The sequence below is a fragment of the Actinoplanes lutulentus genome, assembly GCF_003259845.1.
Classification (GTDB): Bacteria; Actinomycetota; Actinomycetes; order Mycobacteriales; family Micromonosporaceae; genus Actinoplanes; species Actinoplanes lutulentus.
Genome location: NZ_QLMJ01000002.1, coordinates 112,431 through 169,021 on the forward strand (window position 1 = coordinate 112,431; position 56,591 = coordinate 169,021).

54 protein-coding genes and 1 pseudogene (2 of these 55 cut by a window edge) are annotated in these 56,591 nt (G+C 68.9%); 31 read left to right on the forward strand and 24 right to left on the reverse strand.

Annotated features, from left to right (window positions below; translation table 11 throughout):
- Positions 1–418 (forward strand): annotated as a pseudogene (locus B0I29_RS46520) (response regulator transcription factor); its annotated part reaches 233 nt to the left of the window's first position; the annotation flags it as partial.
- A gap of 83 nt (positions 419–501) precedes the next feature.
- Here B0I29_RS46520 and B0I29_RS03960 read toward each other — a convergent pair.
- Complete coding sequence (locus B0I29_RS03960; RefSeq protein WP_111647462.1) at positions 502–1,116, reverse strand: DUF4360 domain-containing protein; 615 nt, start codon at positions 1,114–1,116, stop codon at positions 502–504.
- Positions 1,117–1,363: 247 nt separating this feature from the next.
- Between B0I29_RS03960 and B0I29_RS03965 the strand changes: the two genes are divergently transcribed.
- Both B0I29_RS03965 and B0I29_RS03970 read left to right on the forward strand, forming a co-directional pair.
- Positions 1,364–1,708, forward strand: coding sequence for a nuclear transport factor 2 family protein (locus B0I29_RS03965; RefSeq protein ID WP_111647463.1), 345 nt, complete (start codon positions 1,364–1,366; stop codon positions 1,706–1,708).
- Positions 1,709–1,767: 59 nt separating this feature from the next.
- On the forward strand, positions 1,768–2,331 hold the full coding sequence (locus B0I29_RS03970) for a redoxin domain-containing protein (protein WP_111647464.1): 564 nt from the start codon (positions 1,768–1,770) through the stop codon (positions 2,329–2,331).
- Here B0I29_RS03970 and B0I29_RS03975 read toward each other — a convergent pair.
- Positions 2,312–2,881, reverse strand: a complete 570-nt coding sequence (locus B0I29_RS03975) for a 3'-5' exonuclease family protein (protein WP_111647988.1) — start codon at positions 2,879–2,881, stop codon at positions 2,312–2,314. The genes B0I29_RS03970 and B0I29_RS03975 overlap by 20 nt on opposite strands.
- Before the next feature lie 302 nt (positions 2,882–3,183).
- Here B0I29_RS03975 and tuf point away from each other — a divergent pair, with 302 nt between their 5' ends.
- Positions 3,184–4,374 (forward strand): elongation factor Tu, encoded by a 1,191-nt coding sequence (gene tuf / locus B0I29_RS03980; RefSeq protein ID WP_111647465.1) that lies wholly within the window; start codon positions 3,184–3,186, stop codon positions 4,372–4,374.
- Positions 4,375–4,411: 37 nt separating this feature from the next.
- Here tuf and B0I29_RS03985 read toward each other — a convergent pair whose 3' ends face one another.
- From B0I29_RS03985 to B0I29_RS03995, 3 genes are read right to left on the reverse strand one after another with little or no spacing between them, the layout of a single operon-like run.
- Complete coding sequence (locus tag B0I29_RS03985) at positions 4,412–6,610, reverse strand: heavy metal translocating P-type ATPase (RefSeq protein ID WP_111647466.1); 2,199 nt, start codon at positions 6,608–6,610, stop codon at positions 4,412–4,414.
- Entirely contained in the window at positions 6,607–7,533 is a 927-nt protein-coding gene (locus B0I29_RS03990) for a hypothetical protein (protein ID WP_146616712.1), read from the reverse strand. Before B0I29_RS03990 ends, B0I29_RS03985 begins: the two co-directional genes overlap by 4 nt.
- Complete coding sequence (locus B0I29_RS03995) at positions 7,530–7,742, reverse strand: heavy-metal-associated domain-containing protein (RefSeq protein WP_111647468.1); 213 nt, start codon at positions 7,740–7,742, stop codon at positions 7,530–7,532. Before B0I29_RS03995 ends, B0I29_RS03990 begins: the two co-directional genes overlap by 4 nt.
- Before the next feature lie 77 nt (positions 7,743–7,819).
- Between B0I29_RS03995 and B0I29_RS04000 the strand changes: the two genes are divergently transcribed.
- Positions 7,820–8,116, forward strand: coding sequence for a metal-sensitive transcriptional regulator (locus B0I29_RS04000; protein WP_111647469.1), 297 nt, complete (start codon positions 7,820–7,822; stop codon positions 8,114–8,116).
- A gap of 80 nt (positions 8,117–8,196) precedes the next feature.
- Here B0I29_RS04000 and B0I29_RS04005 read toward each other — a convergent pair whose 3' ends face one another.
- Positions 8,197–9,246 carry an XdhC family protein gene (locus B0I29_RS04005; protein ID WP_111647470.1) on the reverse strand — a complete coding sequence of 350 codons (1,050 nt, stop codon included), beginning with the start codon at positions 9,244–9,246 and terminating at the stop codon, positions 8,197–8,199.
- A gap of 125 nt (positions 9,247–9,371) precedes the next feature.
- Between B0I29_RS04005 and B0I29_RS04010 the strand changes: the two genes are divergently transcribed.
- The 8 genes from B0I29_RS04010 to B0I29_RS04045 are packed head-to-tail and all read left to right on the forward strand — an operon-like array spanning position 9,372 to position 17,826.
- Positions 9,372–10,241 carry an FAD binding domain-containing protein gene (locus B0I29_RS04010; RefSeq protein WP_245972216.1) on the forward strand — a complete coding sequence of 290 codons (870 nt, stop codon included), beginning with the start codon at positions 9,372–9,374 and terminating at the stop codon, positions 10,239–10,241.
- A gap of 2 nt (positions 10,242–10,243) precedes the next feature.
- Positions 10,244–10,741 (forward strand): (2Fe-2S)-binding protein, encoded by a 498-nt coding sequence (locus B0I29_RS04015; RefSeq protein WP_111647472.1) that lies wholly within the window; start codon positions 10,244–10,246, stop codon positions 10,739–10,741.
- Entirely contained in the window at positions 10,738–13,140 is a 2,403-nt protein-coding gene (locus B0I29_RS04020; RefSeq protein WP_111647473.1) for an aerobic carbon-monoxide dehydrogenase large subunit, read from the forward strand. The genes B0I29_RS04015 and B0I29_RS04020 overlap by 4 nt, the downstream gene beginning before the upstream one ends.
- A 56-nt stretch (positions 13,141–13,196) precedes the next feature.
- Entirely contained in the window at positions 13,197–14,168 is a 972-nt protein-coding gene (locus tag B0I29_RS04025; protein WP_111647474.1) for an XdhC family protein, read from the forward strand.
- Positions 14,165–14,743 (forward strand): nucleotidyltransferase family protein, encoded by a 579-nt coding sequence (locus tag B0I29_RS04030; RefSeq protein WP_111647475.1) that lies wholly within the window; start codon positions 14,165–14,167, stop codon positions 14,741–14,743. The genes B0I29_RS04025 and B0I29_RS04030 overlap by 4 nt, the downstream gene beginning before the upstream one ends.
- Positions 14,730–15,593 carry an AAA family ATPase gene (locus tag B0I29_RS04035; protein WP_111647476.1) on the forward strand — a complete coding sequence of 288 codons (864 nt, stop codon included), beginning with the start codon at positions 14,730–14,732 and terminating at the stop codon, positions 15,591–15,593. The genes B0I29_RS04030 and B0I29_RS04035 overlap by 14 nt, the downstream gene beginning before the upstream one ends.
- The gene (locus B0I29_RS04040; RefSeq protein WP_111647477.1) at positions 15,590–16,621 is read left to right on the forward strand and encodes an SRPBCC family protein; all 1,032 of its coding nucleotides are present in this window, start codon (positions 15,590–15,592) and stop codon (positions 16,619–16,621) included. The genes B0I29_RS04035 and B0I29_RS04040 overlap by 4 nt, the downstream gene beginning before the upstream one ends.
- 5 nt (positions 16,622–16,626) lie before the next feature.
- Entirely contained in the window at positions 16,627–17,826 is a 1,200-nt protein-coding gene (locus tag B0I29_RS04045; protein ID WP_111647478.1) for a vWA domain-containing protein, read from the forward strand.
- Here B0I29_RS04045 and B0I29_RS04050 read toward each other — a convergent pair.
- Entirely contained in the window at positions 17,810–18,766 is a 957-nt protein-coding gene (locus B0I29_RS04050; protein ID WP_111647479.1) for a LysR family transcriptional regulator, read from the reverse strand. The genes B0I29_RS04045 and B0I29_RS04050 overlap by 17 nt on opposite strands.
- Before the next feature lie 165 nt (positions 18,767–18,931).
- Here B0I29_RS04050 and B0I29_RS04055 point away from each other — a divergent pair, with 165 nt between their 5' ends.
- Positions 18,932–19,693 (forward strand): alpha/beta fold hydrolase, encoded by a 762-nt coding sequence (locus B0I29_RS04055; protein ID WP_111647480.1) that lies wholly within the window; start codon positions 18,932–18,934, stop codon positions 19,691–19,693.
- A gap of 701 nt (positions 19,694–20,394) precedes the next feature.
- On the opposite strand, the gene B0I29_RS04060 is transcribed toward B0I29_RS04055, so the two are convergent.
- Both B0I29_RS04060 and B0I29_RS04065 read right to left on the reverse strand, forming a co-directional pair.
- Positions 20,395–21,906, reverse strand: coding sequence for a tannase/feruloyl esterase family alpha/beta hydrolase (locus B0I29_RS04060; protein WP_245972217.1), 1,512 nt, complete (start codon positions 21,904–21,906; stop codon positions 20,395–20,397).
- 203 nt (positions 21,907–22,109) lie between these two features.
- Positions 22,110–23,117: an MFS transporter gene (locus tag B0I29_RS04065; protein WP_111647482.1), complete on the reverse strand. Its 1,008-nt coding sequence runs from the start codon at positions 23,115–23,117 to the stop codon at positions 22,110–22,112.
- A 257-nt stretch (positions 23,118–23,374) separates the two neighbouring features.
- On the opposite strand from B0I29_RS04065, the gene B0I29_RS04070 reads away from it, so the two are divergent.
- Positions 23,375–24,073, forward strand: a complete 699-nt coding sequence (locus tag B0I29_RS04070) for a GntR family transcriptional regulator (RefSeq protein WP_111647989.1) — start codon at positions 23,375–23,377, stop codon at positions 24,071–24,073.
- A gap of 15 nt (positions 24,074–24,088) precedes the next feature.
- On the opposite strand, the gene B0I29_RS04075 is transcribed toward B0I29_RS04070, so the two are convergent.
- The 4 genes from B0I29_RS04075 to B0I29_RS04090 are packed head-to-tail and all read right to left on the reverse strand — an operon-like array spanning position 24,089 to position 27,519.
- Entirely contained in the window at positions 24,089–25,054 is a 966-nt protein-coding gene (locus B0I29_RS04075) for a VOC family protein (protein ID WP_111647483.1), read from the reverse strand.
- Positions 25,047–26,114 carry a 4-oxalomesaconate tautomerase gene (locus B0I29_RS04080; RefSeq protein ID WP_111647484.1) on the reverse strand — a complete coding sequence of 356 codons (1,068 nt, stop codon included), beginning with the start codon at positions 26,112–26,114 and terminating at the stop codon, positions 25,047–25,049. The genes B0I29_RS04075 and B0I29_RS04080 overlap by 8 nt, the downstream gene beginning before the upstream one ends.
- Positions 26,111–26,797 carry a 4-carboxy-4-hydroxy-2-oxoadipate aldolase/oxaloacetate decarboxylase gene (locus B0I29_RS04085; protein WP_111647485.1) on the reverse strand — a complete coding sequence of 229 codons (687 nt, stop codon included), beginning with the start codon at positions 26,795–26,797 and terminating at the stop codon, positions 26,111–26,113. Before B0I29_RS04085 ends, B0I29_RS04080 begins: the two co-directional genes overlap by 4 nt.
- A complete protein-coding gene (locus B0I29_RS04090) occupies positions 26,794–27,519 on the reverse strand; it encodes a PIG-L deacetylase family protein (protein ID WP_111647486.1) in 726 nt (241 codons plus the stop codon). Before B0I29_RS04090 ends, B0I29_RS04085 begins: the two co-directional genes overlap by 4 nt.
- A 180-nt stretch (positions 27,520–27,699) precedes the next feature.
- On the opposite strand from B0I29_RS04090, the gene B0I29_RS04095 reads away from it, so the two are divergent.
- Both B0I29_RS04095 and B0I29_RS04100 read left to right on the forward strand, forming a co-directional pair.
- Complete coding sequence (locus B0I29_RS04095; RefSeq protein ID WP_111647487.1) at positions 27,700–28,461, forward strand: NAD(P)-dependent oxidoreductase; 762 nt, start codon at positions 27,700–27,702, stop codon at positions 28,459–28,461.
- A 59-nt stretch (positions 28,462–28,520) separates the two neighbouring features.
- Entirely contained in the window at positions 28,521–29,498 is a 978-nt protein-coding gene (locus B0I29_RS04100) for an arabinan endo-1,5-alpha-L-arabinosidase (protein ID WP_111647488.1), read from the forward strand.
- Between the two features lie 5 nt (positions 29,499–29,503).
- Here B0I29_RS04100 and B0I29_RS04105 read toward each other — a convergent pair whose 3' ends face one another.
- From B0I29_RS04105 to B0I29_RS04125, 5 genes are all read right to left on the reverse strand, one after another.
- A complete protein-coding gene (locus tag B0I29_RS04105; protein ID WP_245972220.1) occupies positions 29,504–30,559 on the reverse strand; it encodes an amidoligase family protein in 1,056 nt (351 codons plus the stop codon).
- 30 nt (positions 30,560–30,589) lie between these two features.
- The gene (locus B0I29_RS04110; RefSeq protein ID WP_146616713.1) at positions 30,590–31,426 is read right to left on the reverse strand and encodes a hypothetical protein; all 837 of its coding nucleotides are present in this window, start codon (positions 31,424–31,426) and stop codon (positions 30,590–30,592) included.
- The gene (locus B0I29_RS04115; RefSeq protein WP_181557682.1) at positions 31,423–31,956 is read right to left on the reverse strand and encodes a SigE family RNA polymerase sigma factor; all 534 of its coding nucleotides are present in this window, start codon (positions 31,954–31,956) and stop codon (positions 31,423–31,425) included. The genes B0I29_RS04110 and B0I29_RS04115 overlap by 4 nt, the downstream gene beginning before the upstream one ends.
- 140 nt (positions 31,957–32,096) lie before the next feature.
- Positions 32,097–32,513, reverse strand: a complete 417-nt coding sequence (locus B0I29_RS04120; RefSeq protein ID WP_220091274.1) for a sporulation protein — start codon at positions 32,511–32,513, stop codon at positions 32,097–32,099.
- Between the two features lie 331 nt (positions 32,514–32,844).
- Entirely contained in the window at positions 32,845–33,828 is a 984-nt protein-coding gene (locus B0I29_RS04125; RefSeq protein WP_111647992.1) for a LacI family DNA-binding transcriptional regulator, read from the reverse strand.
- A gap of 179 nt (positions 33,829–34,007) precedes the next feature.
- On the opposite strand from B0I29_RS04125, the gene B0I29_RS04130 reads away from it, so the two are divergent.
- From B0I29_RS04130 to B0I29_RS04145, 4 genes are read left to right on the forward strand one after another with little or no spacing between them, the layout of a single operon-like run.
- Positions 34,008–34,877: a carbohydrate ABC transporter permease gene (locus B0I29_RS04130; RefSeq protein WP_181557683.1), complete on the forward strand. Its 870-nt coding sequence runs from the start codon at positions 34,008–34,010 to the stop codon at positions 34,875–34,877.
- Positions 34,877–35,785 carry a carbohydrate ABC transporter permease gene (locus B0I29_RS04135; protein WP_111647492.1) on the forward strand — a complete coding sequence of 303 codons (909 nt, stop codon included), beginning with the start codon at positions 34,877–34,879 and terminating at the stop codon, positions 35,783–35,785. Before B0I29_RS04130 ends, B0I29_RS04135 begins: the two co-directional genes overlap by 1 nt.
- A gap of 19 nt (positions 35,786–35,804) precedes the next feature.
- Entirely contained in the window at positions 35,805–37,148 is a 1,344-nt protein-coding gene (locus B0I29_RS04140) for an ABC transporter substrate-binding protein (protein WP_111647493.1), read from the forward strand.
- Positions 37,145–39,121, forward strand: a complete 1,977-nt coding sequence (locus tag B0I29_RS04145; RefSeq protein ID WP_111647494.1) for a beta-galactosidase — start codon at positions 37,145–37,147, stop codon at positions 39,119–39,121. Before B0I29_RS04140 ends, B0I29_RS04145 begins: the two co-directional genes overlap by 4 nt.
- Before the next feature lie 48 nt (positions 39,122–39,169).
- Here the strand turns inward: B0I29_RS04145 and B0I29_RS04150 are convergent, their stop codons facing one another.
- Positions 39,170–39,955, reverse strand: coding sequence for an AbfB domain-containing protein (locus tag B0I29_RS04150; protein ID WP_111647495.1), 786 nt, complete (start codon positions 39,953–39,955; stop codon positions 39,170–39,172).
- A 300-nt stretch (positions 39,956–40,255) separates the two neighbouring features.
- Between B0I29_RS04150 and B0I29_RS04155 the strand changes: the two genes are divergently transcribed.
- Both B0I29_RS04155 and B0I29_RS04160 read left to right on the forward strand, forming a co-directional pair.
- Positions 40,256–41,260, forward strand: a complete 1,005-nt coding sequence (locus tag B0I29_RS04155) for a hypothetical protein (protein WP_111647496.1) — start codon at positions 40,256–40,258, stop codon at positions 41,258–41,260.
- A gap of 60 nt (positions 41,261–41,320) precedes the next feature.
- Positions 41,321–41,926 (forward strand): SAM-dependent methyltransferase, encoded by a 606-nt coding sequence (locus B0I29_RS04160; RefSeq protein ID WP_111647497.1) that lies wholly within the window; start codon positions 41,321–41,323, stop codon positions 41,924–41,926.
- A gap of 474 nt (positions 41,927–42,400) precedes the next feature.
- On the opposite strand, the gene B0I29_RS04165 is transcribed toward B0I29_RS04160, so the two are convergent.
- Positions 42,401–43,618: a hypothetical protein gene (locus B0I29_RS04165; protein WP_111647498.1), complete on the reverse strand. Its 1,218-nt coding sequence runs from the start codon at positions 43,616–43,618 to the stop codon at positions 42,401–42,403.
- A 60-nt stretch (positions 43,619–43,678) separates the two neighbouring features.
- Here B0I29_RS04165 and B0I29_RS04170 point away from each other — a divergent pair, with 60 nt between their 5' ends.
- From B0I29_RS04170 to B0I29_RS04180, 3 genes are read left to right on the forward strand one after another with little or no spacing between them, the layout of a single operon-like run.
- Positions 43,679–44,239: an RNA polymerase sigma factor gene (locus B0I29_RS04170; RefSeq protein WP_375790611.1), complete on the forward strand. Its 561-nt coding sequence runs from the start codon at positions 43,679–43,681 to the stop codon at positions 44,237–44,239.
- On the forward strand, positions 44,232–44,969 hold the full coding sequence (locus B0I29_RS04175) for an RNA-binding protein (RefSeq protein WP_245972222.1): 738 nt from the start codon (positions 44,232–44,234) through the stop codon (positions 44,967–44,969). Before B0I29_RS04170 ends, B0I29_RS04175 begins: the two co-directional genes overlap by 8 nt.
- A 30-nt stretch (positions 44,970–44,999) precedes the next feature.
- A complete protein-coding gene (locus B0I29_RS04180) occupies positions 45,000–46,007 on the forward strand; it encodes a glycoside hydrolase family 6 protein (RefSeq protein ID WP_111647500.1) in 1,008 nt (335 codons plus the stop codon).
- 5 nt (positions 46,008–46,012) lie between these two features.
- Here the strand turns inward: B0I29_RS04180 and glxA are convergent, their stop codons facing one another.
- Both glxA and B0I29_RS04190 read right to left on the reverse strand, forming a co-directional pair.
- Positions 46,013–47,962 carry a radical copper oxidase GlxA gene (gene glxA, locus B0I29_RS04185; protein WP_111647501.1) on the reverse strand — a complete coding sequence of 650 codons (1,950 nt, stop codon included), beginning with the start codon at positions 47,960–47,962 and terminating at the stop codon, positions 46,013–46,015.
- Positions 47,959–49,662 (reverse strand): glycosyltransferase family 2 protein, encoded by a 1,704-nt coding sequence (locus B0I29_RS04190; RefSeq protein ID WP_111647502.1) that lies wholly within the window; start codon positions 49,660–49,662, stop codon positions 47,959–47,961. Before B0I29_RS04190 ends, glxA begins: the two co-directional genes overlap by 4 nt.
- Before the next feature lie 261 nt (positions 49,663–49,923).
- Between B0I29_RS04190 and B0I29_RS04195 the strand changes: the two genes are divergently transcribed.
- From B0I29_RS04195 to B0I29_RS04205, 3 genes are all read left to right on the forward strand, one after another.
- Positions 49,924–50,187, forward strand: coding sequence for a hypothetical protein (locus B0I29_RS04195; RefSeq protein ID WP_111647503.1), 264 nt, complete (start codon positions 49,924–49,926; stop codon positions 50,185–50,187).
- A gap of 126 nt (positions 50,188–50,313) precedes the next feature.
- Positions 50,314–51,270, forward strand: coding sequence for an alpha/beta hydrolase family protein (locus tag B0I29_RS04200; RefSeq protein WP_245972224.1), 957 nt, complete (start codon positions 50,314–50,316; stop codon positions 51,268–51,270).
- A 199-nt stretch (positions 51,271–51,469) separates the two neighbouring features.
- Positions 51,470–52,786: a M20/M25/M40 family metallo-hydrolase gene (locus tag B0I29_RS04205; RefSeq protein WP_111647504.1), complete on the forward strand. Its 1,317-nt coding sequence runs from the start codon at positions 51,470–51,472 to the stop codon at positions 52,784–52,786.
- Positions 52,787–52,975: 189 nt separating this feature from the next.
- On the opposite strand, the gene B0I29_RS04210 is transcribed toward B0I29_RS04205, so the two are convergent.
- Together B0I29_RS04210 and B0I29_RS04215 are read right to left on the reverse strand one after the other, a co-directional pair.
- Entirely contained in the window at positions 52,976–53,605 is a 630-nt protein-coding gene (locus B0I29_RS04210; protein ID WP_111647505.1) for an isochorismatase family protein, read from the reverse strand.
- Positions 53,605–54,798 carry a CaiB/BaiF CoA transferase family protein gene (locus B0I29_RS04215; RefSeq protein WP_111647506.1) on the reverse strand — a complete coding sequence of 398 codons (1,194 nt, stop codon included), beginning with the start codon at positions 54,796–54,798 and terminating at the stop codon, positions 53,605–53,607. Before B0I29_RS04215 ends, B0I29_RS04210 begins: the two co-directional genes overlap by 1 nt.
- A 59-nt stretch (positions 54,799–54,857) precedes the next feature.
- Here B0I29_RS04215 and B0I29_RS04220 point away from each other — a divergent pair, with 59 nt between their 5' ends.
- Positions 54,858–55,754 (forward strand): hydroxymethylglutaryl-CoA lyase, encoded by an 897-nt coding sequence (locus B0I29_RS04220; protein ID WP_220091275.1) that lies wholly within the window; start codon positions 54,858–54,860, stop codon positions 55,752–55,754.
- Positions 55,755–55,798: 44 nt separating this feature from the next.
- A protein-coding gene (locus tag B0I29_RS04225; protein ID WP_111647508.1) for a class I adenylate-forming enzyme family protein crosses the window boundary here: on the forward strand, positions 55,799–56,591 show its 5' portion. 713 nt of this gene lie beyond the right edge of the window; 793 of the gene's 1,506 nt are visible here — the first part of the coding sequence; its start codon is at positions 55,799–55,801; the stop codon falls past the right edge of the window.

A 56,591-nucleotide genomic window follows, 5' to 3' on the forward strand; every position in this document is an offset into this window, starting at 1 on the left:
CCGGGTGCTGGTGCTGAGCATGTTCGAGCTGGATGAGTACGTCTACGAGGCCCTGCGCGCGGGAGCGTCCGGTTTTCTGCTCAAGGACGCCCGCCCGGAGGAGCTGGCCGACGCGGTGCGCCGGACCCATCGCGGTGAGTCGCTCTTCGCTCCGTCGATTCTCACGCGGCTGGTGGCGCACTACGTCGCGGCGCCCCGCCCCGAGCGGGGTGCCGGCGCACTGCGCCACCTCACCCGCCGTGAGGTGGACGTGCTCGCGTTGATCGGGTCAGGTCTGTCGAACGACGAGGTGGCGGATGCCCTGAACATCTCGATCAAGACGGTGAAATCACACATCTCGCACCTGCTGGCCAAGCTGCGAGCCCGCGACCGGGCGCAGCTGGTGATCGCCGCCTTCAACGCCGGCCTGGTCCGCCCCCACACCGACCAGGCCGACAAACGCATTGAAGGCCGGCCCGAAAACCGGGCGAAAGGCCGGGCCGAGAACCAGGCCAGAGGAGGTCAGCACTTCATCCAGGCCACGTGATAGACCGTCTCCAGAGACCCGTCTGTCGAGTCCATCGTGATCCAGTTGGTGACTTTCTTGTCCGCGTTCGCGGTGTTGACCTTCAGTTCGGTGTTGACGTTCAGGTACCGCTTCTCGCCGCAGTCCAGGAACGACAGCGAGCTCATCTCGACCTCGTCGGTCCGCTGCCACTCGTCCTCGAAGTAACCCACGAAATCGTGCTTGATCTTCGTGGTGTGCTGCTCGCCCTGGAAGTAGTAGAACGCCGTCTCCGAAGCGGTGACCCCTTCCTGGAGACTGGCGTAACCGCGATAGTCGGCACCGGCCACCGCGTACGTGTAACCGGACGGCACCAGCACGTCCAGCGCCAGCTGACAGTTCTTTCGGAAATCGGTCGATTTGGCCTCGGGCCCGATCTGTGCGATGAATTTGCTGTAGGACACGGTGAACGCCTTGTTGTCCGGCGACACGGTCACTTCGGCGCTGCCCTTGGGGCAGCCGGAGCCGTTCGCCTGCACCACGTCGATCACCATTTCGGTGGTGGGCGGCGGCGCGACAGGCCCGGTCAGCGACGACATGGCGATGGCTCCTGCGGCGAGAGCGCTGAGCATTCGAAACTCCTCCTCAAAACGATTAAAAGGCGCTTCAAAACGTACGATCAAGGGGTGAGAAGGCGCAGCGAATAGCGCAACCAACCCGCTTGACGGTGGGCCGCTCAGCTGTTTTATTGACCGTCCGGGCGCATCGCGCCCGGTCGTCCGGACAGATATTCGCCAAACGCCGGACATGGTCGGCGGATCGATGGTAGGCACATGATCACGGTCGACACGGGTGGCCCGCCGGTGCCAATGTGGTGGCATGACTGATATCGATGAGGCGGAGATCAACAAAGCGAGGTTCCTGGAGGCGTTCGGCCGGTTCGCGGAAGGCGACACGGCCGTCCTGTTCGAAATTCTGCGGGAGGACTTCCTCTCCCACACGCCCGGCGCCCCGGCCGGCCGCGATGCCTGGATCGAGTTCATCAAGGGCTCGCCGATCGCCACCGCCGAGATCGAGATCGAGCACGTGGTGGCGGACGCGCAGTTCGTCGTGGCGCACTACGCACTGACCGCCGGCGAGGTGCGCGAATCGGTCGTGGACATCTGGCGGTTCGAGGCCGGCCTCATCGTCGAGCACTGGTCGGTCACCGAGCTGCTGGTGTGAGAGACGTTCACCGAGGGTGAACCTAGAATTCCTATGTGCATTGTGGGTATTATCGATGCATGACGACACTGCATGACCTGCGACGCGTCGAGGGTGAGGCGTTCCAGCATCTTTGGGAACGCAACTCGATCTGGAAGCGGATGGTCGCTGTCGGCGACCGGCTGCCCGCCCTGCCCGTCTACGAGACCGACTTCGGCCCGATCCATCTGAACCGCCTGCTCGACACCGGGCCGGTCGTGCTCGTCTTCATCCGATACGCCGGCTCGGCCGAGTGCGAGGCCCTCTTGCGTACGTACCAGGCCTCGCTGTGGCCGGAACTGAACAGCCTCGACGCCCACCTCGTCGCGGTCAGCCCGCAGGCGCCGTCCCGTCTGGCGGACCTCAAGCACCGCGAGGAGCTGGGATTCCTGGTGGCGTCCGACCCGCGGCACGTGCTCATCGACGCCCTCAACATCGGTTTCGCGAGCCCGGGCGCGGACGTCCCGCTCGGCACCGGCCGCTCGGTGCTGCCGTTCGCGTCGGTTGTCGTGGCCGACCGCTCCGGACGGGTGCGCTTCGTCGACGTGCGCGCCACCTGGGAGACCCCTCTGGACGCGCGCCGCGTCATCGAAGCGATTCGGTAGCCCGCTCGGCCAGCATCGCGCAGAAGAGTGCGCCCTGCTCGATCGCGTCGTCCAGGGCGACGTGCGTGTGAGGTGCGCTGCCGAACCATCGGCGCGGCATCGACCGTTTCGTGGTGGCCCGATAATCGGTGCCCAGCACGGCCATCGCGAAGCTCTTGATGTCGAGCGCCGAATGCGAGAACGGGCTCCGCTCGGCGAACCGGATCAGGTACCAGTAGACGAACATGAAGTCGAACGCCGCCGGGTACCCGACGAAGACCGGCTTGCCCGGCAGGCCCTCCAGCCAGTCCCGATAACGGACCATCGCCGATTGCGGGTCCTCCTGGTCGGCGCGGCACGCCGCCCAGGCCTCGGGCTGGGTCTCCCACCAGGCCATCGTGTCCGGATACCCCTCGGCGTCGGGCAGCGTGACCAGGTTGACGGCGAAAGTGCCGACCAGGGTCCCGTCGGCGAGAAACGCCGCCGACCCGAAACTGAGCATCGAGTGCGGCCCCGGAATCGGCCCGTCGGTCTCGACATCGGTGCTGACATAGATCTCAGGACGTCCCACGCCCGAACCGTAAACCGCGGGACCAGCCACGTGCGACCGCTTTCCGTGCGTACGGAAAATGGGTGGTTGTTGTCGTGAGCGCGAGCTAATCTCTCGGCATGTTCATCGCGCCCGGTTTGCAGCTGCCCCTCGTGGTGGCTCCCGTGTGCGCGAAAAGCGATACGCGACCCTGACCCTTCCCCACCGGCAGCGGAACCCCGGGGAAGGGTGGCTGCTCTCTGCCTGGGTTCTGACGCGCCCCGTGTGGCAACCGGACGCGAACACCACAATGCCTCGCATCCAGTGAGGACTGAGAAAAGACCATGGCCAAGAGCCAGTTCGTACGCACGAAGCCGCACCTCAACATCGGCACGATGGGGCACGTCGACCACGGGAAGACGACGCTGACCGCCGCGATCACGAAGGTTCTCGCCGACCGCGACCCGGCCTCCAACCGGTATGTCGCGTTCGAGGGGATCGACCGGGCGCCGGAGGAGGCCGCTCGCGGGATCACGATCACGATCGCGCACGTCGAGTACGAGACCGCGTCGCGGCACTACGCGCACGTGGACATGCCCGGCCACGCCGACTACGTGAAGAACATGATCACGGGGGCGGCGCAGGTGGACGGGGCGATTCTCGTCGTGTCGGCGCAGGACGGGTCGATGCCGCAGACCCGCGAGCACGTGCTGCTCGCGCAGCGGGTCGGTGTTCCGTACCTGGTGGTGGCGCTCAACAAGAGCGACGCCGTCGACGACACTGAGTTGCTCGACCTGGTGGAGCTGGAGGTCCGCGAGTTGCTGAGCGACTACGGTTTCCCCGGTGACGAGGTGCCGGTGATCCGGGTGAGTGCCCTGCGGGCGCTCGAAGGCGACCCGGTATGGGTGACCAGCATCGAGGACCTGCTCGACGCGGTCGACATCTATGTGCCGATTCCGCCCCGTGAGCTCGGCGAGCCGTTCCTGATGCCGATCGAGAACGTGCTGTCGATCAGCGGGCGCGGCACCGTCGTGACCGGCAAGGTGGAGCGCGGCACGCTGCGCGCCGGCGAGCCGGTCGAGGTCGTCGGCCTCGGACCGACGGTGAGCAGCGTCGCGACCGGCCTGGAGACGTTCGGCAAGGTGCTCGAGTCGGCGCAGGCCGGCGACAACGCCGCCATCCTGCTCCGGGGAATCAAGCGCGAGCAGGTGCAACGCGGCCAGGTCGTCGCGGCGCCGGCTTCGGTGCTTCCGCACCGCACATTCCAGGCCCGTCTGTACGCGTTGACAGCCGCCGAAGGAGGACGGCACACGCCGTTCGCTGCCGACTACCGGCCGCAGTTCTACCTGCACACGACCGACGTGTCCGGTGGGCTCGACCTGGGTGACCGTGACCTGGTGATGCCGGGCGACACCCTCGACGAGGTGACGGTGACGCTGGGCAAGGAGGTGGCGCTGGAGCCCGGGATGGGGTTCGCGGTCCGTGAGGGCAACCGCACGGTCGCCGCCGGAACCATCACGGCGGTGCTGGACTGAGAGAAGGGGTGGCCCGGCGGTGAAGCCGGGCCACCTTTCAGGTTGTGGGGGAGAAGCGGCGCAGGCGCAGGCTGTTGGCGACCACGAAGACCGAGCTGAACGCCATCGCGGCACCGGCGATCATCGGGTTGAGCAGGCCCGCCGCTGCCAGCGGCAGGGCGGCCACGTTGTAGGCGAACGCCCAGAACAGGTTGCTCTTGATGATGCGCAGCGTGCGGCGCGACAGCCGGATCGCGTCCACCGCCGCGGTCAGGTCGCCGCGGATCAGCGTCAGGTCGGAGGCCTCGATCGCCACGTCGGCGCCACTGCCCATCGCCAGGCCCAGGTCGGCCTGGGCCAGGGCGGCGGCGTCGTTCACGCCGTCGCCGGCCATCGCCACGACGCGGCCCTCGGATTGCAGGCGCTTCACCGTCGCGACCTTGTCGGCCGGCAGCACACCCGCGATCACCTCGTCGATGCCGACCTCGGCGGCGACGGCACGGGCCACCGTCTCGTTGTCGCCGGTCAGCAGGATCGGGTGCAGGCCGAGGGCGCGCAGCTTCGTGACGGCGTCCCGGCTCGACGGTTTGACCGCGTCGGCCACCGACAGGACACCCCGGGCCTCGCCGTCCCAGCCGGCGACGATCGCGGTGCGGCCGGCGGCCTCCTCGGCTGCCACGGCTTCGGCGACGTCGTCCGGAATGGTCAGGCCCTCCCGGATCAGCAGGGCCGGGCGGCCGACGAGCAGCTGACGATCGCCTGCTGTCGCGCGTACCCCAAGGCCCTCGAAGCTGGTGAAATCACTCACCGGGAGGTGATCGGTGAGCTCGGCGGCGATCGCGGCAGCGATCGGGTGTTCCGAGGCGGACTCGGCAGAGGCCGCGAGTTTCAGCAGCTCGTCGCGGTCCTGGCCGGCGGCGGGAAGCACTGCGGCGAGGGTCATCCGGCCGGTCGTGACGGTGCCGGTCTTGTCCAGGACGATCGTGTCGGCGCGGCGGGTCGACTCCAGAACCTCGGGACCCTTGATCAGGATGCCGAGTTGCGCGCCGCGACCGGTTCCGACCAGCAGAGCGGTAGGCGTCGCGAGGCCGAGCGCGCACGGACAGGCGATGATGAGTACGGAGACAGCGGCGGTGAACGCGGCCGTCCAGCCGGCGCCGGTGCCGAACCACCAGCCGAGCGTCGCGATCGCCAGACCGATGACGACCGGTACGAAGACACCCGAGATCCGGTCCGCGAGCCGCTGCACCTGAGCCTTGCCGGCCTGCGCGTCCTCGACCAGGCGGGCCATCTGCGCGAGCTGGGTGTCGGCGCCGATCCGGGTCGCGCGGACGATCAGGCGACCGCCGGCGTTCACGGTCGCGCCGGTCACCGAGGTGCCCGGCCCGACCTCGACGGGGACGCTCTCGCCGGTCAGCATGCTGACGTCGACGGCCGAAGAACCCTCCTCGACCAGGCCGTCGGTGGCGATCTTCTCGCCGGGGCGGACCACGAAGAGGTCGCCGGTTTTCAGCTGTGCCACCGGGATGCGGGCTTCTTGACCGTTGCGGAGGACCGTCACGTCCTTGGCGCCCATCTCCAGCAGTGCCCGCATCGCGGCACCCGCCCGGCGCTTCGACCGGGACTCGAAATAGCGCCCGGCCAGCAGGAACGTGGTCACCCCGGCGGCCGCTTCGAGATAGATGTTGCCGGCGCCGTCGGTACGCTCGATCGCGATCCGGAACGGGTGCGTCATGCCGGGTTCGCCGGCGGTGCCGAGGAAGAGCGCCCAGAGGGACCAGCCGAACGCGGCCATGGTGCCCAGGCTGATCAGGGTGTCCATGGTCGCGGCGCCGTGTCGCAGATTGATCAGTGCGGCGCGGTGGAAGGGGTAGCCGGCGTAGACGACCACGGGCGCGGCCAGGGTGAGCGACGCCCACTGCCAGTAGGTGAACTGCCAGTCCGGAACCATCGCGAGCAGGATGACCGGGACGCTGAGCGCGATCGAGACCCAGAGGCGGGTGGCGAGCGGGTCTTCAGTCTTTTTCTTTTCCTCGACTTTCTCCGCCGCGGTGTATCCGGTCTTCTCCACGGTCGCGATCAGGTCGGCCGTGGTGACGGGGCCGTCGACGGTGACCGTGGCCTTCTCGGTGGCGTAGTTGACCGTGGCGGTCACCCCGTCCATCCGGTTCAGCTTCTTCTCGATACGCGACGCGCACGAGGCACAGGTCATCCCGCCGATGGCCAGCTCTATGCGGTTCATGACGGGGGTCCTCATTTGTGCGTGTGGCCGGTGTCGGCGGTGAACTCCGCGGTGTGCACCTTTCCGTCATGCTGGAAGTCCAGGTAGAGACGGTAGACCCCGGCCGACGGGACCTCGGCGTGGAAGGCGAGGGATTCCGGGTCGGTGGGGTGCACGTGGAGGTAGGCGAGGTCGCCCTGGCGCAGGGCGACCAGGTGGCCGCGGGCGCCCAGGTACGGCTCGGTGGTTATCTGTTCGCCGTCGCGGGTGACCTTGAAGGTGAGGTCTCCCTCGGCGAAGTCGCCCGTCATCGTCACCTGGTAACCGGCCACCTCCGCCGTCTGCTCCGGGTGGGGGAGCTCGATCGGGCGGTAATCGCCGGGGGCCGGGACGTCGACGCCGAGGGTCAGCTCGTGACCGGCGGTCTGGAAGTCGGCGAAGAGGCGGTACTGGCCGGGGTTGTTGGTTTTCAGCGGGATGTGCCAGGTGCCGTCGGGGCTCAGCGTCGGGTGCACGTGCTGGTAGTGGGACAGGTCCCGGCGGACCACGATGAGGTGCAGGTCTTTGTCGTGGGCGCGGGTGTAGGTGGTCACCGGGGCGCCGGCGGGGTCGAGGATCTGGAATCTGAAGTCGTTGCTGGGGAGCTCGGTGGTGAGCGGGACGAAGCGGTAGCCGTCCTGGATGCTCTGGAGGCCGGCGGGGTCGGGTTGTTCGCCGGGGTGAGCGCCGTTGTCGTGGCTGGTTGCCGAGGGCTCACCGTGTGCTGTTGACCCGGTGGGCGCGGGCTCACCGTGTGCCATTGACCCGTTGGATGCGGGCTCACCGTGTGCCCCCACGTGCGTCGGGTTTGTCGCCTGTGGGGTGTTGTCCGGGCCGATCACCGCGCCGGCGCCCGCTGACACCCCGAAGATCGCGATCAGCCCGGTGGCGTACGCCGCCAGCTTCACCGGGGTCCTCACGGTGTCACCGCCAGTTCGTACCCCGCCTCGTCGACCGCGGCCGCGACGGCCGCTCGGTCCAGCGGTTCGGCGCTCGTGACCGAGACGGTGCCGGTGGCGAGGTCGACCTGGACGTCGGTCACCCCCGCGAGCTGGCTCACCTCACTGCTGACGGAGCTCACGCAGTGGGCGCAGGTCATGCCGGTCACGGAGTAGGTCGTCGTCTGCATGACCCCAGCGTACACATACCCGGTAGGGGTATCGCAAGGACGCGCCGGATACCCCTGGGGGGTTGTAACATGAAGGCATGACCAACCCCGCTCCGACGCGCGGCTACACGGCCACCAAGGACAACCTGCAATCCCGGCTGCGCCGTATCGAGGGGCAGGTCCGCGGCATCGATCGGATGGTCGAGGACGATCGCTACTGCATCGACATCCTCACCCAGATCTCCGCGATCCAGGCAGCGCTGGACAAGGTCGCGCTGGGCCTGCTCGACGGCCACGCCCGCCACTGCATGCACGAGGGCGCCCAGGAGGGCCGCGCCGACGAGATGGCATCGGAGCTGATGGCAGCAGTCGGCCGCCTGATGAAGCGAGGCTGAGTCGAGCGGCTGAGTCGAGCGGCTGATCAGTCCGGCCACCCCGTTTGACCAGCGGGGTCAGCAGTGGGAACCAGCCGGATTCACACGCCGTGGATCGGGGCGGTCATGTCTGTCAAGGGGGCGCCTGAGCCACCCCAGGACAGCGCCACGATCTCCGCGGCGATCGCCACGGCCGTCTCCTCGGGTGTGCGGGCGCCCAGGTCCAGGCCGATCGGGGCGCGCAGCCGGGACAGCGCCGCCTCGGACACCCCGGCCTCGCGCAGGCGCTGCATCCGGTCTTCGCAGGTCCGGCGGCTGCCCATCGCCCCGATGTACCGGGCGGGGGTATGCAGCGCGACCTCCAGCAGCGGGATGTCGAACTTCGGGTCGTGGGTGAGTACGCACAGCACGGTGCGCTCGTCCACCTCGGTGGCCTCCAGGTACCGGTGCGGCCACTCGACGACGATCTCGTCCGCGTCGGGGAAGCGGGCCGGGGTGGCGAACACGCTGCGGGCGTCGCAGACCGTGACCTGGTAACCGAGGAATTTGCCGATCCGCGCCACGGCCGCCGCGAAGTCGATCGCACCGAAAACGATCATGCGGGCCGGTGCGGCGTAGGACTGGACGAAGACCTCGCGCTCGCAGGCCTGCACGATCGCCGACCGCCCGTGTGCGAGCAGCCCCGCGGCCTGCTGGGCGGCCTGCCGGTCGAGCTCGGCGTCACCGAGGGTTCCGGCGGTGGACGAAGGCCAGACCACCAGCTGGGCGTCGGGCATCGAGACCGTCGCCACCGGCCGGCCGGAGGAAACATCAGCCAGCACATCGTCGAGGAAGGCCAGCGCCGCCGACGGCTGGATCATGATCTCGATCGTCCCGCCGCAGGTCAGGCCGACCTCGAGCGCGTCGCCGTCGCTCACCCCGTACGTATGTGTCTGCGCTTTTTCGCTTTCCAGCACATCCTGTGCGGCAGCGTAAACGGCGCCCTCGACACATCCACCCGAAACGCTGCCGATGACCTCGCCGTCGGCGTTCACCGCCATCGCCGCACCCGGCTGGCGCGGTGCCGAACGCCAGGTGTTGACCACCGTGGCCAGGGCGAACGCCTTACCGGCAGCACGCCAGGCGATCAGGCCGTCAACGATGTCACGCATTCCCGCACGATCCGCGATCTTCACGGGAGAGTCAAACGGAAGTTAAGTGAAGGCTTAGGTCGCTGTTGACATTGGACACCCGCCGCGCGAGGGTTCCCGCGATTAGCGGGAGGTGCAGGGTGCAGGTGCCGGCTCCGTTCGAATACGAACGTGCCACGAGCGTTGACCAAGCCATTGGATTGCTGGAGCGTCTCGGTAGCTCAGCGAGGCTGGTGGCCGGCGGCCACAGCCTGCTGCCGATGATGAAGCTCCGGCTGGCGAACTTCGAATATCTGATCGACATCAACGATCTGCACGGCGAGCTGGGCTACATCAGGCTCGGTGCGGACGAGGTACGGATCGGGGCGATGACCCGGCACCGCGAGCTGCTGGAGTCGGACGCCCTGGCGCAGGTGTTCCCGGTCTTCCGGGACGCCGAGAAGGTGATCGCCGACCCGATCGTGCGCAACCGGGGCACGCTGGGCGGCTCGCTCTGCCAGGCGGACCCGTCGGAGGACCTGTCGGCGGTGTGCACGACGCTCGACGCGAGCTGCGTCATCCGCGGGGCCAACGGCGAGCGTGTGGTGAGCATGGAGGAGTTCCACGTCGGGCCGTACGAGACAGCGGTCGCCGACAACGAGATCCTCACCGAGATTCGCATTCCGGTTAAATCCGGAAAATCAGGCAGTGCCTACGCCAAGGTCGAGCGCCGTGCCGGTGACTGGGCCGTCGTGAGCGCCGGCGCCGCCATCTGGCTGGACGATAAAGGCCACATCCACGACGCCCGCGTCGGGCTCGCCGCCGTCGGCCCGAACACCACAGGCATCCCGGAGATCTCGGCGGCCCTGCGCGGCCACGAGCCCGACGAGAGCCTGTTCGAGCTGGCCGGCGCGATCGCGGCCCGCAGCTGCGACCCGTCGACGGACACCCGCGGCAGCGCCGAATACAAGCGCCACCTGGCGGACGAACTGACGCGGCGCACCCTGCGCAAGGCTGTCGAGCGGGCGAGGAGCTGAGCATGCAGGTCACCGTGACGGTGAACGGTGTCGAGTACACCAAGGAGATCGAAGGCCGGCTGCTGCTCGTGCACTTCCTGCGCGACACGCTCGGTCTCACCGGCACCCACTGGGGCTGCGACACCAGCAACTGCGGCACCTGCGTCGTGTGGATGGACGGCGAGCCCGTCAAATCCTGCACGGTGCTGGCCGCGATGGCCGGTGGGCGCGAAGTGCGTACCGTCGAAGGTCTTGCCAACGGCGCCGAGCTGGACCCGATCCAGGAGGGCTTCCGGCAGTGCCACGGCCTGCAGTGCGGTTTCTGCACGCCGGGCATGCTGATGACCTGCCGGCACCTGCTCGACAAGAACCCCGACCCGACCGAGGGCGAGATCCGCGAGGCCATCTCCGGCCAGATCTGCCGGTGCACGGGTTACTCCTCGATCGTCCGTTCGGTCCGTTGGGCAGCAGTGCACGAGGCTGAGGCCGCTGAGACCAAGGAAGAGGCGGTGGCCCAGTGACGACGGTCCAGGAACCCTCGCAGGTCAAGCTCACCGAGTTCGAGGACAACGACCAGAAGCCCGTCGGCTTCGGCCGGATGCTCCGCAAGGAAGACGCCCGTCTGCTGCGAGGCCGCGGCCGGTTCGTCGACGACGTGCAGCTGCCCGGCATGCTGCACCTGGCGATCCTGCGCTCGCCGTTCGCCCACGCGAACATCGTCAGCATCGACACCAGCGCGGCCGAGGCGTCGCCCGGCGTCAAGGCCGTGGTGACCGGTGAGACGCTCAAGGGGCTGGGCCTGGCCTGGATGCCGACCCTCTCCAACGACGTGCAGGCCGTGCTCGCCACCGACAAGGTGCGGTTCCAGGGCCAGGAGGTGGCGTTCGTCGTCGCCGAGGACCGGTACCAGGCCCGCGACGCGCTCGAACTGATCGACGTCGAGTACGACGTCCTCGACCCGGTGATCGACGTCCGCAGGGCCCTGGAACCGGACGCCCCGATCATCCGGACCGACCTCGAGGGCAAGAACGACAATCACGTCTTCGACTGGGAGACCGGCGACGAGGAGGAGACGAACCGCGTCTTCGCCGAGGCGGACGTGATCGTCAAGGAGGACATCGTCTACCCGCGGGTCCACCCGGCCCCGATGGAGACATGCGGCTCGGTCGCCGACTTCGACCCGGTCGAGGGCAAGCTGCGGCTCTGGTCGACCACCCAGGCCCCGCACGCGCACCGGACCCTGTACGCGATCGTGGCCGGAATCCCGGAACACAAGATCCAGGTGATCGCGCCGGACATCGGCGGCGGCTTCGGCAACAAGGTGCCGATCTACCCCGGCTACGTGCACTCGATCGTCGGCTCCATCGTCACCGGCAAGCCGGTGAAGTGGATGGAGGACCGCTCGGAGAACCTGATCAGCACCGGTTTCGCCCGGGACTACATCATGCGGGCCGAGATCGCGGCCACCCGTGAGGGCAAGATCCTCGCCATCCGGACCAACGTGCTCGCCGACCACGGCGCGTTCAACGGCACGGCCGCCCCGGTGAAGTACCCGGCTGGTTTCTTCGGCGTCTTCACCGGCAGCTACGACCTGCAGGCCGCGCACTGCAAGATGACGGCGGTCTACACGAACAAGGCGCCCGGCGGGGTCGCGTACGCCTGCTCGTTCCGCATCACCGAGGCCGTCTACCTGGTCGAGCGGATCGTCGACGTGCTGGCGTACGAGCTGCAGATGGACCCGGCCGAGCTGCGGCTGAAGAACTTCATCCAGAAGGACCAGTTCCCGTACACGACCAAGACCGGCTGGGTCTACGACTCGGGCGACTACGAGCCGACGATGCGCCTGGCCATGGAGATGGCCGGGTACGACGAGCTGCGCAAGGAGCAGGCCGAGAAGCGTGCCCGCGGCGAGCTGATGGGCATCGGCATCTCGTTCTTCACCGAGGCGGTCGGCGCCGGCCCGCGCAAGGACATGGACATTCTCGGTCTCGGCATGGCCGACGGCTGTGAGCTGCGGGTCCACCCGACCGGCAAGGCCGTCGTCCGGCTCTCGGTGAAGACCCAGGGCCAGGGCCACGAGACCACGTTCGCGCAGATCATCGCCGAGGAGCTGGGCATCCCGCCGGCCGACATCGACGTGGTGCACGGCGACACCGACAACACCCCGTTCGGCCTCGGCACCTACGGCAGCCGGTCCACCCCGGTCTCCGGCGCGGCGGCGGCTCTGGTGGCCCGCAAGGTCCGGGACAAGGCGAAGCTGATCGCCTCCGCGATGCTGGAGGTGTCGGTCGCCGACATCGACTGGGTCAAGGGATCGTTCTCGGTCAAGGGCGACCCGGGCAAGTCGGTCACCATCCAGGACATCGCGATGCGGGCACACGGCGCGGGCGACCTGCCGGACGGGATGGAGGGCGGGCTCGAAGCGCAGATCTGCTACAACCCGTCGAACCTGACGTACCCGCACGGGGCGTACATCTGCGTCGTCGACGTGGACCCGGGCACCGCCGAGGTCAAGGTCCGCCGCTTCATCGCGGTCGACGACTGCGGCACCCGGATCAACCCGATGATCATCGAGGGCCAGGTGCACGGCGGTCTCACCGACGGCGTCGGCATGGCGCTCATGGAGATGATCTCCTTCGACGAGGACGGCAACTGCCTCGGCGCCTCGCTGATGGACTACCTCATCCCGACCGCTCTCGAGGTGCCCGACTGGGAGACCGGCTACACGGTCACCCCGTCGCCGCACCACCCGATCGGCGCGAAGGGCGTGGGGGAGTCGGCCACGGTCGGCTCGCCTCCGGCGATCGTCAACGCGGTCGTCGACGCGCTCAAGCCGTACGGAATCCGGCACGCCGACATGCCGCTCACCCCGTCCCGGGTCTGGGACGCGATGCGCGGCCAGGCCACTCCGCCGATTTAAAACCCGTGGTGGGTCGCGCTCCGGCGCGACCCTTCCGCACATTGAGGGGTACGGAAATGACGACGACCACCGCCGAGCGAGCACGCGAGCTGACCGAGGCACGCCGGCCTTTCGTGCACGCGACAGTGGTCCGTGCCCAGGAGCCGACCTCGGCCCGGGCCGGCGACGACGCGGTGATCCTGGCCGACGGGTCCATCGAGGGCTTCGTCGGCGGGGTCTGCGCCGAGACGTCGGTGCGTGCCGCGGCCATGGAGTCGCTGCGGGACGGCAACACCGTGCTGCTGCGGGTCCTGCCGGAGGACGAGGCCGGCTTCCCGGAGACGCCCGGCGCGCTGGTCGTCGTCAACCCCTGCCACTCCGGCGGGGCGATCGAGATCTTTCTGCGGCCGGTTCTGCCGAAACCACTGGTCGCCGTCGCCGGCACCACCCCGATCGGTGCGGCCGTCACCGAACTCGCCACGTTCCTCGACTTCGATATATCGCCGTCCGGCGCCTATGCTGGCGTGACTGCGGCTGTCGTGGCCGGTCTCGGCCGCGACGAGGAACGCGCCATCCGCGGTGCTTTGGACGCCGGTGTCGGCCTGATCGCGCTGGTCGCCAGCCACAAGCGGGCGGCCGTGGTGCTCGACGCCATGGAGCTGAGCGAGGACGAGCGGGAGCGGATCCGCCCGCACGCCGGGCTCGACATCGGTGCCCGCACCCCCAAGGAGATCGCGCTCGCGATCATGGGGGAGATCGTCCGGGAGCTGCGCGTCGGCGGCCTCGCCACCTCGTCGAGGACGACCAGCGGCCACCCGGCGATGCACGGCGAGTCCGCCGCGCTGGCCAAGGCCGAACCCGAATTCGTGGCCGGCCCGACACTGCCCGTCGGGCCGATCACCCTCGAAACGCCCGCCGCCACCGCGATCGACCCCATCTGCGGCATGACCGTGGTGATCGGTCCGGACACGCCGCACGGCGTCGTGGACGGCGAGGACTACTGGTTCTGCTGCCCCGGCTGTCGGAAAAAGTTCACCGCGGCGCGATGACGGTCACCGGGCTGGTACTGGCCGCCGGCGGCTCACGGCGGCTCGGCGAGCCCAAGCAGCTGCTGCCGTTCCGCGGCCGGACTCTGCTCGACGCCACCCTCGACATGGCCCGCACCTGCGGCTTCGACGACATTCTGGTCACCCTTGGCGGTTCGGCGGCGGCCATCCGGTCCCAGACCGACCTTTCCGGGGTACGCGTGATCGAGAACCCTGACTTCGCCACCGGCTGTGGTTCCTCGATCAGCTCGGCCGTCCCGTTCCTGACCGAAACCGATCGCCTCGTCCTGCTCCTCGGCGACCAGCCCGGCATCCAGCCCGCCGACGTGCGCCGCCTGGCCGCGGCACCGACCCCGCTCGGCGTCTGCCGTTACACCGACGGGCTCGGGCATCCGTTCCTGTTCCACCGCCAGGTCTTCGGCGAGCTGGCGGACCTGCACGGCGACAAGGCGGTCTGGAAACTGCTGCACTCCGGGCGCTACCAGGTGACCGAAGTGGACGCCGAGGGTACGGTGCCGATCGATGTGGATACCCGGGAAGACTACGAGCGGCTGCTGAGGTCCAGTGAACAATCCTGAAGAGGTCGCCGAGCGGTTGGACGCCGTGAACTACCTGGTCGACGACGGCCTTGCCATGGCGATCTTCCTGTCCATCCGGCTCGGCAAACCGCTGCTGCTCGAAGGCGAGCCCGGCGTCGGCAAGACCGCCGCCGCGAAGGCCCTCGCCCAGGCCCTGGACACCCCGTTCATCCGCCTGCAGTGTTACGAGGGCCTGACCGCCGGCGAAGCGCTCTACGAGTGGAACTACCAGCGTCAGCTGCTGCACATCCGGCTCGCCGAGGCACAGGGCGCCACGCTGGCCGACGCCGACCTGTTCACCGCTGACTTCCTCCAGGAACGGCCGATCCTGCGCGCGGTACGCCACGCCGGGCCTACCCCGCCGGTGCTGCTGATCGACGAGATCGACCGGGCCGACGACGAGTTCGAGGCGCTGCTCTTCGAGTTCCTCGGCGAGGCCGCGATCACCATCCCGGAACTGGGCACCTTCGCCGCGACCCGGCCGCCGATCGTGGTGCTCACCTCGAACCGCAGCCGCGACCTGCACGACGCGCTGCGCCGCCGCTGCCTGTACCACTGGATCGAGTTCCCGGCCGCCGAACGTGCCGCCGCCATCGTGCGCCGCTCGGTACCCGGCGCGTCGGCGCCGCTGATCCGCAACGCCACCGAGTTCATCGGCAAGGTCCGCCGGCTCGACCTGGACAAGGCGCCCGGCCTCGCCGAAACCATCGACTGGGTGTCCGCCCTGGCCGCGCTCGGCGTCACCGAGCTCGCCGACGCGGACGTCCTGCGAACCATCGGCACCATCGCCAAGACCCCCGACGACCGTGACCTGGTCGCCGGAGCCGTTCACCAGGAGACCCGCTCATGAAGCTGAACAACGAGTTCGTCGTGCACACCCCGATCGACCGGGCCTGGCAGGTGCTCACCGACCTGGAGGGCATCGCGCCGTGCATGCCCGGCGCCCAGCTCACCGGCGTCGACGGCGAGGTCTACAAGGGCCGGGTGAAGGTCAAGGTCGGCCCGGTGATCTCGGACTTCGCGGGTACGGCGCAGTTCACCTCCAAGGACGACGCCACCTATCGCGCGGTGATCGACGCGAAGGGCCGCGACGCGCGCTCGGCCGGCAACGCGGCGGCCGTGGTGACCGCCTGGCTCACCCCGGCCGGCGACGACAGCACCCAGGTCAACGTCGAGACCGACCTGAAGATCAGCGGAAAGCTGGCCCAGTTCGGCAGCGGCATGATCAAAGAGGTGTCCGGCAAGCTGCTGACCCAGTTCGTCACGAACCTGGAGAAGAAGCTCGCCAACGACGCAGCCTCGGCCGCGGCTGCCGCCCCGGCAGAGACCGGGACTGCGCCCGCTGTGGAATCCGCTGAGGCCGCGCCCACGGTGACCGAGCCCGTCGCGGAGCGTGGCGCCTCCACTGCTGCTGTCGAGACTGCGCCGGCCACGGCCGTGGCGCTCGGTGCGGTGGCCCCCGGCATCCCCGACCTCGACACGTCCGGGGCGCCGGCCGTCGCGCCCGACCCCTCGGCCGGGACCGTCGCCGAATCCGCCGGGCGTACCGAGATCGGTGCCGGAACCCCCGAGCAGGTCGCCCCGCTCAACGTCCCGCCCGCCGAGCTGATCAACGCGGCCGAGTCACCGGCCGCCGAGGAGGCCCGGACGGAGACCCCGGCGGCCGCGTCCACGACGACCCCGGCCGATGCCCCGGCCGATGCTGTGGCCGCACCGGTCGCGGCGGCGAGCACCGAGCGGAAGATCGAGTCCGAGGAGCCGGAGGCGCTCGACCTGCTGGAGGTCGCCGGGAACTCGATCTACAAGCGGGCCATCCCGGTCGTCATCGGCGTGGCCGTGGTCGCCGCCGTGATCGTCTGGGCCGTCGCCCGCCCCTGATCCCGTTGTCCGCCGCTGACTCCCCGGTGCTGCTGCGCGGCGCCGACCGGGCCGCGTTCGCCGTCGCGTTCGTGGCCCGGCTGCGCCGTGCCGGGCTGACGTGCGGCATCACCGAGACCGACGACCTGGTCCGGGCCCTTGCCGCCAGTCCGCCGACGGCCCGGCACACGCTGTACTGGACCGCCCGGGTGGCCCTGGTCCGCCGGCACGACGACCTCGCCGTGTTCGACGAGGTCTTCGCGGCCGTGTTCGACGACGTCGTGTCGCTGCCGCTGAACCGGACGGCCGGGCAGCCGAACCGGCACGACGACGGTGTGCACGTCACGGTTCCGGCCGGTGGCGACGGCACCGCCGCCGGTGAAGGGCTGCCGTGGGCGACGCTGCCGCCGGCCGTGTCCGCCGACGACAGCGGGGACGACTCCGGCCTGCTCGTGCCCGAACTGCGGCCCAGCGCTCTGGCCGGGCTCGCCGAACGGCCCTTCGAGGAACTCGACGAGAGCCAGATCCGGGCGCTCGGCGACGACCTGCGCGCCGCGTTGAAGCGCTGGCCGCAGCGGCGCACCCGCAAGCACGCCGTGCACCGGGCCGGCCGCCGGGTGGCGTTGCGGCCGACCATCGCCCGCGCCCGGCGTACCGGCTGGGAGGCGATCACGGTGGTCCGCCAGCGGCAGGTACGCGAACCCCGGCGGGTCGTGCTGATCTGCGACGTCAGCGAGTCGATGCGCGCGCAGGCCGCCGCTTACCTGCAGATGATGCGGGCGTTCGCGCTGGTCGCCGACGCCGAGGTGTTCGCGTTCGCCACCACGCTGACCCGGCTCACCCCGGTGCTGCGGCACGCCTCGGCGGCCGACGCGGTCGATCAGGCGAGCGCGGCGGTCACCGACCGGTTCGGCGGTACGCGCATCGCCTCGAACCTGCGGGCGGTGCTCGACTCGCACCACGGCAACGCCCTGCGCGGCGGCATCGTGATCATCGCGTCGGACGGGTGGGACAGCGATCCGCCGGAGATGATGGCGGCGGTGATGGCACGGATGCGCCGTCGTGCGTACAGAATGATCTGGCTCAATCCTCGCGCCGGCGCGCCTGGCTTCACCCCGCGCGTGGCGGCCATGGCCGCCGCGCTGCCGTTCTGCGACCGGCTGATGCCGGCCGCGACCTTCGCCGATCTGACCGGTGCCCTCGCGGAGGTCAGCTCCAGAGCGTGACGTGCACCGACGGGCGGAACCGGGTCTTGTTGATGCCGGTGCCGCGCATCATCGCCTGGATCGCCCGCGGCGTGGAAGCGAACCGTGCCAGCTCACCGGCGGCCGACGGCGTGCCCGGCTCGGCCAGGGTGATCGAGTGCCAGACCTCTTCGAGGCTCGCGTGCGATCCGCAGAAGCTCACCAGGTGTCCCTTGCGGACCTCCGGCGCGACAGTGAACGACAGCGCCGCCGCGACGCCCCGGCCTCGTTTCGCCTCCTCCAGCGCGGCCGCGTGGCTCTGGAAGATCTGCTGCCGGTCGTCGGGGATGCCGAGCCGGCGCACCAGCGTGCGGATCGCGCCGCTGTCGGCCACCGCGGACGGGCCCAGCAGCCAGGTCTGCTCGCGCAGCTGGCGCAGCGTGGGCTGGGTGCCGGCCAGGGGATGATCCGGTGAGGCGACCGTGACGACCCGGTAATACATCACCGGGCGGCACACCACCGCCGGATCCACTGCCGCCGGCGGCGGACCGAGCGCGATGTCGATGGTCCGCTCCACCAGCGCCTCGACGAACGAGCCCGGGTTGCGGACGCTGAGCTCCAGGTCGAGGTCGGCGGCACGGTTCGCGAACAGCTCGATCAGGCCCGGCGCGGCGTGCTCGGCGAACAGGCTCGACGCGCCCACCCGCAGCAGGCGGCGACCCTGGCCGGCCGAGCTCACCTCCAGGACCGTGATGTCCTGCAGGCCGAGCATCTCGGTGGCCCGGCTGGCCAGCCGCAGACCGCCCGGAGTGAAGGTGAGGCCGCCGGCGGCCCGGGAGAACAGCTGATCACCGAGCTCCTTGCGCAACTGACCTATGTGCAGGGACACGGCTGACTCGGAGACGTCCAACTGGGCCGCGGCCAGCTTGACCGAGCCGAAGCGGACCACGGCGGAATAAGCGCGCAACTGTGTGGGGGTCACAGCCCGAAAATCCCCCTATGGAGTAATGGGAAGCTCACTCGCAATCTATCGCGATCACGCCGCGTCGGCTGCACACGTCGCACATGCTGGCGATCTCACCGATGCGTGATCATGGTCGGCGATCGTAGTCTGTGCCCGCATTCGCCGAGAAGGGAACGAGCACACATGCCCAGCTTCCAAGCCACCGACGGTGTCGAGATCTACTACCAGACGTGGGAGGGAAGTTCGTCACAGCCGCCCGTCCTGCTTCACCACGGTTTCATTGCGAACGGCGTGACCAACTGGGTCCTGCCCGGCGTGGTCGACGCCCTGACCACTGCCGGCCGCCGGGTCGTGGCGATCGACGCCCGCGGACACGGCCGCTCCGGGAAACCGCACGACCCGTCGTTCTACGGCGAGGTACGGATGTCCGACGACCTGATCACCCTGATGGACCTGCTCGGCGAGCCCGCGGTCGACCTGGTCGGCTACTCGATGGGCGCGATCGTCTCGCTGATCACGGCGACCCGGGACACCCGGATCCGGCGCCTGGTGATCGGCGGGGTCGGCGCCGCGGTGGTGGAGCTCGGTGGCGTGGACACCCGGGTCATCGGCCCGGAACCGCTGCGTGAGGCCCTCGGCGCCGAGGACCCGGCGACGATCAGCAACCCGGCGGCGGCCGGCTTCCGCGCGTTCATCGACGCGGTCGGCGGCGACCGGGCCGCCCTCGCCGCGCAGGCCGCCCGGATGCACGCCGACCCGATCCCGCTGGACACCATCACCGTGCCGACGCTGCTGGTGGTCGGCCGCGAGGACGTGCTCGCGGCCCGGCCGGAGGCGCTGGCGAAAGCAATCCCGGGCGCCCAGCTGACCGTCATCGACGGCGACCACCTGGGCGCAGTCCGCGAACCCGCCTTCTCCCCAGCCGTCGTCGACTTCCTCTCCTAACCCAGCCATGGGCCGCCCGCCCGCCCGCCTGCCTGCTTCGTTTCGTCCCATCTCGCCCCGCGCGGTCTCGCCCCGCCGCCTGGTCTGGCCCGCTCGGTCTAGCCTCACGCCGCACTCCCCGCCTTGCCCGCCGCGGAGTCGGGGCGGCAGTTGAGATCTTGTGAGTTTGTGGCTGGCATGGCGGCACAAACTCACAAGATGGGGTGCGGTGATGGCGGTACCCCGGGTCGCGACGCCCAGCGAGCTCAACCAACCGAGACGCGGGCGCACGGAAGGGCCGCCCAGCAGTGATGAGGGCTCACGTAGTCGTTGTGTGTGCTCACGTCTCGGCCATGGCGTGGATGAACGCGCACCGAGCGGTTAGGTGCGACCCCATCCACGCTGCGCGGGCCGGACATCGCAGCACCCAAGGACTGACCAGGGGGTGACCTGCGCACCCCAGTAGGGCCCGTCGATGGCTGGCCGATGGCCCGTCGATCTTGAGGAGTTTGCCGCGAACGGTCCGCACCACTCGACAAGATCGAGCTGAGCAACGCGCTGGCGACGTGTTCGTGTGCGTTCACCGCCCCGAGCCTGTCTCTGAGAGGGACTCAGGCCTTGTCGGCGGGCGAAGATGGCGCGAAACAGCGCTGCGCGAAACAGCCTGCGCTGCGCGGGCAGGGTGCGGTGGGATACCGCCGGCCTGCCCGCGGACCCTCTTGTCAGCGGCGCAACGCCGTGCACACCAGCCTGCCGTCGACAACCCGGCACCCCGCCTGATAGCCGTGCGAGTACAAACCCGCACCCAGCCACTTGTAACCCACGCTCGACTCCCGCTGCGGCGTCACCGGTACGAAGTTCGCGGCGTCATCAGTGCTGCCGGTGCCGTCGTACCGGGCCACCTTCGGGTACGGATACACCGGCCGGGAGCGGCTGCCGTTCGTGGCGATCACCGCGCCGGGGGAGGTGCCCTTCTCCACCCAGTTCAGCATCGGAGTGAGGATGTCGAAGCTGTTCGGCCCGAGCCCGGCCGAGCAGTGCGCCAGCCCGGGGAACATGTAGAGCCTGGCAAACCCGGACGGCTTGATGCTGTCGTAGTACTGCAGCGTGGCCTGCGGCGAGATGTGCTGGTCCGACCAGCCGTGCCAGAGCAGCAGCTTCCCGCCGGAGGCACGGAACCGGCGCAGATCCGGGTCGGTGGCGGACAGGTAATCCGAGGTCTGGACCGTTTTCCAGAACGACGCCACGGTGAACTTCAGGTCGCTGAGCTGATAGTCCGGGTCAGCGACATTTCGGTACGCGAGATACCGCAGGAACGACAGCGCGATGTTCTCACTGAACGTCACCTGACCCTGTGCCGCCGGCACGAACAGTGTCCAGTCCAGCTCGGAGCCCCACTCGTGGGAGATCTCCTGTTCGAGGCTGTTGCCGTGCCCGTCGGTCGCGCCGTCGTGCAGCTTGCGGACGACGTCAGCCTGATCAGCGGTGAGACACCTACTCATATCTGCGCAGATCAGCGACGCCGGGTCGAACCGGCAGTTCCGGGGATCGTCGAGGACCCCGTCGACCAGGCCGTCGATCCCGTCGCATCGAGCCATCACCGCCGCGTGGATCAGCGGCAGCTTGTCGGCGAGCAGGATGTACTTCCCGTCGGCGTCCTTGTTGGCGAGCACGTTCCACGCGTGGTGGAAGGTGTTCTGCACGACCAGGTTGTTCGCGGGCGCCCCGGCGATGATCCCGTCGAAGTCGTCCGGGTACCGCTGGGCCTCCATGAGTGCCTCGCGCCCGCCGTCCGAACAGCCGCTGAAGTAGCTGTACACCGGCGCCCGCCCGTAGAACCGCTGGATCACCGCCTTGGCGACCTGCGCCGTGACGTGCACCCCGCGATACGCGAAGTCGATGAGTGCCTGCGGGTTCCCGGCGGCCCACGAGCCGTCGTTCTGCCCCTGGTGGCCCATGTCAGTGGTGGCACTGGCGATGGTGCCGTCCGCGATCGGCGCGCAGGACGCCGCCTGGGTGTAGTTGATCCGCGATGACCCGCACAGCCCGCCGCAGCCGGTCTGCAGGTAACGCCGCGTCCAGCCGTTGACCGGCAGCCGCATGACGATGGTGTTCGCCGGGGCGATGGTTCCCTCGACGGCGCAGTAGGGCGCGGGTGCGCCCTCGCTGCTCACCGTCGCTGACTTCCAGGTGACGCCGGGCAGCGTGATCGAGGTGACGTCGGAGCACGCCATGACCGGTTTGACCGTTTGCGAGGATCGGGGGCTGGCGACAGCCGGAGCCGGCGCCAGCAGAAGCGCGAGAAGGGTGATTGTTAGCAATCTTGCTGAGGACATGCGACATCTCCCTGTTCCACAGTGAGTTGTTGCAGCGATGTGTCGCAAACGATAAGACTCGATGCCTATGTAAACAAGATAGCTAGCAAGATTGTCAACAATTAGTGGGCGGCGACCGGCTCGGCAGTGGGCGCCTCCTCCTCGACCTTGGATCCGCCGGCGAGCCCGGCCAGGAGCGCGAAGATCGTGGCGAGCATCGCCGTGACGGCGAAGGCCGTGAAACCCCAGCCCTGGTTGTTGCTCGCCACCAGCTGGCCGCCCAGCCACGGGCCGAACACCGCGCCGAAGCGCCCGATGCCGGCGGTCGAGCCGACGGCCGTGGCCCGGTTCGCTGTGCTGTACCGGGCGGTCACCGTGGCGTACACCATGGTCTGCGCGCTGAAGAGGAACACACCCGCCAGGAAGACGATCAGGTACGTGACGGCGAGCGGCGTACGCACACCGAGCAGGTACACACCGACCGCCGTGAGAGCGAACCACACCGCCGCGACCCGGACGGCACCGAAGCGGTCGGCGACCCGGCCGGCGACCAGCATGCCGACGATGCCACCCAGGTTGATCACGATGAGGAAGGCGAGCGCCGAGCCGAGGTCGTACCCCTCGGCGCGCATCATGGTCGGCAGCCAGGTGTTGACGCCGTAGACCAGCAGCAGACCGCCGAACGAGGTGCACCAGAACAGCACGGTCTGCTTCCAGCGGCCACCGGCGAACAGCAGCGCCAGCGACGAGCGGGCCGGCGCGGCGGTGGGGACCTCGACGCCGTAGCGCGTCGCGATGGCGGTGGCCTCGTCGGTCCGGCCCCGGGCGATCAGGAAGCTCGGCGACTCCGGAAGGAAGCGCGCCACCAGCGGGACCGCGATGATCATCTTCTTGCGGCCGATCCGATCGGTCAGCGGACCGGAGGCGAGCGCGCCGAGCAGCATGCCGAAGGTCGCGTAACTGCCGAGGCCACCGGCTGCCGCGGGGGTCAGGCCGAGCTCCGGGTCGTCGAGCATGCCGGGCAGCACGGCGCCGTAGATGAACAGGTCGACACCGTCGAAGAGCACGACGAGCCAGCAGATGGCGACGACGAGACCGGCGAGGCGGCCGGCCCGTGGCGTAGTGGACATCGGTGGTTCCTCTCAAGCAGACGAGTGGAAGTGGTGCGCGTCACGGGGATCGTGCTCGTTGTCACCATCATTGTCAACAATCAGTTTCCGATGTCTTGCCAGCTCATGTCGGAGGCTAGATCAGCAATCTGTGATTGTTGACAATGGCGATCGATGTCTCGCGGGCCCTGGGCAGCGGTCGCGGCGGCCGGACGATCGGGCGCGGTAATCTACCGGTCACCGGACTAGCGGGTCGGCACACCAGCGACGGGAAGTACATGTCTGCGGAGAAGAACCTCACCGGGGTGCGACGGCCCCGCCGGACCGACGACGGGAAGGACAAGGCCACCGCCCGCGACGACTTGCGCAAAGCGATCCTGTCGGGTGAGTACATGCCGGGTGAGCGGCTCGTCGAGGCCCAGCTGATCGAGCGCTTCGGCGTGAGCCGGTTCAACATCCGGCTCGCCCTGCAGGACCTCTCCGGCGAGGGCCTCGTCGAGATCCAGCGCAACCGCGGCGCGCAGGTCCGCAAGATCAGCCTCGCCGAGACCATCGAGATCACCCAGGTCCGGATGGTGCTCGAAGGCCTGGTGGCGGCACAGGCCGCGGAACGGGTCACCGACTCCGACGCCAGCGAGCTCGACGAGATCGGGCTGCTGATGCGCCGGGCCGTCGAGTCCGGCGAGTTCCGTCGTTACAGCGACCTCAACGTGCGGCTGCACGCCCTGGTCCGCAAGATCGCCGGGCACGCCACCGCCGACCGGCTGATCGACACGCTGCGCGCGCAGCTGGCCCGGCACCAGTTCATGCTCTCCCTGCTGCCGGGCCGGCCGCTCGCGTCACTGCCGCAGCACGAGCGGATCATCGCGGCCATCCGCGACCGCGATCCGCAGGCCGCCGAGTCGGCGATGCGTGATCACATCGCCAGCGTCATCGAGGTGCTGCGATCCCTCGAAGACCCCGGAATGATGCAATAAGAACCCCGGTACGAGTCAGGCCCACTCCGCCTCGGCGAGCGGCGGAGTCCCGTGCGTGTGGAACGTCTCGATGGTCTTGAGACCCCACGCCTGACCCTTCGCGCGCTCCGCCTCGGTCCAGGTGATCACCTCGTGGTCCGGGGCGAGCAGCAGCCGGGCGCCGGCGTTGCACAGCTCGATCCGGTTGCCGCCGGGCTCCCAGACGTACAGGAAGAACGTCTGCTGGATGGCGTGCTTGTGCGGCCCGGTCTCGATGTGCACGCCGGCCTCGAGGAACACGTCGGCGGCGCGCAGGATGTCCTCGCGGGTGTCGGTCGCGAACGCCACGTGGTGCAGCCGGCCCTTGGTGCCGGTCCAGTCACGGGTGTAGACGACGTCGTAGGACTTGTCGGAGAACGTGTACCAGACCGCGGCCTTGACCCCGCTGTCCAGCACGATCTGCTCGCTGGCCCTGCCGGTCAATGCGCCGGAGACGAACGATTCGTTGACCGGCACGTCCTGGGCCAGGAAGTTGACGTGATCCAGCCGCCGCACGTTGGAGCCGCGGCCCGGGAATCGCGCGGCCTGGTTCTTCAGCGACGGCCGGGTCGCGTCCGAGGCCACGTACCGCTCGGTCTCGTAGTAGATGCCGAACGGATGCCCGTCCGGGTCGGTGAAGTGGAAGACCGGACCGTAGGCCGATTCGTCCTTGCTCCACCCCTCGCCGAACCCGGCCGCCGTGATCTCCTCGACCCGCCGGGCCAGGGCCTCCGGGCTGCGCGCCCGCAGCCACGTGCGCCCGATGCCGGAGGTGTTCCCGCCGGTGACCTTGACGCTGAACTTCTCGTAGTCGTCCCAGGCGTGCAGGTAGGCGCTGTTGCCGCGTCGCTCGACGACCTCCATCGCCATCTGGTCGGTGAAGAACCGGATCGTGTCGTCGAGAGTGGGCGTGAACAGCTCCACCGCCGAGACGTGGGCGATGTCGCGGAGTTTCTCAGCCATGGGAGATGACCCCTTCTTCAGTGAGCCGGGGATGAACCCGCCCCTCCATGATCAGGCGGGCGGTGCTGACGATGGCCGACGTGCCGGCGTCGAGATCGATCACCACGTCGGTGAATCCGGTCGGATGCTCGATCCGGATGGTGCTTCCCTGCGCATCCGCGTTCGTATCGATGGATGCCACGCTCCCGGGCAGCGCCACCGCCGTGCCGACGGTCACCGCCGCGAGCACCCCGATCTGCGTATGGACGCGATGCGGGATGAACATCCGCGTGCTCAGCGCGCCACCCTTGGCGGGCGGCGAGATCAAACACATCTTGGGTACGGTCGAAGCGCTGACGTCCCCGAGACCCATCAGTTTGCCGGCCGCGAGTCGCAGCTCCTCGATCCGCCGGCGCAGACGACCGTCGGCTTCCAGCTGGGCCGGAGTCTCATAACCGGTGACGCCGAGCGAGCGGGCGGTCATCACGACCACCGGCATCCCGTTGTCGATCAGCGTGGCCGGTGTGCCGTCCAGGTCGTCGACAGCGTTCCCGGTCGGCAGCAGCGAACCGGCGACCGAACCGGCCGTGTCCTGGAACTCGACGAGCAGCCGGGCGGCCGTCCCGGGAACCCCGCTGATCGCGGTGTCACCGGCATAGACCGGCCGGCCGTTGCTGGTCGGCACGTGCACTGTCGCCAGCGCGCCGGTGTTGACCATGCGGACGCGTACCCTCGTGGTGTCGCCGGAGGCGCTGACAAGCGCGCGCTCGATCGCGAAGGGCCCGACCCCCGCGAGGATGTTGCCGCAGGGCTGTTCGGCGCTGACCCGGGGCTGGTCGACCTGGACCTGCAGGAACAGGTAATCGACGTCGGCGTCCGGGTCGTCCGAACCGCTGATCACGGCGACCTTGCTGGTCAGCGGATGGCCGCCGCCGATGCCGTCGATCTGCCGCGGGTCGGGGGAGCCCATGATGCTCAGTAAGAGATCGTCGCGTTCGTCGTCCTGATCCGGCAGATCGGACTTCAGGAAATAGGCGCCCTTGGACGTGCCGCCTCGCAGGATCAGGACGGGGACGCTCACGGCTCGTCCACGTAGACGACGCCGAGTTCCGCCAGCAGGGGCCGCAGGTGGTACATGTCCAGGCCGAGCTCGCCGGCCGCGAGACGCTCCCGCTTGGACTCCTCGTTGGCGGTGCGTTTCCGGGCCGCCTCCAGGACCTCGGCCGCGCGCTCGTGCGCGACGACGACAACGCCGTCGTCGTCGGCGATCACCGCGTCACCCGGGTTGATCACCTGGCCGCCGACCACGATCGGAACGTTCACCGATCCCGGGCTGGCCTTCACCGTGCCCTGCGTGCTGATCGCCCGCGACCAGACCGGGAAGCCCATCTCGCGCAGCTCGGCGACGTCCCGCACGCCGGCGTCGAGGATCACGCCGATCGCGCCGCGCGCCCGCAGCGACGTGGCGAGCAGGTCGCCGAGCATCCCGTCGGTCGACGGCGAGGTCGTCGTGATCACCACGATGTCACCGGGCCGGACCTGCTCCACGGCGGCGTGGATCATCAGGTTGTCGCCGGGGTGGCAGGAGACGGTGACCGCCGAGCCGGCGATTCTTGCTCCTGCTTGGATCGGCTTGAGCGCCGGATCGATGGCGCCGCGCCGGCCGTCGGCTTCGTGAACGGTCGAGGAGCCGGCCTCGGCAAGCCCAGTCAGAATGTCGGGATTTATCTTCTTATTGCTGCGGACGACCACGTGGCGGCTCATGACAGCTCCTGCGTGACCTGGGGGTACAGCCGCATGTACGCCTCGCCGTAGGTGTCGTTCGGCAGGCCCAGGTTCGGCCCCGAGTTCCGGGCCGCCTGCAGGCCGCGCCGGCTGCCCAGGTCGGTGTAGTACGTGTGCAGGTGCTTCTGCGCCGCCAGGATCTGCATCGCCTCGCGCTTGCGCTCCCACACCGCGGTGATGTCGAGCAGCACGTTCGGGATGAAGCCGCACTGCTCGGGCTGGTGCGGCTCGAAGCAGAAGACCGGGGGAGCGCCGATCACCTCGCCGGGACCCTCGACACCGGGCGCCTGCGCGAGGATGCGGGCCTTGAGCGCGAGGGCGTGCGCGAAGGCGTGGTCACCGTTGTACGGATCGGCGGCCGCGTGGGTCAGCACGACGGACGGCTGCACCTCGCGGTACAGGTCGATCAGCCCCTGCAGCAGCGCGGGCGTCTCCACCAGCGGATAGTCGTTCGCGTCGAAGAAGCGGATCTCGGCGCCGAGCACCTTGGCGGCCTGCTCGGCCTCGTCGCGGCGGTGGGCCTTGACCTGGTCGAGGGAGTAACCCTTGCGCCACAGCGACGCGGACTCACCGCGCTCACCGAAGCTCATGCAGCCGATCACGACTCGCTGTCCACGGGAGGCGGCCAGGGCGATCGCGCCGCCGGCACGCCAGACGAAGTCGCCGGGGTGTGCGGTGAGTACCAGGGTGGATTCGGTCATCACGTGTTCCCATCCGAATTTCCGACAAGATTGTCAACAATCCGCGAGTCGGGGGCGTTCCTGTTACGCGGGAGTTGCCGGCCAGCGTAGGCTAGCGTGGTCGGCGAAACAATTGTTGACAATCCTGTCGCCGCATGGGAACACTCGGGATCTTGACGCTGGCTTCCGTGGAGGTGGGGCATGACCGTGATCGCTGTGCTGGGCCTGGGTGAGGCCGGCGGTCTCATCGCCGCCGACCTGGTCGCCGCGGGTGCGTCGGTGCGGGCATATGACCCGAAAGTCGCCACACCCACTGCGGGTGTGGCGGTGAGAACCAGTGATGCCGAGGCCTGCGAGGGCGCCGACGTCGTGCTCAGCGTGAACAGCGCGGCCGACGCGGAGCAGGCGCTGCGCGATTCGCTGCCGTCGCTGAAGCCCGGCGCGATCTGGGCCGACCTCAACACCGCGACACCGGCACTCAAGGAGCGGCTGGCCAGGTTGTGGCCGCAGACCGTCGACGTCGCCCTGATGTCTCCGGTTCCCGGCCGCGGTCTGCGCACCCCGATGACCATGAGCGGTCCGGCCGCCTCCTCGCTGTCGTCGATCCTGGGTGGTTATGGCGCCGAGACCGAGGTTCTTCAGGGCCCGGTCGGCGCGGCTGCCACCCGCAAACTGCTGCGCAGCGTCTTCTACAAGGGGATGGCCGCCGCGGTGGTCGAGGCCCTGGAAGCCGCCAAGGTGGCCGGCCTGGAGGAGTGGCTGCGCGGCAACATCACCACCGAGTTGATCCGCGGTAACGCCGATACCCTGGACCGGCTCGTCGACGGCTCACGCAAGCACGCCGTCCGCCGCCGCGACGAGATGGCGGCGGCCGCTGAGCTCCTCGGCGACCTGGGCGTGCCGGCCCGGGTCGCCGAGGCCAGCCGTGACTGGCTGGCCGATCTCATCAATGAAAAGAGTTGAGCAACCTTTTCAGCGCTGCAAGACACTGAGGGGTATCCCCCACCGAAAGGCGATCCCCCGTGAAAGCGCGCAAGCTCCTGCTGACCGCCGTGACCGCTCTGGTCGCGGCGTCGGCCAGCATCTACGGCCTGAAGATGGCCGACGCCGCCACCTACCCCAACCCGGGTCCGATCTCCGGCGCGACGTTCGCGCACGACCCGACGATGATCAAGCGGCCGACCGGCGGTTACCTGCTCGGGTACACCTCGCCCGGCATCGGTCTCACCACGTCCTCGGACCGCACCAACTTCGTCGCCGCGGGCAAGGCCTTCCCCAACGGCACGCCGTGGGCCGACGCGTACACCGCGAGTGACAAGAACCTGTGGGCGCCGGACATCAGCTATGTCGGCGGCAAGTACCTGATGTACTACTCGGCCTCCACGTTCGGCTCCAGCAAGTCGGCGATCTTCCTGGCCGGCAGCACGACCGGCGCGGCCGGCTCCTGGACCAACTACGGCAAGGTCGTCGAGTCCACCGCCACCAGCGGTTACAACGCGATCGACCCGAACCTGATCGTCACGTCGTCCGGTGAGTGGTGGCTGAGCTTCGGCTCGTTCTGGAGCGGCATCAAGCTCGTCAAGCTGAACGCGTCCAGCGGCAAGCGGGCCGACAGCACCGTCCACGCGATCGCCGAGCGGTTCGTGAACAGCAAGTCGATCGAGGCGCCGGTCATCTTCGAGCGCAACGGGTACTTCTACCTGTTCGTGGCGTTCGACCTGTGCTGCAAGGGCGCGTCCAGCACATACCGCGTCATGGTGGGCCGCTCCAAGAGCATCACCGGCCCGTACGCCGACAAGGCCGGCACCGCGATGACCGCCGGCGGTGGCAGCGAGATCCTGGCATCGCACGACGCGGTGTACGGCCCCGGGCACCCGGCCGTTTTCCAGGACGGTTCGCAGACCGTGCTGGCGTACCACTACTACCAGGCGAGCGGTGACGCCAAGCTCGGCATCAACCTGCTCGGCTGGGACTCGTCGAACTGGCCGTACGTGTACTGAAAGCCTTAATCGAGGCGGTCCGCCAGGGCATCGGCGGCCAGCTCCAGCAGGTCCTCGCCGATCGGTAGCGGCGCTGGGTCGAGGCAACGCTCCAGGAGCAGCTCGACCAGCGCCGCCCGGTCGACGATCTGGTTCTCGTCGATCATGCCGGGGAGGATGCGGACCTCTACGGTGTCGCGTACGAAATCGTCTTTGAGAAGTTGGGTGAGGTTGACGTCGAAGAACTTGGTCAGCTCGCCGTCGTGCGCGGCCTGGCGCAGTTCGTCGATTGTCGGGTTTTTCGGCTTCTTCGTGAGGGAGACCAGCGCTTCCGGGAGCGGCGCCAGACGGCGACATGCCGGGTTTGTCCCCAGCAAAGCTCGCAGCTCCTCGCGGTAGAACGCGAACAACCGCACCACATTCGACAGCGCCGGGGCGGAACGGAACGGCCCGCCGTCGAGGTGCAGGTGCACCGCCGCCTCGTGCGGAATCGTGAAGCCCAGCTCCCGCGCCGGCCCGAGCAGCTCGGCCAGCGCCTCACGATGGCCCGACGCCAGCGGGGGAGTGATTACCTCGCAGGGTCGTTCCCGCTCACCCGGCAGCGGCGCGGCCAGCGCGATCGTCGCACCGGCGGCGTCGTTCAGCCGGAAGACCTGTCCGTGCTGCTTGACCTCGGTGCCCCACAGTTTCGCGACCGCATCCAGGGCGACCGGCAGCCGGGACCCCGGATCACACTGGGCGGCCAGCAATCGCAGCAGCCGGCCGTCGTCGGTCAGGATCCGGAACCAGCCGGGAACGGCGGGCGCTCGCTGATCCAGACCGTGGAGCAGCGTGACGTCGTCGACGAGCGTGCAGAGAAGGGAGCCGTCGTCGCGGCGTACCTCGAAGCCCTGCGTCAGATGCAGGAACCGGCCGAGACCCGGTACCAGCGACGGCTCGCTGTCGTGGTGCCAGATCGGCCGGACGCTGCCCCCACAGCGCCCGGCCAGGTCGAACGCGAGCGTGCGCCGGCTGACACCGGGAGGCGCCATCAGCTCGATCTCGAAGCCGATCCGCCGGCGCAAGCGCTCGTTCGTACTCACGGGTGTCTTTCTTTCACGGTTTGCTTTCGTTCACGGTTTGAAGGGCAGCGTCTCGCCGGCCAGCAGCTTCTTGCCGCCGGCGACCTTCGCCGCGTACGCGTCATCGAGTTTCCACAGGTCAGCGAGCTTCACCGCGTCGTCGATGTCGTACCCGGCGTTGAAGAAGGCGCCCACCTGCGCGCTCTCCTTGTACTCCTTCGCCTGCTTCTTGTCGGCCGTGACGCCGGGAAGCTTCTTGCCGTCGAGGAGGCGCTTGCCGCCCTCGATCTTCGCGTCGTACGGGTCGTCGAGCTTCCAGAGCTTCGCCAGCTTCTCGGCGTCGTCCCAGTCGTACCCGGCGCCGAAGTACGCGTCGAGCCGCTTCTGGTCCTCGGTGTCGATGGTCGGGTCGGGATCGACGGTCGGCTCCTCGTCCGGGCTCGGCTGCACCGGCAGCGTCTCGCCGAGCAGCAGCCGGCGACCGGCCTCGGCCTTGACCGCGCCGATGTTCTCCGGGCTCATCTGCCACAGTCCGGCCAGCTCGACGGCCTCGTTGTAGCTGTAGCCGGCGCCGAAGAACGCGTCCCACTGCGCGAGCAGCTCCTGCTCGGCGGTTGACGGATCGGGGGACGGCTCGGCGGGCGCGCCCGCCGGAAGCCCGGCCACCGGCACACTCTGCGGTCCGGCCGGCAGGATGGCGGGCAGGTTCGCGACGCCCGCGATCAGGCCGGCGCTGAGCACCGCGCCACCGGCGGCCTGCGCGCCCCGAAGGCGCCACCGCCGCTTACGGGCGATCTCCTCGACCCGGGCGTACACCAAAGCCGGGTCGGGCGTCTCGTTCTCATGGGTCTGGAAGGCTTCGCGCAGCCGGTCAGCGTGCAGGGTCACGACCACTCCTCGGCGTGGATCCGTTGTCTCTGTTCTTCTTGTTCTTCTTGCTGTTCGAGGCGCAGTGTCCGCAGCGCTTTCGAAGCCTGGCTGCGAACCGTCGCGGGAGTGCATCCGAGCAGGTCAGCGATGGTCTCATCGTCGACCTGCTCGTAGTAGCGCAGCACCAGCACGGCTCGCTGCTTGCGGCCCAGCAACGCCAGCCGGTTCCACAACGCGTCCGCCTCGACCACGTCGTGCGCGTGATCGCCCACGCCACCCCGGGCAGCGTCGAGCTCCGCGAGCCGCTCACCGGCGGCGTGCACGTTCCGGAACGCCCAGCTGCGCCGCCACGACAGGTACTCGTTGAGCACCATCCGGCGCACATAGGCGTCCGGCGAGTCCGAACCGCTGATCCGCCGCCACTTGACCTGGGCACGAGCCAGCACTTCCTGCACCACATCCTGCGCGAGGTCGCGGTCGCCGGTGAGGACGACCGCGTACCGCAGCAGGCTCGGAAGGCGGGCCACCGCGAATTGCTCGAAGGTCACACCTATATCGACGCGCGACGGGACCGTTCCGTGCACTCGTTCAGAGAAAAAACTTTTTGGGTACGCGCAAACCACCGGCCGCTGACCGCATCCGGTGGACAGCGGCCGGCGCAGATGATGGAGCGGCCCGTGGCCGGTGGTCAGCGGTGGCCGCGGATGATCGAGCGAGCCACCAGGAATGCGGCCAGCAGCACAAGCTGCCCACCGGCGACGATCGCGTTCACGTTGACGGCCGGACGCCACGTGACACTGCCATCCTTGATCACATAAACCCCGGCCGGCCGCGCCGAGAACCCGAACCCGCCTCCGGACCCTTCACCCTGCGGCCGGTCCTCACCGTCAGCCAGAGCCTCCGAACCCCCGGCCGCTCCGGCCGCCCCGGCCGGCGTCGTCCCGCTTCCGGAGCCGCCCCCGCCACCACCGGAAATGATCGCCACCGGGATCACGATGACACCGTCCTGCTCAACCGGCGTACCGAAGACCCGCCCGGCTGCTGCCGCACCGGTCCCTTCCCGCGCCTGGGCCAGAATGTCGCTGCTGTCAGTCCTGGGAGCCATTGACATACCCCTTCACCGCAAAGCCACTTCGACCCACCCAGCCTGCCCCCACAGGTCAAGCCTCCGCAGCCCCAAACCCCACCCACGCGTGTCGATTTAAGGCGCAAGCCGCCCCCAAACTCGACACGCAACCCGAAGCCCGCCCGCGCGTGTCGAGTTGAGGCGCAATCCGCACCCGAAGTCGACACGCAGGCTGAGGTCCGTCCGTGCGTGTCGAGTTGGGGTCCGACCCACGCCCGAAGTCGACACACACGGCCGAGTTCGCCCGCGCGTGTTGAGTTGGGGTGCGGTTCGCACCTCAAATCGACACGCGGGGCGGAATGCGTCCTGGTCAGGGGGGTGGGGCTGTGCTGGCTCGGGGGATCAGGGTTGTGGGGACCAGGTCGGTGCCGGGTGGGGTGGGTTCCTGGTGGATCTGGTCGAGCAGCAGGTGGACGCATCGGCGGCCGACCTCGGCGAAGTCCTGGTGGACCGTGGTCAGCGGCGGGAGGTACGACGACGCGTCGGCGATGTCGTCGAAGCCGACGACGCTGACCTCGGCCGGGACCTGGCGGCCTGACTCGTGGAGGGCTCGCAGCACCCCCAGGGCCATCTGGTCGTTGGCGGCGAAGACCGCTGTGCAGGACGGGTCGGCGGCCAGGCGCAGGCCGGCGTGGTACCCGGAGTCGGCGGACCAGTCGCCGCGTTCGACGGGCGGGACCGGGCGGCCGGACTCCTCCAGGACCGTGCGCCAGGCGCCGGTACGGCGTTCCGCGGCATACGACTCGGCGGGCCCGGCCACGTGGTGAACCGTGCGGTGGCCGAGGTCCAGCAGGTGACGGACGGCCTGGCGGGCGCCGTCGGCCTGGTCGGTGTCGACGACGGGGTACCGATCGCCGGCGTCGGAGTCGACCACCACGACGTGCACGCCGGGCGGCAGGGTGACCGCGGCGGCGTCCAGCAGGTGCACCTCGATGATCAGGATGACGCCGTCGACGGCGAGCTCGCCCATCCTGGTGAAGGCGCCGAGCACGTTGTCCTGGGTGGGCATGCCGACCGGGATCAGGGTGATCGCGTAACCCTCGGCGGCGGCGTGGGTGGCGATGGCCTCGACGGTACGGCTGTTGCCGGTGGACGCCAGCCCGAAAAGGATCACGCCGATGGTGTTGAAGCGGCCGTATCGCAGGGAGCGGGCCGCGCTGTTCGGCCGGTATCCCAGCTCACGCATCGCGGTGAGGACCTGCTCGCGGGTGGACTCGACCACGCCGGCCTGGCCGTTGGCGACGCGGGAGACGGTCTGTGAGGAGACGCCGGCGAGGCGGGCCACGTCGGCCATGGAGACGCGCTGCTTGCGCCGCCCGCCGGGGACGTCCGAGCCGGCGCGGAGCCGCTGAGCTTCGATGGTGACTCCTTGACCGTGCCGGTGACCCATGCCACTATACGGCCAACCCGTTTACGTAAACATTCTGACATCCGCTCGAAATTGTTAACGTAAACATCCGTGGAAGGAGGGCAGTGTTGACCCGGCGTACGTGGATCGGCTGGCAGTTCACCGGTCCGTTCCTGGCAGTCTTCGCCTTGGTCTTCCTGGCCCCGATCGGCTACTCGGCGTACCTCAGCCTCTTTCGCAACAGGCTCGTCGGCGGCACCGTCTTCGTGGGCTTGGAGAACTACACCAAGGCCTTCACCGACCCGCAGTTCTGGGAGGCGGTGACCCGCGTCGGGATCTTCCTGGTCGTCCAGGTCCCGGTGATGTTGTTCCTGGCACTGCTGTTCGCCCTCGCGATCGACAGCGGACGCCTCTACGGCGTCGCGTTCTTCCGGATCTCGATCTTCCTTCCGTACGCGGTGCCCGCCGTCGTGGCCGCCCTGATGTGGGGCTTCATGTACGGCACCCGGATCGGCCTGGTCGGCAACATCAACGACGCGTTCGGCATCACGCTGCCCGACCCGCTCGCGCCCGACCTGATCCTCACCTCGATCGGCAACATCGTGACCTGGGAGTTCGTCGGCTACAACATGATCATCCTGTACTCCGGCCTGAAGGTGATCGACACCGCGCTCTACGAGGCGGCGGCGATCGACGGGGCCGGCCAGTTCCGGATCGTCCGGGCGATCAAGCTGCCGGCGCTGCGCGGGCCGCTCGTCGTCGCGACCATCTTCTCGATCATCGGCAGTTTCCAGCTCTTCAACGAGCCGCAGATCCTGGACACCCTCGCGCCGAACTCGATCACCACGTACTTCACCCCGAACGTGTACGCGTACCAGCTGTCGTTCGGCGGCCAGCAGGTCAACTACTCGGCCACCATCGCGCTGCTGATGGGCGTGGTGACGATGGTCGTGGCGTACCTCTTCCAGCACCGCAGCACGAAGGGGATGCTCTGATGGCTCTGGCTCCTCCCACGCTGCGTCCGCGCGTACGCAAGGCATCTGATCTTGCGGTTAAGAAACCGAATCCGAAGAGCAAGACGCTGACGCTGCTCATGTGTGTCGCGTTGATCTACAGCCTGCTGCCGCTGATCTGGCTGGCGATCAGTGCGACGAAGTCCCAGCAGGGATTGTTCGACTCGTTCGGTCTGTGGTTCGCCGGCGATTTCTCGCTGTTCGACAACGTCGCCGCCACGTTCGCCTACCAGGACGGCGTCTTCGGGCGCTGGCTGCTCAACACCTTCTTCTACGTGGTGCTGGGCGCGGGCGGGGCGACGCTGCTGGCGGCGCTTGCCGGGTACGGTCTCGCGAAGTTCGATTTCGCCGGCCGGAAAGTCGTGTTCGCCCTGGTCCTCGGGGGTGTGGCAGTCCCGCCGACGGCTTTGGCGGTGCCGACGTTCCTGCTGTTCGCGAAGCTGGGGCTCACCGACACGCCGTGGGCCGTGATCATCCCGACGCTGGTCTCGCCGTTCGGCCTGTACCTGATGTGGACGTATTCGCGGGACTCGGTACCGGACGAGATCCTCGAGTCGGCCCGGGTCGACGGCGCCGGCGAGTTCAAGAGCTTCTTCTCGCTCGCGCTGCCGCTGCTGGCGCCCGGCATCGTCACGGTCCTGCTCTTCAACACCGTGATGACCTGGAACAACTTCTTCCTCCCGCTGATCATGCTGAAGGATGCCGACCTCTATCCGCTCACCGTGGGCCTCTACTCCTGGAGCGAGCAGGCCACCACGGCCGGCGGGGACGTCGTCTTCAACCTCGTGATCACCGGTTCGCTGCTCACGATCGTCCCCCTAATCGTGGCGTTCCTGCTGCTCCAGCGCTATTGGCAGTCGGGATTGGCCGCAGGAAGCGTCAAGCAATAGATCCCGAAGGGAACCGTCCATGATGATCACCCGCCGGCGTGCGATCCTCGGCGCCGCTCTGTCGATAACGTTGCTGGCCGCCGGCTGCTCGTCCTCCTCCGATGACACCGGGGAGGAGACCGCCGCCGCGACCACCGTCTCGGATGCTGATGTGCAGGCCGCGCTCGAAGCCGGCGGCAACATCACGGTCTGGGCCTGGGAACCGACCCTGACCCAGGTTGTCGCTGACTTCCAGAAGAAATACCCCAAGGTCAAAGTCAACCTCCAGAACACGGGTACGGGAAACGACGCGTACACCGCGCTGCAGAACGCGATCCAGGCAGGCTCCGGCGTCCCGGACGTGGCACAGATCGAGTTCTACGCGCTGCCGCAGTTCAGCCTTTCCAAGGCGGTGGCCGATCTGAACGCGTTCGGCGCCAAGTCGCTGGACGGCACGTTCACCCCGGGCACCTGGGGCGCGGTGCACTCCGGCGAGGCGATCTACGGCCTGCCGATGGACTCCGGCCCGATGGCGCTGTTCTACAACGCCGAGGTCTTCGAGAAGCACCAGCTCGGTGTCCCGGCGACCTGGGAGGAGTACGCGGCGGCGGCCGAGAAGCTGCACAAGGCGGACCCGAAGGCGTACATCACCAGTGACAGCGGTGACGCCGGCTTCACCACCAGCCTCATCTGGCAGGCGGGCGGCAAGCCGTACACCGTCGACGGTACGAACGTCGGCGTCAACTTCACCGACCCGGGCACCCAGAAGTTCACCACGCAGTGGCAGAAGCTGATCGACGGCAAGCTGCTCAACCCGGTGCCGGGCTGGTCGGACGGCTGGTACCAGGGCCTCGCTGACGGCACCATCGCCTCACTGGTGATCGGCGCCTGGATGCCGGCGAACCTGGAGTCCGGCGTCAAGGCGGGCAACGGCAAGTGGAAGGTCGCGCCGATGCCGCAGTGGGAGAGTGGCGGCAAGGCCACCGCCGAGAACGGCGGCAGCTCCATCGCGATCCCGGAGAAGGCCACGAACAAGACCCTTGCGTACGCGTTCCTCAAATACGCGACGGTTGACGAGGGAGCACAGAGCCGGGTCGACAACGGCGCCTTCCCGGCCACCACGAAGCAGCTGAACGCGCCGGAGTTCCTGAACAAGGAGTTCCCGTACTTCGGCGGTCAGAAGGTCAACGAGGTTCTCGCCGCGTCGGCCGGGCAGGTCGTCCCCGGCTGGTCGTACCTGCCGTTCCAGGTCTACGCCAACAACGTCTTCAACGACACCGTCGGTAAGGCGTACCTCGGGCAGGGCACTCTCCAGGACGGCTTGAAGTCCTGGCAGGACGCATCGGTCAAGTACGGCCAGGAACAGGGTTTCACAGTTAAATGAGCTCAGCTGACAACACTCCCCGGCGCTGGCTTCGCCGCGCCGGGGAGGCCCGGATGGAATTCGGCGCCGATTACAACCCCGAGCAGTGGCCGCGCGAGGTCTGGGACGACGACGTACGCGCGATGCGCGAAGCGGGCGTCACCATCGTCTCCCTCGCGATCTTCTCGTGGGCCCGTCTCCAGCCGCGGGAGGACGAGTACGACTTCGGGTGGCTCGACGACGCGATGGACCTGCTCCACGCGAACGGGATCTCGGTCGACCTCGCCACGGCCACAGCCTCGCCGCCGCCGTGGCTGACCACGAAACACCCGGAGATCCTGCCGGTGAATCGGGAGGGTAATACCGTCTGGCCGGGTGCTCGTCAGCACTGGCGGCCGACGTCGCCGGTGTTCCGGGAGCACGCGCTGCGCTTGGTGCGAGCTCTGGGCGCGCGTTACGCGGCGCACCCCGCGCTGGTCGCGTGGCATGTGAACAACGAGCTCGGCTGCCACAACGTCTACGACTTCTCCGACGACGCCGCGCGCGCGTTCCGGCAGTGGCTCTCCCACCGATACCAGACGATAGATGCGCTCAACGAGGCGTGGGGGACCGCCTTCTGGTCGCAGCGTTACGACGCGTTCGACGAGATCCTGCCGCCCCGGATCGCCGCCTCGCACCCGAACCCGACGCAGCAGCTCGACTTCAAGCGCTTCTCCTCGGACGCGCTCAAGGAGCACCTGCGCGCTGAGAAGGCGATCCTGCGCGAGTTCACCCCGGACGTGCCGGTCACCACGAACTTCATGGTGATGGGTGAGCAGAGCCCGATGAACTACGCGGACTGGGCGGCCGAGGTCGACTTCGTCTCCAACGACCACTACGTGGTGCCCGGACCGCAGGCCCGCGACGAGCTGTCCTTCTCGGCGAACCTGACCGGCTGGCTGGCCGGCGGGCAGCCGTGGTTCCTGATGGAGCACTCCACCAGCGCGGTCAACTGGCAGCCGGTCAACGTCGCGAAACGCCCCGGCGAACTCGCCCGGGACTCGCTCACGCATGTGGCGTACGGCGCTGACGCGGTCTGTTTCTTCCAGTGGCGGCAGTCGAAGGCCGGCGCGGAGAAGTACCACTCGTCGATGCTGCCGCACGCCGGTACCGACAGTGCCGTCTTCCGGGCGGTCGCCGACCTCGGGCAGCGGCTCAAGGATCTCGCCCCGGTCGCCGGCACGCCGCGGACCGTCGCGCCGGTCGGGATCGTCTTCGACTGGGAGTCGTGGTGGGTCGCCGAGCAGGACTCGCACCCCACCGACCGGCTGCGGTACCGGCAGGAGGCGCTCGACTGGTACACCGCGCTGCTGGAGAACGGCATCCGGGCCGACGTGGTGCCGACCGGCGGTGATCTGGAGAGCTATCGGGTGCTGATCGCCCCGGTGCTGCACGTGGTTCCGGCGGCTCTCACCGAGCGGCTGACGCGATATGTCGGAAACGGGGGACATCTCGTGACGACCTACTTCTCCGGCATCGTCGACGAGAACGACCACGTCTGGCTCGGCGGATACCCGGGTGCGCTGCGTGACCTGCTCGGCATCCGGATCGAGGAGTTCGCGCCGCTGCTCGACCACGAGAGCGTAGAACTCGACAACGGTGTGACCGGGACGCTGTGGACCGACCGGATCGACGTGACCGGGCCGGAGGTCGAGGTGCTCGCCCGGTACAAGACCGGTGAGCAGGCCGAACGTGCCGCCATCACCCGCCGGCCGGTGGGCAGCGGCTCGGCCGCGTACGTGTCGACCCGTCTCGGCGCGGACGGGCTGGCCACGGTGCTGCCGGCGCTGCTCGCGCCGACCGGTGTGGTCAGCGAGCTGCCGGCCGAACTGCGGGGCCGGGTCGAACTCGCGATCCGTGGTTCACACCGGTTCCTGATCAACCGCACCGACGAGCCGATCGACCTGCCCGACGGTGGGGGAGTGCTGGAGGCGCGTGGCGTACGCGTGCTCTGAGTGTCTGATCCCGGGTGCCCGGCTTGTCGCCGGGCACCCGGGTCTCGCTTACGCGGGTGGGACCGGACGGAACGCCGTCGCGGCCGACTCGCTCAATATCAGACGATCGCCATCCAGGGCCACATATCGGCTCGGATAATTGTATGAACGTAGTGCCAGCGCCGTGCCCGAGGATATCGACGCGGTGCAGAAAGTGCTGTCCTCGTCGAACAGTTTCGAACGGCCCGCCTGGTCCAGACGGATTCCGTAGTCCCGGTGCCGCAGATAATATCCGGGAAAGTTAACTGATTCGAGCGAGAAGCAGTCGGAAGCGGACCTCCCGGAACGAATCACGAAACGTGAGTCGGCCCGATCACCCTCACTGCTGCCCGACGAGATCGGGTCGATGCGCGCGACATAGTCGCGGTGCCGCACCCGGTAACCGGTCCGGAACGCGGGCTCCAGGCCGACCGTGGAGCCGACGGTCAGCGCGACCGGCGGCACCGTGCTCCTCGACGGCGACGGCTTCGGCGCCTTGGACGGCGACGCCGCCGCCTTCGATGCCGAACTCCTGGTCGCGACCGGTGCGACCGCCGGGGAGGTGACTGTCGTGCGGCTGGGTGGCGGCCGCAGGGAAATCGTCTCCTCAGGCAGAATCGGGAAAGCCGGCATGTCCGGCCACGGTGCTTGGCTCTGCGCGGCGACCGGCGCCGGCGTCTCCTCGTCGCTGTCGTTGAGCGCGACGATCGCGGTCACCGCACACCCCAGGGCGGCGACGACTGCCAGGAGCAGGAAGTGCCGTGCGGGGCGCGCCGGTGGGGTCGCACCGGGGCCGAGCGCACGCTGTTGCGGCACTCGGGGAAGTGCCGGACGCCCGCCTTCGTAGCCGGGCTCGGAGGAGGAGGAATACGGCGGCACCCAACCGCCGACGCGAAGCCGGTTTCGGCTCTCATCTTCCGGCATCAATTTCGCTTTCCGTAGGAACGTCGATCATTACCACTTAATGGTTCGATAATGATCTACAGGTTACCGACGGTTCAGGGCAAGGGTTTGGGGCCAGGGAATTCATATGGGAGCGATCCCAGTCGAACTGATCGGACCTCTCGTCCGTATCTCTGGCCGGAGCCACCCGCGCGCCGACCGAGGAGAGTACGCGTGGACAGTCCTGTCGCACCCGCCCTGCCGACGCCGGATCCCGTGCCGCCGGCCAAGCCCACCCTGCCTGACATCTCCGAGTACTGGCCCGATCCCGATCGGCCGCCGCACCGCCTCGGGCCGCCCGCCGATCACTACGAACTGCCCGGCACCGAAGCGACCCGGACCGGCCTCGGGCTCGCCGACGACGCGTATCCCGGCTCTGCCCGGCCCACTCTGGAGCTTCACCTGCATCCCCGGCCGCGGCGCGGGTTCCGGCGTACCGGAGTGGTGGTCGGAGCGCTCCTGGCGCTCCTGGCTCTCGCGGGCTGGTTGGTGTTGCGCGACGGCGAGCAGGAGACCCGGCTGCCGGCCTTCGAGCAACCCGCGGCGCTGGCGCCCGGCAACCCGCCCGTGGTGATCGGCGAACCGGAACCGAGCCAGGCCGTCGCGGTGCCGGACGCGGCCACCCTCGAATTCGTCGACGGCACCACCGAGGTCAACGTGACGATCGGAACCGTGCCGAGCGGCTGGTTCCGGGTCACCAGCCCGGACGGCAGCGGCGTCACACCCCGTGCCCAGCTCGACGGCGACACGGTCAAGGTCTTCGTCGAACCGACCGGCCCGGAAGGCCCGGCCCGGGTGGACGTGCTGCTCAGCGAGGACGTCACCTGGTCGCTGCGGATGCGCGGCGGCGCCCGGGTCGCGAACTTCGACCTGACCCGGGGCAAACTCGACCGGATCGACCTGCTCGGCGGCACCGCCCGCACGAGCATCGCCCTGCCCGCCGCCGACACCGCGATCCCGATCCTGATGGGCGGCGGCGTCAACACCTGGCGGATCAGCACGGACGGCGAGGTCCCGGTACGCGCCGAGTTCCGCAAGGGCGCCGGAACCGTGTCGCTGTACGGCAAACGTGACCGCGGCATCGCCGTCGGTACCACGAGTACCGCGGGCAGTGGCGACGACGCGGTCGACATCACGGCGGAATCCGGCATCGGGACGCTGACCGTGACAGCACGGTGACGCTGGTTGATCTTTGACCCTGGCTGGCGTCGCCCTCGCCCGGTTCGGCACAATTCCGGCGTGACACGAGCAGAGGGCGACGCCGCACCACCGGAGACCACGGTCTCACTGGACTACTTCACCGGGCTCTACCTGGCGAAGGACGATCCGTGGGACGTGGCGACCAAGTGGCACAACCAGCGTAAATACGCGGTCACCCTGGCGAGCCTGCCCCGCGAGCGCTACGAACGCTGTTACGAGCCGGGCGCCTCGATCGGCCTGTTCACCCGGATGCTGGCACCCCGCTGCGACACGATCCTGGCCACCGACAGCGTCGAGGAAGCCGTCCAGCAGGCCCGCGACAACACCGCCGACCTCCCGAACGTCACCGTCGAGCGCGCCATGGTCCCCGCCGACATGCCCTCCGGAACGTTCGACCTGGTGGTCATCGGCGACCTGCTCTACTACCTGTCAGCCGCCGACCTCGACGCGTTCCTGACCGGCCTGCTGGACCGCCTCGAACCGGGCGGCGACCTGGTCTCCCTGCACTTCCGCAACCGCGACAGCGACGGCGATTACGACGGCCATCACGTCCACGAGACCTTGGCGGCCCTCCCGGGCCTCGACCGCCTCATCCACCACGAAGACGAGTGGTTCCTCTTGGACGTCCTCCGCCGGCTCCCCTGAGGGTACGCCCAAAGCCCGCAAAGCCCCCAAACCACGACAGCCCCGCCGGCGTCGCAGGGGCCTCCGCGCTTAAGCCTCGTCGCACGGGCCTCGTAGCAGGGAGCGAGCCGTAGCTCAGACCTGTTACGAGGCCGTGATGACCTATCTGAGCTACGGCTCATCCCGGGCGGCCGGGTCCGGTTTCCGCCCGGGGAGGCCGTGGGCAGCACGCCGCGAGCGCCCCCTCCGGTGCGTGTCGATTTTGGGGGCGTATCGAACCCGAAGTCGACACACCCGTCTGGCCCGCGCGATCTTGGGCCGCACGACACGACACGGCACCGGCACGGGCACAGGCACGGCACCGGCACGGGCACAGGCACGGCACCGGCCCGGGCACGGCACCGGCACGGCACCGGCCCGGGCACGGCACCGGCACGGCACCGGCATGGGCACGGCACCGGCACGAGCACCGGCACCCCCACGGCACGGCTTTGGTTAGTGGGCTGCGTGCAGGGCTTGGATTTTCGGGATCGGGGTGGTGCCGGTGGGCGTACCCGATGGGGTTTTCAGGCAGTGCACCTGGTCGGCGGTTGCGGCATGGAGCCTGAGCCCGTCGGGGGTTAGGGCCAGGCCGCGTAGCGGACCTGGTAGCGGGTGGCTCGCCGTCGTCGCGTCGGTTGAGCGGTCCAGGGCCGTGACCGTGTCGCCGCCACCGACGAACGCGTGGGTGGCGGTCAGCTTCAGGAACGCACTCGCGGCGGGCTGTGTCGAGAACGCGTTCGCTGCGGTCGGCGCGTCCACCACCCGGGTGATCGTCAAGGTTGACGGGTCGGCGTAGGCGAGTTTGCCGGAGCCCAGGTCGGCTACCGCGATGTGGCGGGCGTCGGCGGCGATGGCGTGCGCGGCCGGTGGGCTGGCGCCGAACGGGTGGGGCAGGTCCAGGCAGTATGCCCAGCGGTCGGTCAGATGCAGGACGTGCACGAATGCGTGGGCGTTGCCGGGGCGGCCGGAGAGCAGGTCGCGGGTGTGCGCGTGGCCGGGCTGGTGGGTGTAGAGCGTGAACAACATCGTGCCGTCGGCGGAGAGGACCGCCTGGCGGCCTTCGCCGCGCATCTCCTCCTCGGCGCCGGGCGGTACCGCGGTCTTGTCGCGGGTGTTCAGCGGGTGCAGTTCGCCGGATCGCAGGTCGAGCAGGCGGACCCGGTAGTGGTCGGGTGCGGTCGCGGGCAGCCATTCCAGGACGAACAGGCCGGATGCGTCGGTGGTGAAGGCGTCCGGTTCGATCACGCCGGGCAGCCGGAACTTGCGCGGCCCGCCGGGCGAGGCGATCAGGATCGGCGACCATTCCCGGCCGGGCGGGACCGTATCTATGACACCGTCCGGGGTCAGTGCGCACGACCTGCCGTCCGCGGAGATCGCCCGGGGCTGCCACCCGCCCCCGTAACTGTCGCTGCGGATGACAGCCCCGGAGACCGGGTCGATCTGGTCCAGGCCGTCGCTGCGGGCGGAATACAGGAACCGGCCGTCGTGGCTGAGCGTCGCGGCATGGCCGATGACCTGCTGGCCGGACGAGGAGGCCCGGACCAGGCCGCGATCGGTCTCCACGAGCAGGACGTCCTGCAGGGAGAACGCGGCCGAGGAGGGGCGGGAACGGCACGCCGTCAGCGTCAGCCCCGCTCCGGCCAGGACAAGGAAGTTCCGCCGAGTCGTCATGCAAAGCAGGACACCGCCCGCCGGGAACCGGTTCCCGATCGGCGGTGTCTCTATGTTGTGGTGAAGGGGGCGGCCATCGATTTCGACGAGGCGGATGCCGTGGCGAGGGCCCGCGGCGGCGATCTGGACGCGTACGAGGTTCTGGTCGCTCGCTTCACCGCGCCCGCTCATCGGGCCGCGGCGCTGCTCGGGGCGGGCGCCGACGCGGACGACGTGGTGCAGGAGGCGTTCGTGAAGGCGTACCGGGGGCTGGGGCGTTATCGCGGTGAGGGCTTCAAGGCGTGGCTGCTGGCGATCGTGGCCAACGAGACCCGCAATCTGATCAGATCCCGTCAGCGCCGGGCCGGTCTGCTGAAGCGGGCCGCGGAACCCGAGACGCTGGAGATCGATCCGGCGGAGACGGCGGAGGCTTCCGAGCGGCGGCGGTTCCTCGTCGAGCAGCTGCGGGCGCTCGACACGCGGGATCGTGAGGTGCTCACCTGCCGTTACCTGCTGGATCTGTCCGAGGCGGAGACCGCGACGACGCTCGGCCTGCCCCGCGGAACGGTGAAGTCGCGGACCGCTCGGGCGCTGACCCGGCTGCGGGATCGGATGCCTGTGCGGGAGGCGCCCGGTGCGTGACGACGACGAGCTGATCGGTGAGTTGCGTGAGGCCGGGCGGGCTTTGCGCGTACCCCAGGCTCTTGATCAGAGGAACGCGGTGCGTGCGCGCCTCACTGCGCCGGCGCCGCGACTGCGTCGCGTGCGCCTGGCGGCAATCTCCCTGGTGGCGGCCTTGATCGCGACGCTCACCCTGGTCGCTCCGGCACGCGCCGCGGTGGTCCAGGTGGTCGGTGATCTTCTGCGTGTGGCAGGGATTTCGGTACGCGCGGAGCACCCGCCCACTGATCTCCCGGTGGACCCGAGCCCTCTGCCGTCGACCGTTTCGTCCGATCTGGACGAGGCTCGCCGGGTGGCCGCCTTCCCGGTCATGGTGCCGGTTGATCTAGGTCCGCCGGAGGAGGTGCTGCTCGCCGATCCCGGGCCGGACGGCAAGCCGCGGGTGGTGACGATGACGTTCCGTGGTGGGGCGGTGCGGTTCGATCAGTTCGACGGAGCCCTCGACGGCGGGTTCCTGAAGACCACACCCGACGCCGAATGGGTAGACCTTGGCACCGGTGCACCCCTCGCGGCGTGGCTCCCGGAGGCGCATCCACTGACCTATATCGGTCGTGACGGCGTGACACGTACCGAGACGACGCGTCTCGCCGGACCGACTTTGATCTGGTCGTCGACCCGAGAGCTCACCTATCGGCTGGAGGGGCTTCGGACACTCGACGAGGCGACGGCTCTGGCGCGCTCGGTGCAGTGATCATTTAGGGAGAAGGTACCGTTTGTCCGGATGAGAACTCTGCCTGCTCTCTGTGGACTCGCCGCTCTGGTCGCTCTCGGTGGTTGCACGGCCGACCCTTCGCCGCAGCCGTCACCGACCACCACCGCCTCGGCCGCACCATCCTCGGCCGCCGAAGAGTTCTATGTGGAGCCGGACGCTCCCGCCGTCGGGCAGGTCGTCACGTGGACGGCCGGCGGGCGCGCCGCCGACGCCGCCGCGGTACGCCGGATCGCCGAGTCACCGGCCGCCGTCTGGTTCGCCGACGGCGAGCCCGGATATGCCGACCGGGCCCGTGCGCTGGTCACCGCGGCCGCCGCGGCTGGACGCACGCCGGTGCTGGTCGCCTATTACGTGCCGGAGCGGGACTGCGGGGCGTACTCCGGGGGAGGGGCGCCGGACGCGGCCTCGTACCGCACCTGGATCGCCGGGCTGGCCGGGGCGCTGGGCGACTCCCGCGCCATCGTGGTGCTGGAGCCGGACGCCGTGACCCACGTGCTGCAGGGCTGCGTGAGCGGCCCGTCCGCCGAGGAGCGGTACACCCTGCTCAGCGAAGCGATCAGCACGCTCAAGGCCGCGCCGGGCGCCCGGGTCTATCTCGACGGTGGCAACCCCAGTTGGGTACGCGACGTCGACCGGGTGGCGGCCGCCCTGGTCAAAGCAGGGGTGAAGAACGCCGACGGCTTCAGCCTGAACGTGGCGAACTTCGAGACGACCGAGGCGAACGTCGGCTACGGCACGAAGATCTCGGATCGGCTCGGCGGCGCCCGGTTCGTCATCGACACGAGCCGCAACGGCAACGGGCCGGCCGCGGTCGACGCCCGGGACGCCGAGGGGCACTGGTGCAATCCGGAGGGGCGGGCACTCGGGCCGTCACCGACCACGCAGACCGGCGAGGCGCTGGTGGACGCGTACCTGTGGGTGAAACGGCCGGGAGAGTCCGACGGCGAGTGCCGCGCGGGTGCTCCCCCGGCCGGTCAGTGGTGGCCTGAGTACGCCCTGGAGCTGGCGACCAATTAACTTCTTTATCTGATGCGAACCCATTTGGCGGGCGACGGCGTTCCGGCGCCGTCGACCAGGAAGAGCATGTACCAGCCGGCCGGCACCAGGCCACGCTTCTCCGGGACGGTCAGCGTGACGCCGCCCGGCGCCTTCTTCACGCCGAGCGCGATCGACCGCTGGTCCACATCGGTGCCGTGGGTGACCGCGCTGGGGCGTACCAGGCGGGCCTCGCGGACCCGGGCCGCGTCCGGTGTCGCGAACGACGCCTTCTCGCCACGTTTGATCAGGCTCGGGCCGGTCGGGGCGGCCGGGCGGGCGCCCTGGAACAGATACGGCGGGCTGTAGATCTCGATCCGCTGCTCGAACACGCCCGGGTTCTTGCCGGACCTGTCGTAGATCGGGTCGCTGCCCATCGTGATGACCCGGCCGTCCGGCAGCAGCAGTGCCTCGGAGTGGTAGTTGCGGCCGACGGTCGGTTCGGCGGCCTTGCGGAACGCGTTCTTGCGTACGTCATAGATCTGGGCGGTGAGCAGGTCGCTGCGCTGGCGTCCCTGGTACGGACCACCCCGGTAACCGGACGAGCCGCCGCTGGTGAAGACGGTGTCGTCGGGCAGCACCACGGTGTTCAGGTACCGCGTCGGGTTCGGCAGTCGTGGCCCGGCCCGCCAGGCCGGGCGCGGGTCGTCCAGGTCGGCGATCGCGGTCCGGGCCGTGGAGATCGGGGAGTCACCGACCGCGCCACCGCCGAGGATCATGACCTTCTGGTCCTGGGCGGGCGGCAGCATCACCGACGCGCTCGTCTCGGTCATCGTCGAGTCGGCGAGGCCGTGTACCGGCTGGAAACGGTTCTTCTTGACGTCCCAGAGGCCGGGGGTCCGTCCCTCGGTCGCTGAGCCGTACCCGGCGTTGGATCCGGAGAAGAAGAGCCGTTCGTCCTGGGTGAGGAAGAGCGCGGGGTATGTCGGGAAGGTCCGGCGCAGGCTCGGCGCGGGCACCCACTTCTTCTTCTTGACCTGGTACCGCTCGTTGGTGCCGGGGATCATCCGGCCGAACTGGTCGAGGCCGGAGACGGCCAGCACGTCACCGCCCGCGAGGGTGGCCAGCGTCGGGTACCAGCGTGGTTTCGCCAGGTCGCCGGTGCGGACGTAGCGTTCGGTCTCCGGGTCGAACTCGTACGTCGTCTTGTCGCCGCCGTACTCCTGCTTCTCGCGGGTGATCTTCTCGGCGATGCCGTACAGGTTGCGGGTGTCGTCACCCTCCAGCCCGAGGATCTTGTACTGCGCGGGTTCCTTGACCACCGGGGCGTCGCCGGCCTCGGCCGCGTCGACCCAGACCTCGACCTCGCCGGCGTGCACCATGGTCTGCGTGCCGTGCCACATCTTGGTGGCGGCCGGCACGCTCACGTCGGCGCGGCTCACGTAGACCCGGCCGTTGTCCGCCTCGAAGCGGGTGCCCTTCGGGAACGTGCGCGCCCCGAAGTCCGGCGACTCGTTCTTGATCTTCATGACGCCGGCGGCGTTCTTGATGTTGGCTTCCAGGACCTCGTACGACTTGGTGCCGCCGGCGACCAGCAGCTTGCCGTCGGGCAGGAACGTGTGCCCGGCGCAGAACAGGTCGGTCGGCGTCGGCACGTCGGAGAACTTGTCGGTACGTGGATCCCAGAGGATCGTCCGGAACGTGCCGGCCTCGAATTTCTCCCGGTTGTTGCCGGAGCCCGCGATGATCAGCACCTTGCCGGTCTTCAGCAGGGCGCCGTGAATCGCATTGATCTTGAAACCGGCCGGGACCGGCAGGAGCGACCAGTGCCCGAACGTCTCCTTGTAGGACTGCCGGTTGATCGCGAACTCGTGGTACTTGTCGGCCGCGAGGACCATGATCGGGCGGTTCACCACGGCCACGGCGGCCAGGGCAAGGATCGTGGTCAGGGCGGTCAGTAATCGCCGGGCGGGTGTGGGTCGGGTTCGGGGGGTCATGCGTACGTCTCCACGGGTTCTTTGTGTTCTTCTTCTTCGTTGTCACTGGGTGCTTTGTGGTCGACGGCCTGCCGGGACTGCGCCAGCCAGATCGCCGGCGGGGTGAGGCAGAGCGTCATGTTGAGCGCCGGCCAGAGCCACATGAACCCGTGCGCGTGCCCGGTGATCAGCGCGATGACCAGCAGTGCGGCGTAGAACGCGGCCCATTGCAGGTGGCTACGGAAGGTGAGCAGCCGGTCCGGGCTGGCCGAGTCGCCCTTCGGCGTCACCACGAAACCGGCACGCCGGCGCAGCACCGCCTGCAGGAACGAGGAGACGTAGATCGGCGCGCACAGCGTGGAGAGCAGCATGCCGGCCAGGCCTGAGGATCCGGCCTCCTCGTGCGGGCTGATGTTGTGCCGCCGGTTCCAGATGTAGAGGCCGACCTGGAAGATCGCGGCGTCCACGTAGAGCATCAGCCACACCTGCTGCGGTACCTGCACACCCTGGATGCCGAGCACGATGTGCAGCACGGCGGTGGCCGCGCCGAGCAGCCAGGCCAGGGCGGTCAGCGGGTAATAGGCCATCAGCAGGCCGTAGTGCACCGACCGCATCACGCCGAGCTTGCGGATCATGGAGCCGAACTGGGCCACGCAGACCTCGTCGGTGCCGCGTGACCAGCGGTGCTGCTGGCTGAAGTAGTCGGTCCAGGAGGACGGTCCCTCGCCGACGGCGAGGACGTCGGGGGTGTAGATCGACTTCCAGCGGTTGCCCGTTGCCGGATTCTTGGTGCTGTGAACCACCAGGCTCGTCGCCATGTCCTCGGTGATCGAGTCCTGCAACCCGCCGATCGACCGCAGCGCCTCGATCCGGACCGCGTTGTTCGTGCCGACCAGCATCGGGATGCCCAGCCTGTTGCCGGCGCGCTGCAGCAGCGAGTGGAACAGGTACTGCTGCGACTCGGCCCAGCGGGTGATCACGTTGTCGTAGTTGCCGTAGATCTGCGGGCCGATGACGAACGCGACGTCCGGGTCGCGGAAGTAACCGAGCAGCCGTTCACAGAAGTTCGGCAGCGGCACGTGGTCCGGGTCGACCGAGACGAAGGCGTCGTACCGGCTGCCGTGCTGGTCGATCCAGGCGTTGTAGTTGCCGTGCTTGGTCTTCGCCTTGAACCCGCCGGCCTCGGTGTTCCAGCGGGCCACGCCCTTGCGGCTGAAGTGCCGGGCACCGACGTCACGGCACATGGCCTTGACGTCCGGGTCGTTGCCCTCGTCCAGCAGCCAGACGTCGTACCGGCCCGGGTGCCGGATCGCCCGCGCTGCCCGCAGCGTCTGCTCCACCATCTCCAGGGGTTCCTTGCCGGGAACGATGGTGGTGAGGAACGCGACGCGCAGGTCCTCGTCCGGCGGCACCGGCACCGGATCACGTGCGCGAAGGGTGGCTAGGCACAACGTCACGACGTTGACCAGGCGGAACAGTTCGATCAGCGCGGTCATCGCGATCATGACGGCGGTGATCGCCTTCTGCTTCTCCGGTAGCTCCATCGAGGAGATCAGCCAGCCGAAGAACGTCGACTCGAACGCGAAGGCGAAGGTGGCGATCAGCACCGTACGGACGGGCCGCCGCTGGGAGAGCGGTTTGAGGCGGACCCGATATCCCGCCTCCGGCACCGGGTCGGTGTCGCCTGCGAGCCGGCTGAAGCCGTCGTAGTCGTACGTCATCGGTCTCCCTGCATCGACGAGCTCCTGTCGGGGGATCAGGCCCCCGGTGGATAACGCATCAAATGCGGCGCAGGGTATTTAGCACGGCTACCGGTCACATTGGAACAATATCCAGAAATAGTAAACTTAGGGCATATCGGACCCTCGAACGTGTGCCGGCGGCACGTGTCGTTTTCGTCGAACCATCACGCGCTGTGATCCGTTCTCTCTGACGTGGGCGGGGCGTCACGGCCCCGCGGTGACCTGACTTAGGCGGTGGCAATGCTGATCCTGTCCCTGCTCATCCTCGTCCTGGCCGGCGCCTGCGTGCTTGCGGTGCGTGGCGTACGCGCGGATGCCAAGGCGGAGGCGGAGCCGCTGAGCATCCCGGAGACCTTCTTCGCCCCGCAGAGTCTCGAGGGTGTGCTCTGCGTCCAGCTGCTCGACGGTGAGATCACCCAGCAGCAGTACGCCCGCTCCATGGCGGGCCTCGCGGCCCGTGACGACGAGCGGCACCCGCTGACGGTTCCCCGTTACGAGGAGTGAGATCTCACGCTGAAACAAAGCCCGGCGATCGCCGGGCTTTTTTCATGCCCTTGACAGGACGGCATCGACACAGATTAATGGAAACACCGTTTCGGAGAGTGTTACGGACGATCATTGGAGATCCCTGTGTCCCTGTCCCGCTTCTTGGTGGCGCTGTTCGCGTCCACCGTCGTCCTGGCGGCGTCACCCATGCCCGCGCAGGCCGCCGCCGCCGAGGTCGACGGTGACATCACCGTCGCCTGCGCGAGCTCGACCCTTACCCAGGACGCCGACTGGTTCTTCCCTTCCTCGGAAAATCCGGCCGCCCTGGTCTTCCTCCAGCACGGTTTCTCCCGCTCGAACTCGAACGTCTTCGCCCTGGCCCGCAAGTACCAGGCGGCCGGGTTCCTGGTCTTCGCGCCGCAGCTGCCTTCGTCGAACTCGAACGGCTGCACGGTCAACAACACCGGCAGCAACCCGGCGTTCCTCAACAACGTGGCCGCCTGGCTCGGCACCGCCACCACCGGCGGGCCGCTCGCGGTCAGCTACGCGGCGGCGGCCACCAAGGCCGGGCGTACCGGCACCACGCTCCCGGCCAAGTACGTCCTGGCCGGTCACTCCGCCGGCGGTGACGCGGTCACCTACATCGCGAACCGGCTGCGCACCACGCACCCGAGCGCGTTCACCGCGCTCAAGCTCCTCCAGCTGCTCGACCCGGTGAAGTCCCCGTCCGGCACGAACATGGCGGACGGCCTGACCGGCCTCGCCCCCACGTCGCTGCCGATCTACACGGTCTCGTCCCCGCCGTACCTGTCGAACAGCCAGGCCAGCGGCACCGTCGAGCTGCAGAACCGGGTCGACCGGCCGTTCCTCGGCGTCCGGCTCACCACCGGCAGCCACTGTGACGCCGAAGGCTCCACCACGAACTTCCTCTGCACCCTGACCGGCGGCGCGTCAAAGGCGCAGAACGTCACCGCGCTGCAGACCTTCACGGTGAACTGGGCCGCCGACGCGGTCGCCGGCACGACCACCGCGACGTACTACCCGGGCGGCACCTATTACCAGGGCCTGCTGACCAGCAACGTCATCCAGACCATCAGCTGACGTCGGACCCGGCTTGTGCTCGCGGTCGCTGTCCGGCGCAAACCACGACCACGAGCACAAGCCGGCATGGATACGCGTAACCGCACCACCCCCGCCCGCCGAGACACCTGACGGTCCGTTCCCCCGGCGCGACCCGCCGCCGGCCCCGGACGCTCGTCACCGCCTAGGCTGTAGTGATCATCAGCGGGAGGGACGGCGCATGAGTTCCGAGGTTGAGGCGCTGCAGGCCCTGCTGCGGATCCCCACCGTCTCCACGCGTGACGCCGACGCCTGGGACCACGAGGCGTTCGAGGCGTTCCACACCGAGCTGCGGGACCGCTTCCCGCTGCTGCACACGAAGCTGGAACTGACCCGGACCGGACGGTACGGGCTGCTCTTCCGCTGGCCCGGCGCCTCCGCGGATCGTCCCGTCGTGCTGATGGCCCACATGGACGTCGTTCCGGTCGAGGGCGGGGAGTGGACGCACCCGCCGTTCGCCGGGATCGTCGAGGACGGGGTGATCTGGGGGCGCGGCACCCTCGACGACAAGGCCAGCCTCGTCGCGATCTGCCTGGCCGTCGAGGGGTTGCTGGCGGCGGGACATGTGCCGGCCCAGGACGTCTGGCTGTCGTTCGGCAGCGACGAGGAGGTCGCCGGGCAGTCCGCGCCGGCCGCTGTCGAGGAGTTGCGGCGTCGCGGCGTGGAACCGTGGTTCGTGCTGGACGAGGGTGGCGCGGTCGCGTATGACGCGTTTCCCGGGGTGACCGAGCCGATCGCTGTCGTCGGGGTGACCGAGAAGGGCATCACGTCGCTGGAGCTGCGGGTCGAGGGGCGCGGTGGGCATGCTTCCACCCCGTCGAAGCTGGGGCCTACGGCTCGGCTGGCGCGGGCGATTACCCGGCTGGACCGGTCCGCGATGCCGGCGTCGATGCCCGAGGCCACGCTCGCGCTGTTCCGCCGGGCCGCCCCGCTGGCCGCGCAGCCGATGCGGTCGGTGCTCACCGCGGCGTCCCGGGTTCCGGTGCTGCTGACCCGGCTGCTGCTCGCCGCCGGTCCGGAGCCGGCCGCGATGGTACGCAGCACGTTCGCGGTCACCACACTGAGCGGTTCACCGTCGCTGAACGTGGTGGCGGCCAGCGCCACGGCCGGCGTCAACATCCGCGTGATGATCGGCGACACGGTGTCCGACGTGGTCGAGCACGTGCGGCGCGCGGTCGACGACGACAAGGTGCAGATCCGGATCATCGACGCGGGCGAGCCGTCCCCGTCGTCGCCGGTGGACGAGGCGTTCGACCTGCTCTCCGCGGCCACGGCGGTCCATTTCCCGGAGGCGGTGACGGCCCCTTACGTGATGATGGCGGCCACCGACGCCCGCCACTTCACCGCGATCAGCCGCCGGGTGTACCGCTTCACCCCGTTCGAGATGACCAAGTCCCAGCGCGAGGCGATCCACAGCTACGACGAGCACCTCCGAGTGGACGCCTTCCTCAAGGGCGTCGCCTGGTACCGCACCCTGCTCAACTCCTTGCCGAGCTGAACACCACGGTCGCCAGGCGTGACAGCTGGCAGCCACAGCGTTAAGCCGGGGACTGGCTGAACACCACGGTCGCCGTGCGTGACAGCTGGGGGCCGTGGTGTTAAGCCGGACTGGGGGACGCCGGGGCCGGCGGCGGAGCGCGCCGGGGGGACGGGCGTCAGTCGCCTCGGGCTGACGGTTGTTCTGCGGTTACGCGTAGGAAAGGAGGAGCGGGACCGTGTCGCTCAGGGTGACTACGTCGGCGTATTTCGCGTTAAGGTCGAAAAGGTTGGATTCGTGGGGGGCGGTGGCGCGGTCGGCGCAGGCGTCGCGGACGACGATCGGGCGGAAGCCGTGCTGGAGGGCGTCGAGGGCTGAGGCGCGGATGCAGCCGCTGGTGGAGTAACCGCCGATGACCAGGGTGTCGATCGAGTGGGAGGCCAGCCAGGCGGCCAGTGAGGTGCCGGCGAAGGCGCTGGCGTAGTGCTTGACCACGACGAATTCGCCCGGGGCCGGCTTTAATGGCGGCGCGAAATCGCCCAGTTTGTTGCCTTCGGCGAAGACCTTGAGTGCGGGGACCTTCGCGGCGAACAGGGGTGCCTCGGAGCAGGATTCGTCGGCGAAGCGGACCGTAGTCCAGATGACCGGAATACCGGACGCGCGCGCGGTGGTTGCCAGCTCGGCCATCGCTTCGGCGGCGGCCTGGCCGGTTTCCAGGAACAGGGGCGAGTCCGGCGCGGTGTACGCCAGCGCCGGGTCGACCAGCAGGATCGCGGGCCGTTTGCCCCAGCCGAGACGGCGGGCGAAACCGGCGGTGGCGTAGTCGTCGTCGAGGCTCATCAGATGACGCCCTTGTCGTGCAGCGCGGCGACCTCGGCGGCGGACAGGCCGAGAATGCCCTGGTAGACCTCCTCGTTGTGGGAACCGAGCGCCGGGCCGGCCCACTTGACCTGGCCGGGGGTGGACGACAGGCGCGGGGCGACGTTCTGCATCGGGACCGGGCCCAGCTCGGGGTGGTCGACGGTAATGACCGCCTCGCGAGCCTGGACGTGCGGGTCGGCGATGATGTCCTCGGCCGTGTAGATGCCACCGGCCGGCACACCCGCGTCGTGCAGCATCGCCAGCAGCTTCGCCGACGGGACCGTGCGGGTCCACGCCGCGATGATGTCGTCGAGCTCGGTCTGGTTCTCGCCGCGGGCGCCGTGGGTGGCGTACCGCGCGTCGGCGGGCAGGTCGGGGCGTTCCATCACGTCGGCGAGGCGGCGGAAGACGGTGTCCTGGTTCGCGGCGATCAGCACATCGGAGCCGTCGGCGGTGGGGTAGACGTTGCTGGGCGCGACGTTGGGCAGAATCGGTCCGGTGCGCTCGCGGCGGTAACCGGCGATGCCCCACTCCGGGATCAGCGACTCCATCATCGCGAGCACGGCCTCGTAGATCGCCGAGTCGACGACCTGGCCGCGGCCGGTGCGCTCGCGGGCGTGCAGCGCGGCGAGGGTGCCGAAAGCGGCGTAGGTGGCCGCCAGGGAGTCGCCGATCGAGATGCCGCTGCGCGACGGCGCGCGGTCGGACTCGCCGGTGACGTAACGCAGGCCGCCCATCGCCTCGCCGATCGAGCCGAAGCCGGCCCGGGGCGAATAGGGACCGGTCTGACCGTAACCGGTCACCCGGACCAGGATCAGGCGCGGGTTGATCGCCGCGAGCTCCTCGTAGGACAGGCCCCAGCGCTCCAGGGTGCCCGGCCGGAAGTTCTCCAGCAGCACGTCGGCCTTCTCGACCAGCTTGCGGACCAGGTCCTGACCCTCGGGCGTGCGCAGGTTGCAGGTGACCGACTTCTTGTTGCGGGCCACGACCGGCCACCACAGCGATTGTCCGTGCGGTTTCTCCCGGCCCCACTGGCGCATCGGATCGCCCTTGCCGGGATCCTCCAGTTTGATCACCTCGGCCCCGAAGTCGCCGAGAAGCTGTCCGCAGAACGGCCCTGCCAGGAGGGTGCCGGTTTCCAGGACGCGGATGTCAGATAGTGGCCCGATCATGTTTCGCACCCTATCCTTGCGAAACGATGTTTCGCTAGATGGAACAAGGGTGGCGTGGCGTGGAGATCGTTGAGGTCGGCCCTCGGGACGGGTTGCAGAACGAGAAGCGGGTTCTGCCCACTGCGGTGAAGGTCGCTTATGTCGAGCGGGCCATCGCCGCCGGGTTGACGCGGATCGAGGTGGCGGCTTTCGCCCGGCCGGATCGGGTGCCGCAGATGGCTGATGCGGAGGAGGTGCTGCGCGGGGTGCCGCGCTCGGCTGACGTCCGATATGTCGCACTGGTGCTCAACGGTCGCGGTCTGGATCGCGCGCTCGCCCTGGAGGACGCCCGGCCTCACGAGATCAACTATGTAGTTGTCGCCTCGGATGAGTTTTCCCGGCGGAACCAGGGGGTGTCTACGGCTGATTCGCTGAAGGCCTTTCGCTCCGTGGCGGACCGGGCGCGCGACGCCGGATTTTTCGTGACTTTGACGGTCGCCGCGGCTTTCGGATGTCCGTTTACCGGTCCCGTGTCGGTTGATCGTGTGCGGTCGATTGTTGAGGACGCCGGTCCGGTGGATGAGATCTGCCTGGCCGACACGATCGGCGTCGGCGTTCCGGTCCAGGTCAGCGAGCTGGCCGACGCCGTGCGGCCGGTTGCGCCAGGCGCGCCGCTGCGCGCTCACTTCCACAACACCCGCAACACCGGGTACGCGAATGCGATGGCCGCCGTGGCCTCCGGTTTCACGGCCCTCGACGCGTCGATCGGTGGCATCGGCGGCTGCCCGTTCGCGCCGGCCGCCACCGGCAACATCGCCACCGAGGACCTGGCCTATCTGCTGCGGCAGTCCCGGGTGCCGTCTGGTGTCGACGTGGCCGCGGCCGCTGCGGCAGGGCTGTGGATCGGTGCGGAGCTCGGTCTGGCCCAGGTGCCGGCGCAGCTCGGGCGCGCGGGGGACTTCCCCGGCGATCTCTGAGATCACTCTTGCGCTGGTAATGGAAACGGTGTTTCCATTCTCGCATGTTGCGGCCCGGTGGTGCTGATCTGACGATCGCTGGTGGAGTACGGGAGTTCGGCCGGGCTACCCCGGATGTGATCGCGGTGCGTGACGGTGACCGGGCGCTGTCGTACGCGGGGCTGGACTCGCGGTCGTCGCAGCTGGCGTGCGCGCTGCTGGGGCTGGGCCTGTCCTATGGTGACCGGGTCGCGTTGCTGTGCGGTAACCGCCTCGAATACCCGGAGATCGCGGCGGGTGTCGCCAAGGCGGGGCTGGTGCTCGTGCCGGTCAATCCGCGGCTGACAGCGCCGGAGGTCGGATTCATCCTCGGGCACTCGGGTGCGCGGGTGCTGATCGCGGACGCGGCGCTGGCCGGTGCGGTCCCATCCGGATTTTCCGGATATATCGTCACCATCGACGGTGACGTGCTCGGGCCTTCCTACGAGCAGTGGATCGGGGCCGCGTCGGCTCGGGATCCGTGGGTTCCGGTCGACGAGCGGGATCCGTTCTGCATCACCTACACGGCCGGGACCACGGGTGATCCCAAAGGCGTGCTGATCTCGCACCGGTCCCGGTCGCTGACGTTCTACGCCACCGCCCTGGAGTGGGGGATCGGGCCGGGCCGGCGGACCATCGCGGTCGCGCCGATGTACCACGGTGCGGGGTTCGCGTTCGCGTACGCGGCTGTCTACTGCGGTGCGACGGTGAGCATGCTGCGGTCGTTCAAGCCGGACGCGTTGATCGACATGATCAGTCGGGACGGTGCGCAGTCGGTGTTCCTGGTGCCGACGCATGCGCAGCTTCTTAAAGAGGCGT

Excerpts from the sequence above, each read along its gene's own strand:
- B0I29_RS03960 (WP_111647462.1), bottom strand. The coding sequence starts at position 1,116 with ATGCTCAGCGCTCTCGCCGCAGGAGCCATCGCCATGTCGTCGCTGACC.
- B0I29_RS03965 (WP_111647463.1), top strand. The coding sequence starts at position 1,364 with ATGACTGATATCGATGAGGCGGAGATCAACAAAGCGAGGTTCCTGGAG.
- B0I29_RS03970 (WP_111647464.1), top strand. The coding sequence starts at position 1,768 with ATGACGACACTGCATGACCTGCGACGCGTCGAGGGTGAGGCGTTCCAG.
- tuf (WP_111647465.1), top strand. The coding sequence starts at position 3,184 with ATGGCCAAGAGCCAGTTCGTACGCACGAAGCCGCACCTCAACATCGGC.
- B0I29_RS03985 (WP_111647466.1), bottom strand. The coding sequence starts at position 6,610 with ATGAGGACCCCCGTCATGAACCGCATAGAGCTGGCCATCGGCGGGATG.
- B0I29_RS03995 (WP_111647468.1), bottom strand. The coding sequence starts at position 7,742 with ATGCAGACGACGACCTACTCCGTGACCGGCATGACCTGCGCCCACTGC.
- B0I29_RS04000 (WP_111647469.1), top strand. The coding sequence starts at position 7,820 with ATGACCAACCCCGCTCCGACGCGCGGCTACACGGCCACCAAGGACAAC.
- B0I29_RS04005 (WP_111647470.1), bottom strand. The coding sequence starts at position 9,246 with ATGCGTGACATCGTTGACGGCCTGATCGCCTGGCGTGCTGCCGGTAAG.
- B0I29_RS04015 (WP_111647472.1), top strand. The coding sequence starts at position 10,244 with ATGCAGGTCACCGTGACGGTGAACGGTGTCGAGTACACCAAGGAGATC.
- B0I29_RS04025 (WP_111647474.1), top strand. The coding sequence starts at position 13,197 with ATGACGACGACCACCGCCGAGCGAGCACGCGAGCTGACCGAGGCACGC.
- B0I29_RS04030 (WP_111647475.1), top strand. The coding sequence starts at position 14,165 with ATGACGGTCACCGGGCTGGTACTGGCCGCCGGCGGCTCACGGCGGCTC.
- B0I29_RS04040 (WP_111647477.1), top strand. The coding sequence starts at position 15,590 with ATGAAGCTGAACAACGAGTTCGTCGTGCACACCCCGATCGACCGGGCC.
- B0I29_RS04055 (WP_111647480.1), top strand. The coding sequence starts at position 18,932 with ATGCCCAGCTTCCAAGCCACCGACGGTGTCGAGATCTACTACCAGACG.
- B0I29_RS04060 (WP_245972217.1), bottom strand. The coding sequence starts at position 21,906 with ATGGCGTGCTCCGACGTCACCTCGATCACGCTGCCCGGCGTCACCTGG.
- B0I29_RS04065 (WP_111647482.1), bottom strand. The coding sequence starts at position 23,117 with ATGTCCACTACGCCACGGGCCGGCCGCCTCGCCGGTCTCGTCGTCGCC.
- B0I29_RS04070 (WP_111647989.1), top strand. The coding sequence starts at position 23,375 with ATGTCTGCGGAGAAGAACCTCACCGGGGTGCGACGGCCCCGCCGGACC.
- B0I29_RS04075 (WP_111647483.1), bottom strand. The coding sequence starts at position 25,054 with ATGGCTGAGAAACTCCGCGACATCGCCCACGTCTCGGCGGTGGAGCTG.
- B0I29_RS04085 (WP_111647485.1), bottom strand. The coding sequence starts at position 26,797 with ATGAGCCGCCACGTGGTCGTCCGCAGCAATAAGAAGATAAATCCCGAC.
- B0I29_RS04090 (WP_111647486.1), bottom strand. The coding sequence starts at position 27,519 with ATGACCGAATCCACCCTGGTACTCACCGCACACCCCGGCGACTTCGTC.
- B0I29_RS04095 (WP_111647487.1), top strand. The coding sequence starts at position 27,700 with ATGACCGTGATCGCTGTGCTGGGCCTGGGTGAGGCCGGCGGTCTCATC.
- B0I29_RS04120 (WP_220091274.1), bottom strand. The coding sequence starts at position 32,513 with ATGGCTCCCAGGACTGACAGCAGCGACATTCTGGCCCAGGCGCGGGAA.
- B0I29_RS04125 (WP_111647992.1), bottom strand. The coding sequence starts at position 33,828 with ATGGCCGACGTGGCCCGCCTCGCCGGCGTCTCCTCACAGACCGTCTCC.
- B0I29_RS04135 (WP_111647492.1), top strand. The coding sequence starts at position 34,877 with ATGGCTCTGGCTCCTCCCACGCTGCGTCCGCGCGTACGCAAGGCATCT.
- B0I29_RS04140 (WP_111647493.1), top strand. The coding sequence starts at position 35,805 with ATGATGATCACCCGCCGGCGTGCGATCCTCGGCGCCGCTCTGTCGATA.
- B0I29_RS04145 (WP_111647494.1), top strand. The coding sequence starts at position 37,145 with ATGAGCTCAGCTGACAACACTCCCCGGCGCTGGCTTCGCCGCGCCGGG.
- B0I29_RS04165 (WP_111647498.1), bottom strand. The coding sequence starts at position 43,618 with ATGACGACTCGGCGGAACTTCCTTGTCCTGGCCGGAGCGGGGCTGACG.
- B0I29_RS04180 (WP_111647500.1), top strand. The coding sequence starts at position 45,000 with ATGAGAACTCTGCCTGCTCTCTGTGGACTCGCCGCTCTGGTCGCTCTC.
- glxA (WP_111647501.1), bottom strand. The coding sequence starts at position 47,962 with ATGACCCCCCGAACCCGACCCACACCCGCCCGGCGATTACTGACCGCC.
- B0I29_RS04190 (WP_111647502.1), bottom strand. The coding sequence starts at position 49,662 with ATGACGTACGACTACGACGGCTTCAGCCGGCTCGCAGGCGACACCGAC.
- B0I29_RS04195 (WP_111647503.1), top strand. The coding sequence starts at position 49,924 with ATGCTGATCCTGTCCCTGCTCATCCTCGTCCTGGCCGGCGCCTGCGTG.
- B0I29_RS04205 (WP_111647504.1), top strand. The coding sequence starts at position 51,470 with ATGAGTTCCGAGGTTGAGGCGCTGCAGGCCCTGCTGCGGATCCCCACC.
- B0I29_RS04210 (WP_111647505.1), bottom strand. The coding sequence starts at position 53,605 with ATGAGCCTCGACGACGACTACGCCACCGCCGGTTTCGCCCGCCGTCTC.
- B0I29_RS04215 (WP_111647506.1), bottom strand. The coding sequence starts at position 54,798 with ATGATCGGGCCACTATCTGACATCCGCGTCCTGGAAACCGGCACCCTC.